Annotated in this window: 59 protein-coding genes and 1 pseudogene (1 of these 60 cut by a window edge); 36 read left to right on the top strand and 24 right to left on the bottom strand. The window is 56.4% G+C overall.

The window, feature by feature from the left end; translation table 11 throughout:
* Positions 1–1,685, top strand: the 3' portion of a protein-coding gene (locus tag AC2FEE_RS22525; protein WP_496867652.1) for a TniQ family protein. Its footprint begins 145 nt before the window's first position; only the last 1,685 of its 1,830 coding nucleotides appear in the window; its start codon lies off the left edge, out of view; its stop codon occupies positions 1,683–1,685.
* 276 nt (positions 1,686–1,961) lie between these two features.
* On the opposite strand, the gene AC2FEE_RS22520 is transcribed toward AC2FEE_RS22525, so the two are convergent.
* A complete protein-coding gene (locus AC2FEE_RS22520) occupies positions 1,962–2,216 on the bottom strand; it encodes a hypothetical protein (RefSeq protein WP_496867651.1) in 255 nt (84 codons plus the stop codon).
* Positions 2,217–2,498: 282 nt separating this feature from the next.
* Here AC2FEE_RS22520 and AC2FEE_RS22515 point away from each other — a divergent pair, with 282 nt between their 5' ends.
* Together AC2FEE_RS22515 and AC2FEE_RS22510 are read left to right on the top strand one after the other, a co-directional pair.
* Positions 2,499–2,705, top strand: coding sequence for a cold-shock protein (locus tag AC2FEE_RS22515; RefSeq protein WP_496867649.1), 207 nt, complete (start codon positions 2,499–2,501; stop codon positions 2,703–2,705).
* A 72-nt stretch (positions 2,706–2,777) separates the two neighbouring features.
* Positions 2,778–3,791 (top strand): fatty acid desaturase, encoded by a 1,014-nt coding sequence (locus AC2FEE_RS22510; RefSeq protein WP_496867648.1) that lies wholly within the window; start codon positions 2,778–2,780, stop codon positions 3,789–3,791.
* On the opposite strand, the gene AC2FEE_RS22505 is transcribed toward AC2FEE_RS22510, so the two are convergent.
* The 3 genes from AC2FEE_RS22505 to AC2FEE_RS22495 all read right to left on the bottom strand — a co-directional run bounded on the left by AC2FEE_RS22505 (position 3,783) and on the right by AC2FEE_RS22495 (position 7,063).
* Entirely contained in the window at positions 3,783–4,031 is a 249-nt protein-coding gene (locus AC2FEE_RS22505; RefSeq protein WP_496867647.1) for a ParB N-terminal domain-containing protein, read from the bottom strand. The two genes, AC2FEE_RS22510 and AC2FEE_RS22505, sit on opposite strands and share 9 nt — an antisense overlap.
* 74 nt (positions 4,032–4,105) lie before the next feature.
* Positions 4,106–4,795, bottom strand: a complete 690-nt coding sequence (locus AC2FEE_RS22500) for a hypothetical protein (RefSeq protein WP_496867645.1) — start codon at positions 4,793–4,795, stop codon at positions 4,106–4,108.
* A 2,139-nt stretch (positions 4,796–6,934) separates the two neighbouring features.
* Positions 6,935–7,063, bottom strand: coding sequence for a hypothetical protein (locus AC2FEE_RS22495; protein ID WP_496867644.1), 129 nt, complete (start codon positions 7,061–7,063; stop codon positions 6,935–6,937).
* Between the two features lie 78 nt (positions 7,064–7,141).
* Between AC2FEE_RS22495 and AC2FEE_RS22490 the strand changes: the two genes are divergently transcribed.
* Positions 7,142–7,306 carry a hypothetical protein gene (locus AC2FEE_RS22490; RefSeq protein ID WP_496867642.1) on the top strand — a complete coding sequence of 55 codons (165 nt, stop codon included), beginning with the start codon at positions 7,142–7,144 and terminating at the stop codon, positions 7,304–7,306.
* 12 nt (positions 7,307–7,318) lie between these two features.
* Positions 7,319–7,654, top strand: coding sequence for a hypothetical protein (locus AC2FEE_RS22485; RefSeq protein ID WP_496867641.1), 336 nt, complete (start codon positions 7,319–7,321; stop codon positions 7,652–7,654).
* A 386-nt stretch (positions 7,655–8,040) separates the two neighbouring features.
* On the opposite strand, the gene AC2FEE_RS22480 is transcribed toward AC2FEE_RS22485, so the two are convergent.
* Complete coding sequence (locus AC2FEE_RS22480; protein ID WP_496867639.1) at positions 8,041–8,937, bottom strand: LysR family transcriptional regulator; 897 nt, start codon at positions 8,935–8,937, stop codon at positions 8,041–8,043.
* A gap of 93 nt (positions 8,938–9,030) precedes the next feature.
* Between AC2FEE_RS22480 and AC2FEE_RS22475 the strand changes: the two genes are divergently transcribed.
* Positions 9,031–9,768 (top strand): SDR family oxidoreductase, encoded by a 738-nt coding sequence (locus AC2FEE_RS22475; protein WP_496867638.1) that lies wholly within the window; start codon positions 9,031–9,033, stop codon positions 9,766–9,768.
* Positions 9,769–9,779: 11 nt separating this feature from the next.
* Here the strand turns inward: AC2FEE_RS22475 and AC2FEE_RS22470 are convergent, their stop codons facing one another.
* Positions 9,780–10,688: an AraC family transcriptional regulator gene (locus AC2FEE_RS22470; protein WP_496867636.1), complete on the bottom strand. Its 909-nt coding sequence runs from the start codon at positions 10,686–10,688 to the stop codon at positions 9,780–9,782.
* A gap of 55 nt (positions 10,689–10,743) precedes the next feature.
* Here AC2FEE_RS22470 and AC2FEE_RS22465 point away from each other — a divergent pair, with 55 nt between their 5' ends.
* Positions 10,744–11,532, top strand: a complete 789-nt coding sequence (locus AC2FEE_RS22465) for an SDR family oxidoreductase (protein WP_496867634.1) — start codon at positions 10,744–10,746, stop codon at positions 11,530–11,532.
* A 99-nt stretch (positions 11,533–11,631) separates the two neighbouring features.
* Here the strand turns inward: AC2FEE_RS22465 and AC2FEE_RS22460 are convergent, their stop codons facing one another.
* A complete protein-coding gene (locus AC2FEE_RS22460; RefSeq protein WP_496867632.1) occupies positions 11,632–12,021 on the bottom strand; it encodes a DUF983 domain-containing protein in 390 nt (129 codons plus the stop codon).
* Between the two features lie 159 nt (positions 12,022–12,180).
* Between AC2FEE_RS22460 and AC2FEE_RS22455 the strand changes: the two are divergent.
* A pseudogene (locus tag AC2FEE_RS22455) lies at positions 12,181–12,402 on the top strand (GntR family transcriptional regulator); the annotation flags it as partial.
* Positions 12,403–12,522: 120 nt separating this feature from the next.
* Entirely contained in the window at positions 12,523–13,551 is a 1,029-nt protein-coding gene (locus tag AC2FEE_RS22450) for an aminotransferase-like domain-containing protein (RefSeq protein WP_496867654.1), read from the top strand.
* Positions 13,552–13,605: 54 nt separating this feature from the next.
* On the opposite strand, the gene AC2FEE_RS22445 is transcribed toward AC2FEE_RS22450, so the two are convergent.
* Positions 13,606–14,223, bottom strand: coding sequence for a TetR/AcrR family transcriptional regulator (locus AC2FEE_RS22445; RefSeq protein WP_496867630.1), 618 nt, complete (start codon positions 14,221–14,223; stop codon positions 13,606–13,608).
* A gap of 105 nt (positions 14,224–14,328) precedes the next feature.
* Between AC2FEE_RS22445 and AC2FEE_RS22440 the strand changes: the two genes are divergently transcribed.
* From AC2FEE_RS22440 to rpsD, 5 genes are all read left to right on the top strand, one after another.
* Positions 14,329–14,790: a DMT family transporter gene (locus AC2FEE_RS22440; RefSeq protein WP_496867629.1), complete on the top strand. Its 462-nt coding sequence runs from the start codon at positions 14,329–14,331 to the stop codon at positions 14,788–14,790.
* A 63-nt stretch (positions 14,791–14,853) separates the two neighbouring features.
* Entirely contained in the window at positions 14,854–15,309 is a 456-nt protein-coding gene (locus AC2FEE_RS22435) for a nuclear transport factor 2 family protein (protein ID WP_496867627.1), read from the top strand.
* Positions 15,302–16,138 carry an ergot alkaloid biosynthesis protein gene (locus AC2FEE_RS22430; RefSeq protein ID WP_496867626.1) on the top strand — a complete coding sequence of 279 codons (837 nt, stop codon included), beginning with the start codon at positions 15,302–15,304 and terminating at the stop codon, positions 16,136–16,138. The genes AC2FEE_RS22435 and AC2FEE_RS22430 overlap by 8 nt, the downstream gene beginning before the upstream one ends.
* A 923-nt stretch (positions 16,139–17,061) precedes the next feature.
* The gene (locus AC2FEE_RS22425; protein ID WP_496867624.1) at positions 17,062–17,571 is read left to right on the top strand and encodes a hypothetical protein; all 510 of its coding nucleotides are present in this window, start codon (positions 17,062–17,064) and stop codon (positions 17,569–17,571) included.
* 194 nt (positions 17,572–17,765) lie between these two features.
* A complete protein-coding gene (rpsD, locus tag AC2FEE_RS22420) occupies positions 17,766–18,386 on the top strand; it encodes a 30S ribosomal protein S4 (RefSeq protein ID WP_480612549.1) in 621 nt (206 codons plus the stop codon).
* A gap of 60 nt (positions 18,387–18,446) precedes the next feature.
* Here rpsD and AC2FEE_RS22415 read toward each other — a convergent pair whose 3' ends face one another.
* The gene (locus AC2FEE_RS22415) at positions 18,447–18,728 is read right to left on the bottom strand and encodes a DUF1330 domain-containing protein (RefSeq protein ID WP_496867623.1); all 282 of its coding nucleotides are present in this window, start codon (positions 18,726–18,728) and stop codon (positions 18,447–18,449) included.
* Between the two features lie 94 nt (positions 18,729–18,822).
* On the opposite strand from AC2FEE_RS22415, the gene AC2FEE_RS22410 reads away from it, so the two are divergent.
* Entirely contained in the window at positions 18,823–19,695 is an 873-nt protein-coding gene (locus AC2FEE_RS22410) for a LysR family transcriptional regulator (RefSeq protein ID WP_496867621.1), read from the top strand.
* On the opposite strand, the gene AC2FEE_RS22405 is transcribed toward AC2FEE_RS22410, so the two are convergent.
* Positions 19,696–20,157, bottom strand: a complete 462-nt coding sequence (locus tag AC2FEE_RS22405; RefSeq protein ID WP_496867620.1) for an Lrp/AsnC family transcriptional regulator — start codon at positions 20,155–20,157, stop codon at positions 19,696–19,698.
* A 102-nt stretch (positions 20,158–20,259) separates the two neighbouring features.
* Between AC2FEE_RS22405 and AC2FEE_RS22400 the strand changes: the two genes are divergently transcribed.
* The 4 genes from AC2FEE_RS22400 (at position 20,260) to AC2FEE_RS22385 (ending at position 24,567) form a co-directional block, all read left to right on the top strand.
* Positions 20,260–21,675: an aminotransferase class V-fold PLP-dependent enzyme gene (locus AC2FEE_RS22400; protein ID WP_496867618.1), complete on the top strand. Its 1,416-nt coding sequence runs from the start codon at positions 20,260–20,262 to the stop codon at positions 21,673–21,675.
* Between the two features lie 65 nt (positions 21,676–21,740).
* A complete protein-coding gene (hisC, locus tag AC2FEE_RS22395; protein WP_496867617.1) occupies positions 21,741–22,826 on the top strand; it encodes a histidinol-phosphate transaminase in 1,086 nt (361 codons plus the stop codon).
* Positions 22,823–23,743 carry a prephenate/arogenate dehydrogenase family protein gene (locus tag AC2FEE_RS22390; RefSeq protein WP_496867615.1) on the top strand — a complete coding sequence of 307 codons (921 nt, stop codon included), beginning with the start codon at positions 22,823–22,825 and terminating at the stop codon, positions 23,741–23,743. The genes hisC and AC2FEE_RS22390 overlap by 4 nt, the downstream gene beginning before the upstream one ends.
* Positions 23,744–23,763: 20 nt before the next feature.
* Positions 23,764–24,567 carry an extensin-like domain-containing protein gene (locus tag AC2FEE_RS22385; RefSeq protein WP_496867613.1) on the top strand — a complete coding sequence of 268 codons (804 nt, stop codon included), beginning with the start codon at positions 23,764–23,766 and terminating at the stop codon, positions 24,565–24,567.
* Here the strand turns inward: AC2FEE_RS22385 and AC2FEE_RS22380 are convergent.
* Positions 24,564–25,565 carry a DUF2125 domain-containing protein gene (locus tag AC2FEE_RS22380; RefSeq protein WP_496867612.1) on the bottom strand — a complete coding sequence of 334 codons (1,002 nt, stop codon included), beginning with the start codon at positions 25,563–25,565 and terminating at the stop codon, positions 24,564–24,566. The genes AC2FEE_RS22385 and AC2FEE_RS22380 overlap by 4 nt on opposite strands.
* A gap of 67 nt (positions 25,566–25,632) precedes the next feature.
* Here AC2FEE_RS22380 and AC2FEE_RS22375 point away from each other — a divergent pair, with 67 nt between their 5' ends.
* The 3 genes from AC2FEE_RS22375 (at position 25,633) to AC2FEE_RS22365 (ending at position 29,053) form a co-directional block, all read left to right on the top strand.
* Positions 25,633–26,163, top strand: a complete 531-nt coding sequence (locus AC2FEE_RS22375; RefSeq protein WP_496867611.1) for a gamma-glutamylcyclotransferase — start codon at positions 25,633–25,635, stop codon at positions 26,161–26,163.
* Between the two features lie 70 nt (positions 26,164–26,233).
* The gene (locus AC2FEE_RS22370; RefSeq protein WP_496867609.1) at positions 26,234–27,412 is read left to right on the top strand and encodes a biopolymer transporter ExbB; all 1,179 of its coding nucleotides are present in this window, start codon (positions 26,234–26,236) and stop codon (positions 27,410–27,412) included.
* 3 nt (positions 27,413–27,415) lie between these two features.
* Complete coding sequence (locus AC2FEE_RS22365; RefSeq protein ID WP_496867608.1) at positions 27,416–29,053, top strand: peptidoglycan -binding protein; 1,638 nt, start codon at positions 27,416–27,418, stop codon at positions 29,051–29,053.
* 30 nt (positions 29,054–29,083) lie between these two features.
* Here AC2FEE_RS22365 and AC2FEE_RS22360 read toward each other — a convergent pair whose 3' ends face one another.
* The 3 genes from AC2FEE_RS22360 to gloB all read right to left on the bottom strand — a co-directional run bounded on the left by AC2FEE_RS22360 (position 29,084) and on the right by gloB (position 33,386).
* Complete coding sequence (locus tag AC2FEE_RS22360; protein ID WP_496867607.1) at positions 29,084–29,971, bottom strand: YHYH protein; 888 nt, start codon at positions 29,969–29,971, stop codon at positions 29,084–29,086.
* Between the two features lie 156 nt (positions 29,972–30,127).
* Positions 30,128–32,452: an ATP-dependent Clp protease ATP-binding subunit ClpA gene (gene clpA, locus AC2FEE_RS22355; protein ID WP_496867606.1), complete on the bottom strand. Its 2,325-nt coding sequence runs from the start codon at positions 32,450–32,452 to the stop codon at positions 30,128–30,130.
* A 166-nt stretch (positions 32,453–32,618) separates the two neighbouring features.
* Positions 32,619–33,386 carry a hydroxyacylglutathione hydrolase gene (gene gloB / locus AC2FEE_RS22350; protein ID WP_496867605.1) on the bottom strand — a complete coding sequence of 256 codons (768 nt, stop codon included), beginning with the start codon at positions 33,384–33,386 and terminating at the stop codon, positions 32,619–32,621.
* A gap of 61 nt (positions 33,387–33,447) precedes the next feature.
* Between gloB and AC2FEE_RS22345 the strand changes: the two genes are divergently transcribed.
* The 7 genes from AC2FEE_RS22345 (at position 33,448) to AC2FEE_RS22315 (ending at position 39,812) form a co-directional block, all read left to right on the top strand.
* On the top strand, positions 33,448–34,182 hold the full coding sequence (locus tag AC2FEE_RS22345; RefSeq protein ID WP_496867603.1) for a methyltransferase domain-containing protein: 735 nt from the start codon (positions 33,448–33,450) through the stop codon (positions 34,180–34,182).
* A 303-nt stretch (positions 34,183–34,485) separates the two neighbouring features.
* Positions 34,486–35,046, top strand: a complete 561-nt coding sequence (locus AC2FEE_RS22340; RefSeq protein ID WP_496867602.1) for a F0F1 ATP synthase subunit delta — start codon at positions 34,486–34,488, stop codon at positions 35,044–35,046.
* A complete protein-coding gene (gene atpA, locus AC2FEE_RS22335; protein ID WP_480590301.1) occupies positions 35,047–36,585 on the top strand; it encodes a F0F1 ATP synthase subunit alpha in 1,539 nt (512 codons plus the stop codon). It begins immediately after the preceding gene.
* Between the two features lie 15 nt (positions 36,586–36,600).
* Entirely contained in the window at positions 36,601–37,476 is an 876-nt protein-coding gene (locus AC2FEE_RS22330) for a F0F1 ATP synthase subunit gamma (protein ID WP_496867601.1), read from the top strand.
* A 20-nt stretch (positions 37,477–37,496) separates the two neighbouring features.
* Positions 37,497–38,921, top strand: coding sequence for a F0F1 ATP synthase subunit beta (gene atpD, locus AC2FEE_RS22325; protein WP_496867599.1), 1,425 nt, complete (start codon positions 37,497–37,499; stop codon positions 38,919–38,921).
* 12 nt (positions 38,922–38,933) lie between these two features.
* Positions 38,934–39,344 (top strand): F0F1 ATP synthase subunit epsilon, encoded by a 411-nt coding sequence (locus tag AC2FEE_RS22320; protein ID WP_496867598.1) that lies wholly within the window; start codon positions 38,934–38,936, stop codon positions 39,342–39,344.
* A gap of 117 nt (positions 39,345–39,461) precedes the next feature.
* A complete protein-coding gene (locus AC2FEE_RS22315) occupies positions 39,462–39,812 on the top strand; it encodes an H-type lectin domain-containing protein (RefSeq protein ID WP_496867597.1) in 351 nt (116 codons plus the stop codon).
* A gap of 1,047 nt (positions 39,813–40,859) precedes the next feature.
* Here AC2FEE_RS22315 and rpiB read toward each other — a convergent pair.
* Together rpiB and AC2FEE_RS22305 are read right to left on the bottom strand one after the other, a co-directional pair.
* The gene (gene rpiB / locus AC2FEE_RS22310) at positions 40,860–41,309 is read right to left on the bottom strand and encodes a ribose 5-phosphate isomerase B (RefSeq protein ID WP_496867595.1); all 450 of its coding nucleotides are present in this window, start codon (positions 41,307–41,309) and stop codon (positions 40,860–40,862) included.
* Positions 41,310–41,375: 66 nt separating this feature from the next.
* Positions 41,376–42,398, bottom strand: a complete 1,023-nt coding sequence (locus AC2FEE_RS22305) for a ribose-phosphate pyrophosphokinase (RefSeq protein ID WP_496867594.1) — start codon at positions 42,396–42,398, stop codon at positions 41,376–41,378.
* Between the two features lie 108 nt (positions 42,399–42,506).
* On the opposite strand from AC2FEE_RS22305, the gene AC2FEE_RS22300 reads away from it, so the two are divergent.
* Entirely contained in the window at positions 42,507–43,109 is a 603-nt protein-coding gene (locus AC2FEE_RS22300; RefSeq protein ID WP_496867593.1) for a 2-hydroxychromene-2-carboxylate isomerase, read from the top strand.
* Complete coding sequence (locus tag AC2FEE_RS22295; protein WP_496867592.1) at positions 43,106–43,915, top strand: alpha/beta fold hydrolase; 810 nt, start codon at positions 43,106–43,108, stop codon at positions 43,913–43,915. The genes AC2FEE_RS22300 and AC2FEE_RS22295 overlap by 4 nt, the downstream gene beginning before the upstream one ends.
* Here AC2FEE_RS22295 and AC2FEE_RS22290 read toward each other — a convergent pair.
* Genes AC2FEE_RS22290 through AC2FEE_RS22280 form a run of 3 tightly spaced genes read right to left on the bottom strand, consistent with a single transcriptional unit; the run spans position 43,912 to position 46,348 of the window.
* Entirely contained in the window at positions 43,912–44,946 is a 1,035-nt protein-coding gene (locus AC2FEE_RS22290; protein WP_496867590.1) for a threonine aldolase family protein, read from the bottom strand. The genes AC2FEE_RS22295 and AC2FEE_RS22290 overlap by 4 nt on opposite strands.
* Entirely contained in the window at positions 44,946–45,419 is a 474-nt protein-coding gene (locus AC2FEE_RS22285; protein WP_496867589.1) for a YcgN family cysteine cluster protein, read from the bottom strand. The genes AC2FEE_RS22290 and AC2FEE_RS22285 overlap by 1 nt, the downstream gene beginning before the upstream one ends.
* A complete protein-coding gene (locus tag AC2FEE_RS22280) occupies positions 45,416–46,348 on the bottom strand; it encodes a bifunctional riboflavin kinase/FAD synthetase (protein ID WP_496867587.1) in 933 nt (310 codons plus the stop codon). Before AC2FEE_RS22280 ends, AC2FEE_RS22285 begins: the two co-directional genes overlap by 4 nt.
* Before the next feature lie 262 nt (positions 46,349–46,610).
* Between AC2FEE_RS22280 and AC2FEE_RS22275 the strand changes: the two genes are divergently transcribed.
* Together AC2FEE_RS22275 and AC2FEE_RS22270 are read left to right on the top strand one after the other, a co-directional pair.
* Entirely contained in the window at positions 46,611–47,192 is a 582-nt protein-coding gene (locus AC2FEE_RS22275; protein ID WP_496867586.1) for a methylenetetrahydrofolate reductase C-terminal domain-containing protein, read from the top strand.
* A complete protein-coding gene (locus AC2FEE_RS22270) occupies positions 47,189–48,178 on the top strand; it encodes a methylenetetrahydrofolate reductase (RefSeq protein WP_496867584.1) in 990 nt (329 codons plus the stop codon). The genes AC2FEE_RS22275 and AC2FEE_RS22270 overlap by 4 nt, the downstream gene beginning before the upstream one ends.
* A gap of 81 nt (positions 48,179–48,259) precedes the next feature.
* On the opposite strand, the gene AC2FEE_RS22265 is transcribed toward AC2FEE_RS22270, so the two are convergent.
* The 5 genes from AC2FEE_RS22265 to AC2FEE_RS22245 form a co-directional block, all read right to left on the bottom strand.
* A complete protein-coding gene (locus AC2FEE_RS22265; protein WP_170325944.1) occupies positions 48,260–48,703 on the bottom strand; it encodes a MaoC family dehydratase in 444 nt (147 codons plus the stop codon).
* Positions 48,704–48,803: 100 nt separating this feature from the next.
* Positions 48,804–49,679 carry an HAD family hydrolase gene (locus AC2FEE_RS22260; RefSeq protein ID WP_496867583.1) on the bottom strand — a complete coding sequence of 292 codons (876 nt, stop codon included), beginning with the start codon at positions 49,677–49,679 and terminating at the stop codon, positions 48,804–48,806.
* A gap of 102 nt (positions 49,680–49,781) precedes the next feature.
* Positions 49,782–50,858, bottom strand: a complete 1,077-nt coding sequence (locus AC2FEE_RS22255) for a DUF389 domain-containing protein (protein WP_496867582.1) — start codon at positions 50,856–50,858, stop codon at positions 49,782–49,784.
* Positions 50,859–50,985: 127 nt separating this feature from the next.
* Positions 50,986–51,906 carry a manganese-dependent inorganic pyrophosphatase gene (locus tag AC2FEE_RS22250; protein ID WP_496867580.1) on the bottom strand — a complete coding sequence of 307 codons (921 nt, stop codon included), beginning with the start codon at positions 51,904–51,906 and terminating at the stop codon, positions 50,986–50,988.
* Positions 51,907–52,017: 111 nt separating this feature from the next.
* Positions 52,018–52,998 carry a TraB/GumN family protein gene (locus AC2FEE_RS22245; protein ID WP_496867579.1) on the bottom strand — a complete coding sequence of 327 codons (981 nt, stop codon included), beginning with the start codon at positions 52,996–52,998 and terminating at the stop codon, positions 52,018–52,020.
* Positions 52,999–53,122: 124 nt separating this feature from the next.
* On the opposite strand from AC2FEE_RS22245, the gene AC2FEE_RS22240 reads away from it, so the two are divergent.
* From AC2FEE_RS22240 to AC2FEE_RS22230, 3 genes are all read left to right on the top strand, one after another.
* On the top strand, positions 53,123–53,797 hold the full coding sequence (locus AC2FEE_RS22240; protein ID WP_496867577.1) for a DUF2161 domain-containing phosphodiesterase: 675 nt from the start codon (positions 53,123–53,125) through the stop codon (positions 53,795–53,797).
* A 152-nt stretch (positions 53,798–53,949) separates the two neighbouring features.
* Positions 53,950–54,237 (top strand): co-chaperone GroES, encoded by a 288-nt coding sequence (gene groES, locus AC2FEE_RS22235; protein WP_039523824.1) that lies wholly within the window; start codon positions 53,950–53,952, stop codon positions 54,235–54,237.
* Between the two features lie 53 nt (positions 54,238–54,290).
* On the top strand, positions 54,291–54,931 hold a 641-nt coding region (locus tag AC2FEE_RS22230; protein ID WP_496867576.1), incomplete at its 3' end, for a TCP-1/cpn60 chaperonin family protein.

The following is a 54,931-nucleotide window of genomic DNA, read 5'->3' as shown; positions in this document are numbered from 1 at the left end:
GCGCGTTTTTCAAACTTGCGGTAGTTTTTGGTGTTCCTGTTGAACAGCTAAGAGCGCGATCTCATTATCCAGTGTCCAGTCGCGTCTACGGTTATCGCAGCGAGAACTTCTTTCAGGAATTTCTCTTAAGAAACAGGCAAACTTTCTGCCCGGCTTGCTTACTTTCGGACATTGAAACCAACCGAGACGGATTGAGAGTTGGCGCAGCACGCATCAATTGGACATTTAGCCCGGTTCGAACCTGTCGATATCATAACGTGCCTTTGGTTCGAGCGCGTAAGGCAACAAGCAATGGTGCGAAGATCGACACTTCGTACTTGAAACCTAACATTGCGGATCTTGAGGACATCCTGGCGCTTTCAAAAACTCGAAGACCTTCTGAACTTCAAGTCTATGTGGAGAAACGGTTGGAAGGTCATATGGTATCGAGCTGGATGGATAGCCAGCCGATTGATCTGGCGAGCCGTTCTACCGAGATGCTTGGGGCATGCGTTGAGTTTGGGGCTCATACCGCGCTTTCGAAGCTAAACGAAGAAAACTGGGATCACGCCGCTAAGGTAGGTTACGAGTTCACATCGAGGGGCGAGGAGGGAATTAGAGAAGGCCTGAGATACCTATTGAATAACTCTGAAAAGAACCAGTCGCAGTCCGGGCCGCAGGGAACATTCGGTGGACTTTTTCACTGGGCCCAGGCCGACCGTGGTGTTAAGCACATCGGACCTTTCAAAGAGGTTTTTCGGGAGTTCATTTTGGACAACGTCCGAGTAGAGCCAGGTACGTTGCTATTTGGCTCAGTGGTAGATCAAGCGAGGGTTCACTCAGTAGCGTCGCTCGCCAGAAAGTATGCTCTGCATCCGAAAACAGTTAGGAGTGCTTTGACAAAATCCGGACTACTTCGCGGCTCAAACGACCACGATTCAATGCGTCAAACCGCTCGCGTCCTGCAAGCTGAGAAATTGATCAAAAAATTGGTCCGAGCTGTGCCTGTATCAAAAATTCCGGACTACATCGACTGCACGAGGGCGCAGGCGCAGCACCTGTTGAAAGCAGGGATTCTTAAGCCGGTTGTAGATGATGAAAAGAAATTCAGCGGTCGCCACAAAGGTGTCGATTCCGATGATCTCGACCGCCTACTGAAACAGATGCGCAAAAATGGAAAGCATGTCGTGAATGCTGGTTTGGGAATGGCGAATGTTGGAGACGCCGCCGACGCTCTTCATGTTCCAACAACAGACATCGTCTCGTTGCTTTTGAAGGGTGGGCTCGAAAACGTCGAGCTTCTTCCTGAACTTTTCAAGTTTCGTTCGGTTCTCGTTGACTTAACTGAGGTATCGTTCAAGCTTGGTTTGCAAGATGGCGAGACTGGGGTGACGATTTCCGATACCGCCCGAGAACTTGGTGTTCACTTGGATGTTGTACGGTTTTTATTGAGCGCCAACGTTGTTCCTGGCTGCCGCGGGCCAGAAAGCTGTGGCCGGTACCGCCACATGGGCAAAATGTGCGATCTGGTAGATCCGGGCAGTCTCGACAAATTTAAGAACCGCTTTCGAAAGCTGTCGCAGATCGAAGGATACTGGGTGAGAGATCCGGAACGGCTCAGATCAAAGTTGGCTGAAAGAGGAATCAGACCAGCATGGGATCCGGCTATCGCTGGCGCTGAGTTTTACCGGGTCTCCGACCTTTAGTTAGAACAAAACTTCAAAAAAAGCCGCTCAAACGAGCGGCTTTTTTTGTTTCTGGCGACTTTTTTGCTGGGTGCCAATGACCTTGTTTTTTGGGTAAACATTCCGCCGTTCTTGGTGTTGGTTTCAAGTTGGGCGTTGAAAACAAGGATATTTTTTTTGACTTTGGGTCTCAATTGCTTGGCGCATCACAAATTGATGAATCGCCAGGCAATACGAACCCATTTCGGTGGTTTTGGCGCCCATAAGCAAGGTCATTAGCGCCCACAATTCGTAAATCTAAGGTTCAACTAGGAAAAAAGGCGCCGGGTCGTTGATCTCCGGCGCCTTGATTTTTGTCAGTGCGAGTTTGGAAGCGCACGCCGAAATCTCAAGGGGATTGATGGCAACAAGCGTCAGCAAGCGATGAAAACCGCGACTGCCGCCGATGTTTAATTCGCGCAGAAAACGAACTTTGCAAAGTTTGGTGACGGCACCAAAACAGACGCTTATCGCTGTCTCGGATGTAGCAGGACAGACTCTAGAAACGGTCATTAGTCTTCTGTGCTGCTGACCCAAGCCGCCTTCAGGTTTGGAGCGCAGAGCAACAGCTTCATCTCTATTAGACCGGTTCTAAGCCAGACAGGCTCAAATTCTCTGTTGTCCTCCACATCATCAAGGCTTGTATCGCGCGTGCTCGAAGTCCATATACACAAGGCTTACGTTTTTCTTTTTCGACCTGCTGTCTCCTCAATTCGGCGTTCAGTCCTTCGATTCAGACCGACCACGCCGAGTCGCCGCAATAATGCGGGCGGCAAATTTTTGGAGGCCTCCACAATGGCAAATGGCACAGTAAAATGGTTCAACTCGACCAAAGGTTTTGGCTTTATCGAGCCTGAAGACGGCAAGCGCGATGTGTTCGTGCATATCTCAGCACTTGAACGTTCCGGCATCAGCGAATTGAAAGACGGTCAGAAGGTCACTTTTGACGTCGAATCTGGCCGTGACGGACGCGACAGCGCCGCCAATCTTGCTTTGGCCTGACCTCTTTCGGGCACCCTTTCGGGGTGCCCGTTTGCACAATGGGTTACTATAAGCCGTTGGAGAACATGTAAGTTGCAACCAAAAGACTGGACGCGGGTGCTCGCGCAATACCGTGTGGCCGATGCGAAGCGCAGTATTTTTGAAATTGCGATCACTGTTTTCCCCTTTTTCGCGCTATGGGCCCTAGCGTGGTTTGCGTTATCTTTTAGTGTCTGGATCGCAATACTACTGGCCATCCTGAATGCGGCATTTCTGGTCCGTATCTTCATCATTATGCATGATTGTGGTCATGGATCTTTCTTTAGAAACCGAACCGTTTGCAATTGGACTGGTCGGGTTATGGGTGTTCTTGCCCTAACACCCTATGACGTTTGGCGGCAAAGCCACGCGATTCATCACTCCTCAACCGGCAACCTTGATCGGCGCGGTATGGGTGACATCCCTACATTGACCGTCGAGGAATACCAGAATCGGAATTGGCTCGGGCGTGCCACCTATCGTCTGATCCGAAATCCCATCTTCCTGTTCGGTTTCGTGCCGATTTATACGTTCTTTCTTCAAAACCGCTTACCTGTTGGCTTCATGCGGTCAGGTTGGCTTTATTGGGCAAGCGCGATGGGAACAAACGCCGCGATTGCAGGGTTATTGGCTCTGGTTTTTTGGGCCGGAGGCTTTGAGGTGTTGGCGTATGTTTTCCTGCCAACCATGATTGTCGCATCGTCGATTGGTATTTGGCTTTTCTACATTCAACACCAGTTTGAACACACGACTTGGGAGTGGGAAGAGGGGTGGAACCTTCAGAACGCCGCATTCTATGGTAGTTCTCACTATGCCTTGCCCGGCATCCTGCGGTGGTTCTCTGCCAATATTGGTGTGCACCATGTTCACCACCTTGCCAGCCGAATACCATTTTATCGGCTAAACGAGGTTTTGCGTGACCATTCTGAGTTGGAAAACTGCCAGCGTATTACTCTGTTTGAGAGCTTTAATTGTGCACGATTGCATCTTTGGGACGAAAAAAGTCAGCGCCTACTGACATTTTCCGAGGCTTTGTCGAACGCCAGCTCCAACAAGTATTCAGTGTAGTCTGGCGCGCACCAGATAAGCTTCGACAGTATCGCCGCCAAGGGCGCGAATGGCTTCCAGTCGATGAAGACCTTCAATCAGCACAAACCTCTTGTTGTCCGCGCGTATTTGGATCGGGGTCTTCTGGCCGTTCTTGAGGATATCTTCGGCCATCGTTAGAACTTTTTGCTGATCAAGTGTTTTTGCCCGTTTCACAGGCACATAGATCAATTCGAGCGGATAGGGTTTTTTCTCCAACATGAGCTACGTGTGCAACCTTTCGTACTTTTGTTCCGGTTCGGAGTTCACTTCAAAAGCAGGCGCTGGATCGCACGTCATAGAAGCGAACGAACGGCGTCGCGCAGTTCCTGATGCATGATCCAAGTTGCTGGTTCGTCGTCACTTTCGATGTGAGAAAATGCCAGGACCTTCTCAGCGCCATCATTCTGTGCCGATCCGGGTTCGGGAAGTTCGAGATCCAGATATTCTGCGATCAATAGCCCGATTTTCTTGAAGACCTTGATGGACGCCTCGCGCGATTTGTAACCGGCCGCCTGAGACAAGTGACCAATGGTCAGACCTTCCTTGCCTGCGATTGTAAGTGCTTTTAGCATTGTGACCTGCGCAGGGGTGAGCCTGATCTGGCGCAATGCCTCGGCATACTCTCTTTCACTGGGAACAAAGGTGCCGGAGCTTCCCTCCAAACGACGTTGGCCGCTACGTTTCCTGTCTCGTTCTTCGAGAATGTTTTTTAAGGCTTCAATGGCCAATGCTGGTGTTTCGCCAACTGCGTCGGCAATCATTGCCTGCGTTTTAGCTGGTGGTTTGGGGAATGCGCGCGCAACGCTGTTGCCGCTCAAAATGCCAGCCTTAATCAAGTACTTTCCAAATTCTTCTTCGACCACTCCTGATACGTCAGCGTTCCGTGACTTGCGAACACTGCGGTCCTGAAATGCTCTTTGTTCCAGACCACGACCTGACATCTTTGAGTCGTTAAGGGTTACTTGAGGGGCATTTTTACGCATCAGAGAAACACCACTACAATTGCCGCAGTAACAAACACCGCTAACGCGATAAAAATCTTTATTCTGTAGGTCCAGCGGTGAGCCGTTTCGGCGTTGAGCCTTTTGCCCAAGTTTTCGTCAATAGAATTATGGTTCACGAGCTATTCCTTCCAGCTATGTCATGCGGTGTTGAATTCCATCAACCTATTGTCGCGGCAAACTTTAGGTGCATTTATCGTTCTGTCGTGTGAAAGGCTGATTGCATTCCCAGCCGTCGCCCCTTCGATTCAAATGAGCGTTTGAAGGGACGCGGATCGCAACACAACTGTCCTGGTATTCGCGAAATCCACGCTCACATTTCCATCCGGAATAGGTGTCAGACGAAAGATATGCGTGATCAGGAACGGCTACAGGCTCGCAGGCACTTTGCACTGCCCTGAAGCCTCTTAAGCAAGTCCATCCGACCGCGCTAGTTTTGTCAGTCAAACGACCGTTTGTCGGGACATCTATTGCAACGCAATCTTGGCTATCCTTACGAAAACCCCAGTTGCAGTGTACTTCCTGAACACCAAACCGTGTTTCGATGTAGCCGTTTTCCGGTTCAATCAGTTCTTCGCATTCTTCTCCGGCTCGTCGGAAGAGCCGTTTGCACTCCCATCGATCTCCGGTTGATGCAAGATAGGCATTTTCCGGAACTCTTACTTTCACACAAAGTTCTCTGACATGCCGAAAACCATGACTGCATTCCCAGCCTCTGCCATAAGAACTGCCCGTCAAATATGCATTTTCGGGTACGTCTGTTCTTTGACACGATCCGTTCTTTTTTTCGAAACCTTCGTCACAAACTGATCCTTCGGCATTACCTGCGACTTGAGCAGGAAGTTGCGTTCCTGAAAGCAATACTAAGAGTGTCGGGACCAAACAAACAGCGCTGCGCCAAAACACGATGAATGACATATTGAAGCGGTGCCTGGCGCCTGATCTATAGGGCATCAAGTACGCTATTTATGAGCGAGGTGTTGTTCATACGGCGCCTTCTTTCCTGGGTCTCACGATGATTGGGGCTTGTCAGATGACAGGTGCGAATGCTTGCGAGGAACGAGCTCATCACGAAGGCCCCAGCGAAACCCGTTCCTATGCTGGGGCACATGCTACAATTAGTCTGAAGGCCATTGGATCATCGAAGCCGGCAGCATCGCGGCGACGAGTAGTTTTCACCAATGCACTTTTGTCGTTCTTAGCCAGCATAGAGTCAAGGAAGTTTCCCTCTTCGCAACGCTAGCGCAGCTAAGGCAGATAGTTTTCGAGACAGCTGGTGAACAAATGGCTTGGTAAAAAACCGTAAGGAAATACTCAGCGTTATTCTGCCACTGGAGCGATTTCAGGTCGAACCACCAGAAAATGGCAACTTAGTTCTATGTTCCTTTTGTTGGGTCTGAGTGCAGTGAAAGTGCACAATAAGATCAGTGCTTTTCTTTACTATAAATGACCGCTCTGACAAACCAGTTGCAACGCAGCGATGTTTTTGCTGCTACTCCGCAGGCACCCGCCGCGCGAGCGACAGGCAGCTCTGTCCGCATATTGGACGCTATAAAGCTTGGTTGAGAAGGTCTGATTTGGGCTGCGACCAGTCATTGATGTCCAAAGCGGGCATTGGCTAGCCGGTCTCCCTTGTAAATGCGGCATGTCTTTCGTCAGCCTTATCTACCTGATCGGATCATCCCGGTTGTGCCTACAGCGCACGTTTGAGGGAGGCAGATTTGGCGTCATTGAACTTCGAACGACAAACGGTTTTTACACATAACTCTGGGCCATCGCATTGAAGGCAAAATGCAGTTTCGGTGCTTCATTCGCGTGTGCTTACAATCACCGGTAACAGTTAAAGCAACTCATTCTCTAGGTTAGCAACACAGTTTGCATCGCCGGAAACAACGCGCGCCAGTGCCTCTTGGAAAAGGCCATCAATAGCAGCGTAAATCACTCGGGATGAGAGAAATGGGGAACCGTTCTTCAGAATCGAATAGCGCTCAACAAACCGCCAAATCATGTCCTCTAGGTCACGGTCGATTTGCTACACGTGTTTCTGAAGAACATCGTCAAACAGCGCTTGTGAACGGAGATCGTACCAAAGGCGGTGTAGCGTCGGTGGAAATCGACAACTCACCAGCCAATACCTGGACGGTAGACATCTTCAATGAGATGAGCGCCTTCATCTTGTCGCTTTAAGGCGACCGGGAAACTAAGGCGGTAGCCTTCAAGTCCGCAAACCCGCATTTCTTTGTTGCTCATCTTGATCTGAACACGATCAACGGCACTCCTGGCGGTCAGGGGGGGATCATCGAAATTGGCCTTATCGTCAACAACATCATGGCCATGAAGCAAGTGTCTGTTGCTGTTGTAGACGAGATCGCTCGCGGAGGCGGAAACGAGTTCATTGTGGCTCGCGACTTCGCTTACGGCACAGAGAAAGCTGCCTTTGCCCAGCCGGAAATCGGTGTCAACATTCCGACGGGCGGGCAGGGTGCAGTGTAATCTGCTATGCGTATGGGGAAGAACAACGCGCTGCAGTCCCTGCTGACAGGTGCAGACCTTACCTCCGAAGAAGCAGAGGCGGAGACTTTCCTTGAAGCAGTTCTTGGTGCGATCCGGAATTTAGCGCTGCGAGACATCATGATGTCAAAGGAGATTGTTGCAGTGTCTGTCAGGGATGAAGCCGCAGGTGCAGAGCTAGAGCTTCGCCACTTCCTGGAACGAGCCAGAGAAGACAAAACCCAAGCGATCATCGCAGCCTTTCTGACACACGGTAGGCAAATTGAGTGTGAAGCGACGGATTTCGAGGGAGTTTTTGCTGATACTGCCGCTGAATTGTCTGGCTATTAAAGTATCTATCGGCCGCTTATCAGGTGCAAATGGATCATGGATGCCCCCACGATCAAACCTGCGCTTCATCCCGCAGTTTCTAGGTTGGCGCAATCCCGCAGCTATCAGCACCTGTGTCGGAGCCAATCTGAGGAGGGAAGGGGAAGTTCAAAAAATGGTTGGGCACAAGGCCATCGCCTTAGCAAAACAAGTTGCACCTGCGGCGAATGTCCGGAAGGTCGCGCTTTTCGGGAAATCCAAAGTCTACTTGTGAGTATTTGCTTAGGGCTGTTTCCGGACGACGGTTGACTTCACCCTTCTCGGTCAACTGGTTCGATGGAAATGATAAGATCACTCGAAGTTTCCACAGACAATTGTTCACGAGTAAATTGGACATCGACATTGGGTTAAAATGCGGCCTCATCGAAAACGCTGACAACCCAATCCAAGAAAACCCGAACACGCGGCGAGAGTTGTCGGTTTTGCGGATAAAAGGCCGCCAACGGAGTGGGCGACGGCGGTGCATCTGGTAAGACCTCCACAAGCCTCCCATCCTCCAAGTCATCCATAAATCGATACTTTGGCGCTTGCGCAATCCCGAACCCGCCTCGAGCCAAATGGTGCACGGTGTCAGCGTCGTTTGCGGTGACCAACGCAGGTAACGTTACTTCGTTAAACTGGTCTCTGATCTTGAACTCAAGCGGCAATGCGGTGCCGGTGCGGGAAGACACAAAGCCAACCATCTGATGACCACTCAAATCGTCAACCGACGTCGGAGTGCCAAACTTTGCAAGGTACTCTGGACTCGCACAGGTGATTTCGGGGAGATCGGCCAGGTGCCGTGTGATCATACCACTGTCATCGGGAATGCCTGCACGGATGACACAATCAACGCCTTCGCGCACCAGATCAACAAGGCGCTCTGTCTGACCGAGCTGAAGGGTTATTTTGGGGTGCTTAGCGAGAAAACCAGCCAAGTGGGGCAGTAGAAAAACCCGCGTTAGAGTGCCGGGCGCGTCGATGCGCAGCAGACCTGACGGCTCGTGCCCGCGCAATGCACCTTCTGCTTCTTCCAGATCAGCCAAAATGGACGCGCATCTTTGGTAATAGGCTTGCCCATCTTGGGTTGGAGCCACGTGGCGCGTCGTGCGATCCAGCAGTCGGCTACCCAAGTCACGCTCTAGCCTTTGGATTGCTTCACTTGCGGTAGACCGTGGAATGTTCAGGTCAGCAGCTGCTTTTGTGAAGCTCCCGCGTTCCAGTACACGAACAAAAAGGCGTATGGTTTTTAGTTTATCGATCATTGTTCGCTTTTACCGAATTTTTATTCCAACTAAACGTACATTATCTGATCTGCCTTCCTGTTTATCTTCGCTGGAAACAGAACGGAGAGTGACATGGTACACGGACAAAGAACTGCAATTGTGACGGGCGCCAGCAAGGGGATTGGTGCAGCTATAGCGCTCCGCCTGGCTCAAGATGGCCATGCAATCATTGCCAATTATGCGAGTGACGAGACCGGGGCTGGTCAGGTCGTGGGCACAGTTAAAAATGCTGGCGGCCAGGCAATCGCGGTTCAGGGTGACATTTCAGAAGCATCCTGCATGCCACGGTTGTTCGATGTTGCAGAACAAGAATTCGGCTCTGTCGATGTTCTGGTCAACAACGCGGGTATTATGCGCCTGAGTGCAATTGCATCCACATCTGATGCTGATTTCCAAGCGCACTGCACAGTTAACATTGGCGGTGTCTTTCGCGGTATGCGTGAGGCAGCGAACCGCATGAACGAAGGTGGCGCGATTGTCAGCCTGTCCTCCAGTGTTGTCGGTCTCTATCAGCCGACATACGGGGTCTATGCAGCGACAAAAGCTGCGGTGGAAGCGATGACCCATGTGCTCGCCAAGGAGCTGGGCTCACGTGGCATCACCGTGAATGCCGTCGCGCCTGGGCCGGTCGGGACCGACCTGTTCATTGCTGGCAAACCCGACGGTGTGATCGAGAACATCAAAAAGATGAACCCGTTTGGCCGACTAGGAACGCCTGAAGACATCGCAGCCGCAGTTTCGGTTCTGGCCGGGCCCGATGGTCGCTGGATCAGTGGTCAAACATTGCGGGCCAACGGCGGCGTTATCTGAGAAGCTTAACCCTAAGCTTCCAGCAAAACTGCCTTTGAGTAACGCGCGGGAGGGCATCCAGCATGGCGGGAAAACGCCGTACTGAAGGCACTGGACGACCCGTATCCGGTCTGGGCAGAGATTTCGGCAATACTCAGATCGCCCGCCCGAAGCATGTGTTTTGCCAGTGTCATCCGCCAGTTCTGCAAGTAGCTCATTGGGGGCATTCCCATAAGCCCTTCAAACCGGGTGAAGAACGCAGAACGAGAAAGCCCGGCTTCGGCAGCGAGTGCTTGAACAGTCCATCTCTGAGCGGGAGCAGAGTGCATGGCACGCAAGCTGGGGCCAACTCTTGTATCTGCCAATCCGCGCAAAAGGCCAGCCGTCGGGGCTGTGTCAGCGCCAGATCGGAAGGCCTCAATCAGCAGGACTTGCAACAGGTTCTCGACGATCACATCTCGCGCCGGTCTGTTTGCGCGGGCCTCATCACGAACAAGACCCGTCAGCGCAGCCAACCGACCCTCACCGCGAATAAAGATCAGATCAGGCAGTAGCGAGATTAAGAGATCAGCGTCCGGGCTGGCAAAAGTGCAATGCCCTACGAGTTGTTGGACCACCGGTTCCGCATCAGTCGAACCAAGCCTGAATACTCCGTCTTCGCCTTCTAAGGGATAGTTGACCAGATCATCGGGCGGTGGCGGATCAACGCTTGAGAAGGTGAAGGATTTGACGGCAGGGATCAGGACAAAGTCGCCCGCATGTAAAACCAAAGGCTCCTTCCCTTCGACCTTCAGGCATGCACGTCCAGTAAGAAGGGAACAGTAGAAGGCTTCATTTACATCATCACGATGGACCCGAAACGGCCCCGATGCATGCACCAGTTTTGAATAGGATGCTTTGGGTTGAAGGAGGGAGATGATTTCAGAGAAAGGATCCGCCATTTTGGACCTTTGATAACAAGAATTGGACTATTGATTATATAAAATACTGCCGAAGATGTTTACTTTCAAGACATCACCAACAGGAGACAACGCCATGAATACCGTCATGATCACGGGATGCTCGTCGGGATTTGGACTTGAGACCGCGCGCTTCTTCCTCGAACAAGGATGGTCGGTTATCGCAACAATGCGAAAGCCGGATGCAACACTTTTACCCGCCTCGGATCGATTGACGATCCTGCCACTGGATATTTCGGACAGTCAGAGCATTGCAAAGGCTGTGAAAGCAGCGGGCCCCATCGGCGCTTTGGTAAACAATGCGGGCGTAGGCTGGCTTTCCCCTTTTGAGGGCACATCAGAAGATCACGTGCGCCGGATTTTTGAGACCAACGTGTTCGGCACCATGGAAGTGGTCCGTGCCGTGCTGCCGCAAATGCGCGACAAGGGCGCAGGCGTGATCGTCAACGTCTCCTCAAGCGTCACTCTCAAGCCACTGCCACTTGCACCGGTCTATACAGCCAGCAAAGCCGCCATTAACGCCTTTACGGAATGCCTGGCGCTTGAGCTCGCGCCTCTCGGCATCCGAACACACATCGTTTTGCCTGGCCAGGCCCCGACAACCAGTTTCGGCAAGAATGCGATGTCTCTGATGGCAGAGTCCAACGAAACACCAGAAGACTACAAGTCATTTGTCGATCAGATCATGGGCGCATTCATGAACGCAGAAGGAAAAGAATTCACCCTGGCAGAAGATGTCGTTCAGGCAATCTGGAAAGCCGTGACGGACAGCACCTGCTCACTGCGGCTCCCTGCTGGAAAGGATTCGGTCGCTCTGGCGGCCTAGTTTCCCAATAACCAATAACTTCTATAAACAAGACTGGCCGACTTATTGGGGTCGGCCATTTTTAGTTGTTGGGTAGAACAATTTAAAGGTGTTCAGCCCCTAAAATCCATGCATGCGCTTGGCCCACTGATAACCGACAATCAAGCCCTTCATTACCGGCAGGAGAGCCAAGGCACCGGCGACTGCAATCACCGACATGCTGATCGCCAGCACCCACGGTTCTGGCCTCCATGTGACCCAGGCGATGTGCAGCGCGAACCCCATTAGGTGCCCTATGATAAGGATCGTAAGATAGGCCGGTCCATCATCCGCCCGTTGGCAACTCAGGTCCAAGCCGCAATTCGAGCATTCATCGTTCACCTTGATGTAGCTATGCAGCAACTTGCCTTCCCCGCATCGGGGGCATTTCAGGCGCATACCATTGAGGATCGCAGGCTTGATCGGACGATCTTCGCTGTCACCGTGGCCGTCGCATGTAAGTTCGGACATCCTTGATCTCCTCTTGTTGCGCCTCAAATAACGCAACGCTGAACAAAATGCAATCAATGTGCAATCAATTTAATCCAAAATGAGATACTACGTTGAAAAGATGCTTATAAATGTGCAAATATACCTGCATCAATCCGCTACAATGACTGGAATCCACGCTTGAAGACCTGGGCACCGAATCTGAGCGACAATGGCAAACCGCTCTATATTCAAATCGCTGATGCGATCAGACACGATGTCGAGTCGGGTGTTCTTGACGCAGGCGACCGCCTTCCGCCTCAGCGCAGCGTTGCCAAAATGGTCGGCTTGGATTTCACAACCGTGTCGCGCGGTTTTTCAGAAGCTGCAAAGCGGGGGTATATCGACACATTTGTCGGTCGAGGTTCGTTTGTCCGGCAACCAGAGGAAACGACGGAAAGAGCGGACCCCAGACGCGCGCTTGAAGAAGACCCGAATATGAATATGCCGCCAGAGCCAGATGATCCGGCCCTGGTCGCCCGCATGGAGCAGGGTCTTACCCATGTTGCGGCGAACCTTGTTCCCCTGCTCCGCTATCAGTCCGTTATCGGCAGCCGACAAGACCGGGAGACTGCAGCCCGTTGGATGGGTATTAACGGTATCGAAGTGACAGCAGACCAATTGGCAATCACGCCTGGGGCGCATTCCAGCCTGCTGTCGGTCCTGACATTGCTCTCCAAGCCCGGACAGACAGTATTAAGCGAATGCGTGACCTACCCAGGTATTCGCGCAATCGCGAGCCAACTCGGCATCCAACTTGTCGGAGTGAGGTCAGATAGTAGTGGAATACTCCCAGAGGAATTGGACGCGTGCATTCGGGAACATACGCCATCGGCGCTTTACCTGAACCCGACACTGCAAAACCCCCTGACGCTTACGATACCCAAGGGTCGGCGTCAGCAAATCGCGTCCGTATTGCAAAAACACGGTTTGCCGTTGGTCGAGGATGACGCCAATCGATTTGTTGCCTCAGATGTACCCCCACCAATTTCGCAACAGATTCCGGAATTGGGATGGTACATCGCAGGTCTTTCCAAATGCCTGGGCGCCGGGTTGAGGCTGGCACTCACCGTCGTCCCGTCAGGCTTGTCGAAAAGCCACTTCACTCGGGTGCTGCAAGCATCGAATGTCATGGCTTCGCCTATCACGACGGCGCTGATGTGCCGATGGATTGAGGACGGAACCGCGACGGCAGTCCAGAGCTTCGTTCGCAAGGAAGCAAGACGTCGCCAAAACCTGGCGGTTGAGAAACTGCGGAGTCTGACCTTCAAGGGCAGCAGAGAGGCCTTCAATATATGGCTGACATTACCTCCGGATTGCAGCCGGGCAGAGGTGATAAGTCTTATGGCCAATCGTCAAGTCGGAATCATGCCAAGCAACGCCTTTACTGTGACAGGCTCGCCTGATGAAGCGGTCAGGGTTTGCCTTGGCGGGCCGATTTCATTCACTCAATTGGCCGAAGACCTCGAAGCGCTCAACTACGCGATCACAGACCAAAACTGGATTCCATGAGATAGACGTGATTTCGCTTTGAGTGCTGAGCAATGCTCAAACGAAGTCAGGTGTTCACTTCGAAACGTCAAGAACAATTCCTGAGAACCTTTTTATATCAGAGGGGGCAATTGAACGGTGCTGAACAATGACGTGCCAATAGAGCGGTGCGATAAGCATATCCAGAACCATCTGCCGATCGATGTCTTCTGAAAGCTCGCCCCGCTCAACTGCCCTATCCAGCATGACCATGGCTTGGGCCCGACGATCACGCGTCACAGTCTCCAGCAGTTCCGCAAGCTCATCTGAACGAGCGTGCTCTGCATGAAGATCCGGAAGGATACGTCGCACGAGCGGGTGCCGCAGAGTTGCGGCCATCCGGCGCAACAGCATGGCAACGTCGCTCGCAAAGGACCCGGTGTCCGGAATTGGCGTGATGCTTGTTGCTGTTGATTTCACCGCTTCGGTCACCAGTTCAAACTTGGATTTGCTCCGCCGATAGAGCGCCGCCTTCCCGACACCCGCACGAGCCGCGATGCGCTCCATGCGAAGAGCAGAATACCCCGTTTCCGCCCATTCCTCGAACAGGGCGCGTTGGATGGCTTCCGTTACCGTGTCTTGCAAAACGGCGGCCCCGGCCGGCTTTCGGCGCGGCCGATCAATATTTTTTACGTCGGAACTATTGCGTTCCATCGTGATTCTCCCCTATATAGGTCGAAACGGTACCGTTCCGTCGCATTCTGAAGCAATCCGAGCGACACCGCAATAGGTTCGCGAAGTTTTTGAAAGGACGTGAAGATGGATCTGAAAATCGCACTTTTGTGGTTTGCGCCTCTGCTTTGCGGCGCCTTGATACCGATCCATGCCGGAATGAACGCCGAGCTTAGCCGTGCTGCCGGCCACCCCCTTTGGGCCACAATACTATCATTTGGAATTTCATTCGTTTGCCTGGTTGTTGGCATTGCGTGGCTTCGCCCGACATTGCCTAGCTTGTCCTCTCTTTATGCGGCTCCTCCCTGGGCGTGGGTAGGAGGTGTGATCGGTGTCATTTACGTGATGGCGACCATGGTTCTGATCCCACGCTTTGGGGCTGCCGCTTTTATCGCCGCAGTTGTTGCCGGGCAAATGACGATGGCCCTTATCTTGGACCAAAACGGCCTTTTGGGGAACGCCCCTCGACCCACAGACTTCTTCCGTATCACCGGGGCAATGCTGTCGATTACAGGCGTCCTCATCATGCAATTCGGAGAAGCGTCATGAAACAATTAGCCACTCAAATCGGAACCTTCCCAACAAGGAGCCAACAAGAAGTTAGGAGAAATCATGTCTGACACAAACACGATACCAAGCTTTGGCGCGATGCTGCGCGGTGCCCTCGGGGATGCAATTGTCGCAGACGCTGGAGAGAACTTCCTGGACATGTGTGATGAAGGCATTGTGTTCGAGTTCCCGTTTTCGCCAGAAGGCTCCGTGCGAGAGCTGCGCGGGCGGGACGCAATGGCAGCCTATCTGCCAAAGGCAGGCGGCCTCATCAGCTTTGAGTCGATGAGCCCTGCGATCACCCATGTAGCCCAAGATGGCGAGACCTTTGTTTTGGAGTTCTCTTGCAAAGGTAAAGGCGAGGCTGGTCGCTATGATCAGAATTACATCTCGGTGGTCCAAGTCAGGAACGGGCGCATCGTGCGATACCGCGACTACTGGAACCCTCTGGTTCTTCTGAATGCCGTCGGAGGGGTCGAGGTTTTGAAATCTAAGCTGGGGGACTTTATCGATGACTAATTCCATCCTTGTCACTGGTGGCACCGGCAAAACGGGCAGTCGCATCGTTAAACAACTGCGAGAAAAGGGTGTCTCTTCACGCGTTGGAACACGTAGCCCCAATGTAGAAAATGACGTGCGCTTCGACTGGAAGGATCCATCGACGTTTAACGATGCTTTCGAAGGTGTCGGCTCCGTTTATCTCGTAGCACCCACAGACACTGTGGATTCACTAGGGGCAATGCGGGCGGCGCTGAAGGCCGGACTTGCAGCGGGCGTCACGCGTTTTGTACTGCTGAGTGCTTCATCGCTGGAAGAAGACGGACCCATGATGGGCGCAGTACATGCCTGGATACGCTCCAACGCCCAAGAATGGGCCGTGTTGCGGCCAACCTGGTTCATGCAGAACTTCTCGGAACTTCATCATCGAGATCCCATTCGCGAAGAGGCTGCTATTTACACGGCAACTGATGACGGGCGCATCGGCTTCATTGATGCGAACGATATTGCGGCCTGCGCCGCAGCTTTATTGGTCGCATCCTCAGTTGAAAACACCGACTACATTCTCACTGGTCCAGAAGCGATCTCTTATGATGTGGTTGCTAAAACACTGAGCCATCAATTGGGGCGGCAAATCACTCACCATCACCTAACCGTCGATGAACTGGCAGAGCGTCATCAAAGTCTGGGGCTGCCGGAAGAGTATGCCAAGACATTGGCCGCTATGGACGGCGCAATCGCCGACGGATCGGAAGATCGCGTTACCAACAATGTGCTCAAATTGACAGGCTCGTTGCCTACTTCTATCGATCAATTCGTTCAGCAAAACCTGGAAGAATGGTCAACTTGACAGGTCGACACATTGCAGTCTGGTCTTTGCGTACCCTGGTTGGATTTTCGAAAAAAAGGGTTCAGCTATGCCCAGTGGAGATGTGTGCTTCCGATTGGGTTGCCTTCCAACCGGCAATGACAAGAATGAACTCCTCAGATCGATGCGTTTGATTAAAAGGGCGTCGAACAATTGAAACAACTCTTAGGGCGCTTCCTTCGTGGGCAAGTGCGTGAGTCCACAAAGCGTTAAAAATCTGCAGCCCTTTTCGACCAGATGCTGACATCACGTATTTTGGAGATGACCGCTTCTCACCGCAGTTTCGATGCGCAAAATCGAATGTTCGTGCCGAAATCATTCATGTCAGCATCTTCCCCCATAGGTGGAATTTCAATGTCTGCTTACGGCAAGTCCAAATGTGACTCGTTATAGGTGATCCACCTCAATTCTTTTTATTTATCCGGCGAGACAAAGCTTGCTGCGAAGGCCGCGAAGGATAGCTTAGATGCGAACCGATTTGGGTGAATTCGGCGACCGTCTGAAGGGCTTGGAACTTTCAATACTCCCGGTCACGTGTTGTCTCCACTGATTGAAGGCGCCCGGTTTGTGGATTGGGCGCTTGCTGTTTTCGATCACCTGAAGCTATCTTCGTAGCGCCGCTTTTAGTTGGGTCAACGTGTTGACATTTTGTAACTTTTAGCGTTATGATCAGTGCCATTGCTGTTTTGTTGCGGGGTGCCATGAAACTTGTGGCTGAACAGCTTCCTACTGTAAACCCGCGCGGTCAAACCGGCTGGACGAGTGTCTATTCGGCCTCGGTCAATGGTCGATTCGCTTAAGTTAAAATTTCGTTAATGTTGCGTTAACGTCTCTTTTCCGCCTCATTTTACGTTGATAAGAGATACCTAGACAGTAGTGAAATGTTGAAGGTGCAGGCGGGTACAATGAGAGCCGGAGAAAACGGTCGAACGGCAGTATTTTGGAGTCAGACGGAAATCGATGGACTTGAGGCGGCGCCTTTGTCCTTTCTGTCTATCGGAGCAGCGTGGTCATGGCGCGGGCAGGCGCGATACCTGGTTGAGACAGCCGAACACGCGCTGGAATGGACCGGACATGTCCATGGCAGTGTAGCTGCAACTCTTGATCATTGTGCTCAAATCGAAAACCTGCCTGAAGAAGCAAGCGGGCTGCTTGTTTTGACCAACGGCGCACAAACATTCACAGCAGCCTTGTTCCCTGTAGTCGGAGAATCGGTTCCGATGCTGGTTTTCGAAGGTGATTGCCCCGAGCGGGAACAGGACCTCTGGATCAGCGAGATTGCTGAAAGCGGACATCAAAGCCGCACGTCCTCGGGAATGGCGAACACCGTTGTCGCGTTCCCGATCCGGTCAAGGCAGGATGAAGATGAGGCTGACCTTCGGGTTGCAGTTTCCGCCGGGCGCAGGGCCGAATAGTTCTCAGTTTTTTTGCGGAAAATCCGTTGCCGCATGGTGGGGCGTGTTGACTCTGCCGGTTTCGCGGATATAAGCGCGGCTTCATTGGTGTTGGTGGCCCCCGCAAGGGGATGCCTGTCATGGGGGGAACCTCAAGAGGACAACGCCCTTCATATTGGCCCGCAGGGCCTCGATCAAAACGAAGGAGATCAGCCGTGACCAAACGCACGTCTGCCAAATACAAAATCGACCGCCGGATGGGCGAAAACATCTGGGGTCGTCCGAAATCCCCGATTAACCGTCGCGAATATGGCCCCGGCCAGCACGGTCAGCGCCGCAAGGGCAAACTGTCGGACTTCGGTTTGCAGTTGCGCGCCAAGCAGAAGCTGAAAGGCTACTACGGCGACCTGACCGAGAAGCAGTTCCGCCGCATCTACGCGGAAGCTGTACGTGTGAACGGCGATACTGGTGAAAACCTGATCGGTCTGCTGGAACGCCGTCTGGACGCTGTTGTTTATCGCGCCAAGTTTGTTGCGACCGTCTTTGCCGCTCGTCAGTTCGTGAACCACGGCCATGTCAAAGTGAACGGCAAGCGGGTAAACATCCCGTCCTACCGTGTCAAAGAAGGCGATGTGATCGAAGTACGCGACAAGTCCAAGCAACTGGCTGTTGTTCTGGAAGCTGTTGCTCTGGCCGAGCGTGATGTACCTGACTACATCGACGCGGATCACTCGAAAATGACAGCGACCTTCGTTCGCGCACCGGGCCTGAGCGATGTGCCTTACCCGGTCATGATGGAACCGAACCTGGTCGTCGAATTCTACGCGAAGAACTAATCTTCGCTGATCCGACTGGAATTCAGAGCCGCACTTAGAAGTGCGGCTCTTTTTTTGTTTTCACCCAAGCAAAACGATGTCCGATGCACCGGTGCTGCGGCGCAGATCATGGAGGTCTTTCAGCTCCGGGTCGTTGATCCAGCCAAAGGCAGCCGCTCTGTCCGGAAAGGACAAAAGGGCGGCAACGTCCGGAAGATCGGGGGTGCCATCCAACACCGTTGTTTCGGCTGTGGCCTGTTCAACCTTGCCGCCGTGACGAGCCAATGCGGGGCCCGCCTGCTCGCGATAGGCGGCCAGAGAATCGGGGTTATTCACGGTAAGCTTGGCGTATGCGTAGATCATGGTTTTTGTCCTCATTTGTGTGAGGCAAAGCTAGGTTTGGCGGGATATTGCGAAAACGCGTGTGTTTGCATCTATTGCATGCGAATTTGCATGCATGGAGATTCACTGGGATGATTATCGGGCGGTGTTGGCAGTTGTGCGCCGGCGGACCTTGTCTGCAGCGGCCAATGAACTGGGCGTAAACTACACTACAGTTGCACGTCGCATTGTGCGGGCCGAAGCGGCAACGGGGGAGATCTTGTTCGAACGTTTGGCCGATGGGTATCGGCCAACCGAGGCCGGACAATTGGTTGCCCGGCATGCCGCCGAGATGGAAAGTGCTGAGAACGCGATGCTTCGCGGGCTTACAGGGCGGGACGAAACGTTGGAAGGGGAGCTAACCCTGACAGCCCCGCAATTGCTGATAGCGCATGTGCTTGCGCCAGTGCTGGATTCCTACAGCAGAAAGCATCCTTCGGTCACACTTCGGGTCCGTGCAGCAAACGAAATCCTCGACCTCAACAGACGTGAGGCGGATATCGCCATCCGTATCAGTCGGAACCCCGGCGATACCTTGAAAGGTTTGCGCCTGGCCGAACAGCATGTGGCCAGCTTTGCTACGCCGGAACTGGCCGAGCGAATTGCAAATGACCCAGAGGGCGTCGTGGATTGGCTGGTCTACGAACGTTGGCAGGGCCTGCCAGACCATGTTCGCAAGTCGCGCCCTGGATCTCGAATAAAGATACAGTTTGATGACATGGTCGCCATGGCCGCCGGTGCGCAGGCAGGGTTGGGCGTGGTCAGGATGCCCATGTTTCTGGGGCGGTTACTGCCGGGACTGGTGCAGGTGCCTGAATTTCAGACGCAACCTTACGCGGATATCTGGATCGTCGCTCATCCGGATGTCTGGCCCTCGGCGAAACTTGAGGCGTTTCGCGCAATTGCCGTTCCATACTTCCGCGAAAAACGCCCGCTGTTCGTGGCCTGATCAAATCGGTAGCGGGCGGCTTTCGGCGATCGCTTCCATCGCAAAATACGAGGTCACGCTGTCCAACTCGACCTTTTCGATCAGGCGCTGATAGACCTTGTCATACGAGGCCATATCCTCGGTGACGACTTTCAGTTGATAATCGTAATCACCGCCGATGCGGTGGAAATCGACTACCTCGGGAATAGTCAACACATGGCTGCGAAAGGCCTGCAGCCATTCGGCTGAGTGGTGCCGCGTGCGCAGCATGACAAAGACCACAAGGCTCAGCCCCAGTTTCTCGCGCGCGATCCGCGCGGTTGAGCCTGTGACCACCCCATCCTCGTTCAGTGCCTTGAGCCGTCGCCAGCAGGCATTCTGCGATAACCCGACCCGATCCGCTAGTTCACGCTGAGATAGGGTTGCGTCGGTTTGCAGTTCGCGCAGGATACGTTTGTCGATTTGATCTATATTTTTTTCCATAACTGATCATATGACACAAAAAACGACAAATCTATCGAAAGAAAGGTAATGTTTCCTCGCATCTAGTCAATCACATTGGAAGGGCAATATGGAGACCACGTCATGACCCTGTCCAAATTTCGCGCAGAAATCCAATCCACCACTCGCAATTCAAACCTGCGCGACGGGCTGATCGGAGAGAATGTTCTGATCCCGGGTCTGCATGGGGACGTGCCGCTGGTTTATGCGGATTACGTCGCCTCGGGGCGTGCGCTGCGGCAGGTTGAGGATTTTGTCGCCGAACAGGTGCTGCCTTTCTATGCAAACAGTCATACCGAGGCCTCCTATTGCGGATCCTACATGACTCGTCTGCGCCGAGAAGCTCGCGTAGAGATTGCCCGCATTGTCGGTGCAAGGGAAGAAGACGCGGTGATCTTCACCGGGTCTGGCGCCACTGCCGGCCTGAACCGGCTGGTCAGCTTGTTGGGTGTGGATGTGGCTGACCGGCCGGTCGTTTTGATCGGGCCATACGAGCATCATTCGAACATATTGCCTTGGCGGGAAAGCAAGGCGCAGGTGATCGAGATTCCCGAAGCCGTCGAGGGTGGCGTTGATCTGGATGCGCTGGAGCAGGCCCTGATCGACAACGCCAATTCTGACCTGATCATCGGGTCATTCTCGGCCGCATCGAATGTCACAGGTATCATCACCGAACCGGACCCGATCACCCGGTTGCTAAAAGAGCATGGGGGGGTTTCGGTCTGGGATTACGCAGGCGGTGGTCCTTATCTGCCGATGGACATGGGGCCAGAGGATGCGCGCAAGGATGCTATCGTTGTGTCTCCGCATAAGTTTCCGGGCGGGCCGGGGGCGTCGGGTGTTCTGATCGTCAATCAGACCGCCGTGCGCCGCACATGCCCCAGTTGGCCCGGTGGTGGCACGGTCAGTTTTGTTTCGCCCTGGCGGCACGACTACAGCGAGGACCTGGCCACGCGCGAAGAGGCCGGAACACCCAACGTGGTCGGAGACATCCGCGCGGCGCTGGCCTTTATCGTCAAGGATGTTGTCGGCACTGATGAGATCGCCGAAAAAGAGGCGCAGTTTAACCGTATGGCGCTGGACGGGTGGGGTGATAACCCGAACCTGACCTTGCTGGGCGTCGATAACCCGCATCGTCTGCCGATCTATTCCTTCCTTGTGCGGGATAACTCTGGCCAGCCGGTTCATCAGCAACTGTTCACCCGGATGCTTAGCGATATTTATGGCATTCAGGCGCGTGGCGGTTGTGCCTGTGCGGGGCCTTACGCGCATCGTCTGCTGGGGATCGACCGCGATACGTCGGACGAATTGCACGCCGCACTGTCTGCCGGGGAAGAGATGAAGAAACCTGGTTGGGTGCGTCTGAACTTCTCGTATCTGATGAGCGAAGAGACGGTTCAGTTCATCATCGACAGCGTCAATGACCTGTCCCGCCGGACTGAAGAATTCGCGCTCTATTACAATGCCGACCCGGCAACCGCCCGCTTCAAAGCGGCGTGACGGAATTGCCTCTTTTCTCAACGCGTTGAGACGGGTATGAGAGGCTCCAATCAACGGAGCCACTTATGAACAAGATCACCCCTCAACCCGGCATTATGGACATCGCGCTCTATCAGGGCGGTCAGTCGCATGTGGCCGGGGTCGAGCATGTGATCAAACTCAGCTCGAATGAAAACCCGTTTGGCCCCAGCCCGAAGGCGATTGAGGCGGTGCGTGACAGTGCCACGACCCTGCATCGCTATCCCAGCACCGACCACACCAGCCTGCGCGAAGCGATTGGCGCGCGGCACGGGTTGGACCCGGCGCGGCTAATCTGTGGTGTGGGCAGTGACGAGGTGCTGCAATTCGTCGCTCAGGCGTATGCGGGGCCGGGGGATGAGGTCATCTATACCGAGCACGGCTTTTCCATGTACCCGATCATCGCCCGAATGGCCGGTGCAACGCCGGTCATGGTGCCCGAGCGGGACCGTCACGTCGACGTGGACAACATCCTGTCCGCCGTAACCGGGCAAACCCGGATCGTTTTTGTGACCAACCCGGGCAATCCGACCTCGACCATGATCCCCGAAACCGAGCTTGTGAGGCTGGCCGAGGCGCTGCCGTCGGCCTGCCTGATGGTGATTGACGGGGCCTATGCCGAGTTTGTCGACGGCTTCGACGGTGGAGCGTCGCTGGTGGATCGGTTCGAGAACGTGATCATGACGCGGACCTTCTCGAAGGTCTACGGTCTGGGGGGAATGCGTGTCGGCTGGGGGTATGCCGCGCAGTCGATCATCGATGTGCTGAACCGGGTGCGTCAGCCGTTCAACCTGTCTCTGTCGGCTTTGTCGGCGGCAGAGGCTGCGGTGAAGGATTTGAAGTTCCTGACTTTTTGTCAGGCTGAAAACGCCCGTCTGCGGGTGTGGTTGTCCGAGGAACTGGCGAAAATCGGTGTGCCGTCGGATGCGTCCTGTACTAACTTTATCCTCGCCCGATTTGCTGATCAGGCCGAAGCCGAGGCCTGTGACGACTACCTGAAGACCCAAGGCCTGATCGTCCGTCGCGTGGCGGGGTATAACCTGCCCAACGCCCTGCGGATCACCGTAGGTGACGAAGAGGCCTGCAGCCGTGTCGTTGCAGCCATCACTGCGTTTAAAGGGGGCGCCGCATGAGTCAGGTTTACGATCGCGTCGCTCTGATCGGGCTGGGCCTTATTGCGTCGTCCATGTTCTGGGCCATCAAACGCTCGGGCCTCGCGGGTGAGGTCACCGGCTATGCCCGGTCCGAGGACACCCGTGACACTGCGCGCCGGATTGGTCTGTGTGACCGCGTTTGTGACACCGCGCAAGAGGCGGTTGAAGGCGCGGATCTCGTCGTGCTCTGTGTACCCGTAGGTGCGATGGGCGCTGTTGCGGCAGACATTGCGCCCGTTTTGAAGCCGGGCGCGACGGTGACGGACGTTGGCTCGGTCAAGCGTCACGTCATTGAAGCGGTATCGCCGCATATCCCGGACGGTGTACATTTCATCCCTGCGCACCCTCTGGCAGGGACCGAACATTCTGGCCCGGAAGCCGGATTTGCTGAGCTGTTCGACAATCGCTGGTGTCTGCTGGTTCCGGCCGAAGGCTCAGATACGGATGCGATCGCTCGTTTGCGGGCGCTATGGGAAGGCATGGGGTCGAACGTTGATGAGATGGACGCGGATCACCACGATCTGGTTCTGGCCGTGACATCTCATGCGCCGCACCTGATTGCCTATACGATGGTGGGTGTCGCCGATGACCTGCGCCGTGTGACCGACAGCGAGGTCATCAAGTACTCCGCCGCCGGTTTCCGGGATTTTACGCGGATCGCAGCCTCGGACCCGACTATGTGGCGCGATGTGTTCCTGACCAACAAGGATGCAACGCTGGAAATACTCGGGCGCTTTACCGAGGAGCTTTTTGCCCTGCAGCGTGCCATCCGGACCGGCGATGGTGAGCATCTGTTCGACTATTTCACCCGCACGCGCGCGATCCGCCGCGGGATCATCGATGCGGGGCAGGATACGGATGCGCCGGACTTCGGACGAGGTAAAGCGAACCCATGAGGCACGGCTGGAGGTTCCTGATGATTGGATGCGTGGCGGTCAGCGCCACATGGTCCAATGCGGCGCCTCTGGAACAGTCACTGGTTCCCATCACGCGACCCACTGAGGCACATGTGCTGGCCTTTGCCAGCCCGGTACCTGCTGATATCCGCCCCAAACTTAGACCTGAAACACAAGTCACTCTGGCCGCAGCCGCTCTGCCGGCGGGTGTAACGGCGTTGAGGCAATCCTCGCCAGTCCGACCGCTCCTGCGACCGGAAGCCCTGGAGCTTGAAGTGCTGTTCAAGAAACGCAAGCTGCGCAAAACCTCGGTGTGCGGGGACATCAACATTCAGGGAAAGCCGGTAGGCAACGTTCCGGGGCGGAACAAGGCGTGTGGTATCAAGGATGCCGTACAGGTCACCTCGGTTTCGGGCGTGGCGCTCAGCCGCCCATCGACGATGGATTGCGGCACCGCCATTGCGTTGAACAAATGGGTCGACAAAACCGTCAAGCCCACGTTCAAACGGCGCGGGCCGGTGGTCGAGCTTAAGGTTGCCGCGCATTACGCCTGTCGGACCCGCAACAACCGCAAAGGTGCGAAAATATCCGAGCACGGCAAGGGGCGGGCGATCGATATCTCGGGCTTCAAGATGGCCGACGGCGAAGTGGTGACGGTTCTGAACGGCTGGCGCAAGAACCCGTCAAAGCGCCAGTTGACCAAGGTTTGGCGCGGGGCATGCGGGCCGTTTGGCACCGTGTTGGGGCCAAACGCAGATCGCTATCACCGGGACCATTTCCATCTGGACACGGCACGCCATCGCAGGGGCCCGTACTGCCGTTAACGCAGGATCAGGCGCGGGGCGGGGCCGAGTGGCAGAGGGCCAAGGGCCACAAAGCCATCGCGGAAATTCAGTTGTAAATCCAGCGCGTTGGGATTGCCGCCCAACCCGGCCATGAAGTTTAGAGCGCGTGTAACCGGATCAACTGCCTGATCGGGCAGGGCGCCTGCCGCATTGGCCATCGCGATCATGTCACGCCAGTTCTCGGCCTTGACCGCAATCTCTCCTGTGGGAATGCCTTGTTGATCGACATCCAGCTCTCCGGTGGCGAACAGCCGCAGCGCGCCCCACTTCATCTCGGCTAGGCGGAGGTCGATCTTCACCGGCTGCGGCCTGCTTTCTTCCAGCGCCGAGCGATCCCAGGTCTTGTCGAAGGTCACGGTCATATCCAGCTCCAGCGTCTCGAAAGCCTGAGGCAGGGTCGTGGCCGAGCGCATCAGTTCGCGCAGATCGTCGCCGGGGGTGAAGCCGTCAATCCGGGCGCCGATCACATATGCCTCGGGGGTCGGTGTCTGTTCCATCACGAGGGCAAGCGTATCGCCGCCCGCCAGCGCCTCGGCGTCTTCAGTGATTGACCACGGCCCGGCAGTCAGCGCCATCTTTTCCAGCACCAGTGCAACACCGGGCTGCAATTGCAACTCGGCCTGCAGGTCGCGGGCTTTGATGGTGGCCGTCTGGTCATAGTAGGACAACCGCTGCGGCGTTTCGGCAAAACGCAGCACCTGTCGGCCAGGCCAGATCGCGGGGCTCTGGAACTCGATCCAGTCGGCGCTCCAGGCGGTGCCATTGACCGGATCGGCCAGTGCAGGGCTGCTCAGGCGGGTCATGTGGTGAAAGGGATAACCGGCGGTTTCAACATCGGCAAACTCGGCCTGCCAGCCTTGTTCCTGCTGTTTGTCGAACCATGTCGTGATCGCATTGCGCAGCCCGAAACCGGCGATGAACCAATAGGCGCTCCACGCGACAATGATGAAAATGATAACCCGCACCAGACCGCGCATGATAAATGGCCCTTTTTCCCGCCTCGGAATTGATGTTTATAGGCGCAAACGGGCAAGGACCAGTGCTATGACGATGTGGGTTTTCGGATATGGGTCGCTGTTGTGGAATCCGGGCTTTCCGGTGGCCCGCAGAGAGCGCGCCACGCTGCACGGCTATGCCCGATCCTTCTGCATGAGCTCGATCCATCACCGCGGCACCGAGGACCATCCCGGCCTCGTACTGGCGCTGGATGAACAGGCCGATGCCCATTGCAAAGGCTTGGCCCTGGCGGTCGAGGTCGGTCACGAAGACCGCACGCTGCAAGATCTGCGTGAACGCGAGCTGATCTCATCAGCCTACGTTGAAAAGATGCTGGGTATACGACTGGACAGCGGTGAAGTGGTGACTGCGGTGACATACGTGATCGACGCTGACCATGTGCAGTATTGCGGGGGAATGCCGCTGGAAGAGCAAGCACAGATCATCGCCCATGCCGTGGGTGGCCGCGGGCCGAATACCGAATACCTATACAACACAGCCGAACATCTGGCCGAGATCGACCTGCGCGATCCTGATCTTGAGTGGTTGGCGCAACGGGTCCGCACCATCACCGCATAAACCCTTGGCGTCATCGGTGTGTTTTCGCTAGTTTCAGCGTAGAGCAGGCAAAATACCGGGAACCACGCGCATGGCGCAGGCACATCAGGGCGCGAGACCGCATTTCTCGCAACCCATTCGTCAGATCGTTACGATGCTGGTGGCGATCGCTTTGGCGGGGTTCGGGGTCTTTATGGCGCTGCCTTACGTGCTGCCGGTCTTTTATGCGAACCCCTACCTGAACGGTTTCATCATACTCGTCTTTATCATCGGTGTGTTTGCCTGTTTTTATCAGGTGACTCAGCTGATCGGATCGGTCCGCTGGATCGAGGCTTTTGTCGGAGGTGTAGTTGGTGAGGACGCCCGAACACCGCAATTGCTGGCACCGCTGGCGTCTCTGCTGCGCGAACGGGGCGCGCGGTCGCAGATCAGTTCGACCTCAACCCGGTCAATCCTGGATTCGGTGGCCGAGCGGGTTGAGGAAGAGCGCGAAATCACCCGATATATCACTAACGTTCTGATTTACCTTGGCCTTTTGGGTACGTTCTTCGGACTGGCCACCACTGTTCCTGCTATCGTCGACACGATCCGCAGCCTAAACCCGCAGCAAGGCGAGGAGGGGTTGGCCGTCTTCAATCGTCTGATGGTGGGGTTGGAAGCACAGCTGCAGGGCATGGGCGTAGCCTTCGGATCCTCGCTGCTGGGCCTGGCGGGGTCGCTGATTGTCGGCTTACTGGAACTGTTTGCGGGCCACGGGCAGAATCGGTTCTACCGTGAGCTTGAGGAATGGTTGTCCTCGATCACACGTGTAGGATTTGCCGCAGGGGACGAAGGCAGCGCCGAACTGGCCGTGCTGGCCCCTGTGCTCGACGCCATGTCCGAACAGATGAACGCGCTGCAGGATCTGTTTTCAGCGCAAGAGGCGGACAGTGCGGCGGTATCGACCAAGTTGGGCCAGTTGGCGGACTCGATTGGCGAAATGAACGCACGACAATCCGACAACGATGGCGTAACGGCCGCATTGGAACGCGTGGCTCTTGGGCAAGACGCGCTTTTGGATCACATGCGAGAACAGGGTGCTGGCGACGGCATAGACGCCGAAAGCCGGATGCGCCTGCGCTCGATGGACGTGCAACTGCTGCGGATTCTCGAAGAGATTTCGGCTGGCCGACAAGAAAGCATGAGCGAGCTGCGCAAGGATATCGAGCTGCTGGTCAAAGCCCTGACGCTGCCCCGAGGCGCCGTGCGTACTGCTCCGGAAGGACAGTAATCTATGGCCCTGTCCCGCCGCACAGGTCAGCGTTTCCAGGGCTCAGTCTGGCCCGGCTTTGTGGATGCGATCACCGGGCTATTGATGGTGCTGACCTTTGTGCTGACCATCTTCATGGTGGTGCAATACGTGCTGCGCGAGACCATTTCCGGGCAAGAGGACGAACTGACAGCGTTGTCGGACGAAGTTGCGGCCTTGGCCGGCGCGTTGGGTCTGGAAGAGCGGGAAAACAGCAGGTTGCAAGCGCGGTTAGGGGTGTTGAGCTCGACCCTGACAGAGGTCGAGACCGAATTGGTGCAGGCGCAGATTCAACTCACCGACTTTGAGGACCAGATCGCAGCCCTGTTGCTGGATCAGGCTCGGTCACAAGGTGAAATCGCCGAATTGCAGAGCGAGCAGGACGCGTTGAATCTGGCTTTGGCGCAAAGCCGGGCCGAGATCGACCAACAGACCGAGGCCGCCCGTCTGGCCGCCGCTCAACGCGAGGCGCTCGAGGCATTGGTGGCCGATCTGGAACAGGCGGACGCGGCGCAGACCACCCGGATCTCCGAACTTGAAGAACAACTCACTACCGAAGAGGCGGCCAGGCTGGCCGAGGCCGCCGCTGCCGAAAACCTACGTACCCGACTGCAGAATGCAGATGCTGAACTGACCGCCATGACACTTGCATTGGAGGCGCAGCGCAAGGAAGCCGAGGAAACGCTGACTCTGCTGGCGGCGGCGCAGGCAGCGAAGGCGGAACTGGAACGGCAGTTTGGCGACCTGAACACCGAAGACCTGCGGGCCCGGCTCGATGCTGCCCTAGCGGCGCAGACCGAGGCACAGGCCGAGGCGCAGAAACAACGGACATTGGCTGAGGAGCGCGCGGCCCTGTTGGCTGTGGCGCGCGACACGCTGTCGTCTGAGCAAGTGATCTCGGAAAAGGCGCAACGCGAAACCGCGCTGCTGAATCAGCAAATGGCCGCGCTGCGCGAGCAGTTGGGCGGGCTGCAGGCGCTGCTGGACGATTACGAAGAGCGTAACGCTGCTGCTGACATCCGCATCCAGTCGCTGGGGCAGGACCTGAACGCTGCGCTGGCACGTGCTGCGTCAGAAGAGCGTCGCCGTCGATTGCTGGAAGAAGCCGAACGTATCCGTCTTGAGGCCGAGGCGCAGAACCTCGCGGCGCAGGCTGAGGACCTGCAGCGGTATCGATCAGAGTTTTTTGGCCGTCTGCGTGACGTCTTGGGTGATGAAGAAGGTGTTCGGATTGAAGGCGATCGCTTCGTGTTTTCCTCCGAGGTGCTGTTCGATACCGGTTCGGCCATTCTGTCTCCGATCGGTCGGCAAGAGGTCGCCAAGGTGGCCACCATCCTGCGCAGCGTGGCTGCGGATATTCCCGAAGGCCTGAACTGGGTAATCCGGGTGGATGGCCACACGGACAATGTGCCTGTGGCCGGGACGGGGCGTTACCGCGACAACTGGGAACTCAGCCAAGGGCGGGCGCTGTCTGTTGTGCGCTACATGGTCGATGCGCTGGGTATCCCGCCAAACCGTCTGGCGGCAAACGGATTTGGCGAGTTCCAACCCGTCAACCCTGCTGATACGCCTGAAGCCCGGGCGCAGAACCGTCGGATTGAGTTGAAGTTGACCGAGCGGTAGATCCGCGACCTAATGCCGACACACGGTCAGTTAGCGCCGCCCAAAGCGGAAGCTACCGTCAGGTGTGCCGGCAAAGCATCTGGGGACTACAGGATAGTCCTCGGTCAGGAAGTATGCGTAGGTGCCCGATGGATACTCAGGCGATGTCGTGAAGGCTCCATTGCATGCGTCAAGATTTCCGGTTCCTGGTGCGTACACAAAGTCCTCGTTGAAGGTGCCATCGTGTTTTCCATCTGGCGCCCCTCCGCCCGGCCGATTGCCATTTTTCAACCTGTAGGAGGAAGTCATTTCAGTCACCTTCCCGTCCACGACCCCCGTCATCGCATAAATCGGGAACCCGTCTGCGGCATAGCCGATTAAAGGAGAATGGCGAGCCGGTGTGTAATCCAGCAGCTCGATCAGTCCGGTAGGAACCCCATGATAGTGGTATTTGCCGTTGGGCTGAACATGCGCGAAGTTCTCGTCTAGCCCCAGCACAACCGCTCCACCCAAGGCGTTGTACGACCAACTCGAGCGTGGATCGCCATGCCAGAATTCAGCGGCGAGCGGGTCAAATGCAACACCGTTCAAGGACACGCCAAAATTCCAGCCCAATTCCAACGGAGTTTCGGAACCCGCCAATTTGGGATTAGCAGGGATCTTCAGTTTGACCTTTTGTTCGGTTATTCGGTGCGGATTGCCTCGGTTCGGGAACTGTCCAACAAGATGATCAGGAATCCCATTGGCCGAGACACGCGTCGAGTTGCGGCCTTCATTGATATCGACGTTGCTGACCCCCGGGTCCTGAGTCGCGGCTTGCAGGTTCAGAGGCCTTGTTTCCGTCTCATCGTGGTAGCGAAACCTGTGCTGAGCAGTTGCGATGGCGGCGGCGGACGTAATGGCGAAGGCAATGCTCCAAACGACGATGGATTTGGTCATCAAAATCCCCTTTTCGGATTAACTGTGAAGTTAAAACGAATGGGCGGAGCGTTTCCGTCGGGAAGTCAGGGCCAAAACACCGACTGAGCAAAAATGAAATCGCCCGGTTGAAGAACCAACCGGGCGATTTGCTTCTGTAATGTGTCGGTTTTGACGTCAATCCGCCGTCAGCAGTGGCGGTTTGTCGCCCGGAATGCGTGGCTGATCCGGGCCGAAGATTTCCAGGTTCAACTCGCCCTTCTTGACCGAGACACGGACCACACCTCCCTTTGCCAGCTTGCCGAACAGCAACTCTTCGGCCAGAGGCTTCTTGATGTGCTCCTGGATCACGCGGCCCAGCGGACGCGCGCCCATCTTGTCGTCATAACCCTTATCGGCCAGCCATTCGGCGGCCTTGGGCGTCAGGTCGATGGTCACGTTGCGGTCCAGCAGTTGCGCCTCAAGCTGCAGCACGAACTTCTCGACCACCTGCAGGATGACCTCTTTCGGCAGCGGCGCGAAGGAGATCACGGCGTCCAGACGGTTGCGGAATTCCGGCGTGAACATGCGTTCGATCGCGGCGGTGTCTTCACCTTCGCGACGGTCACGGGCAAAGCCGATGGCAGCCTTGGCCTGTTCCTGCGCGCCCGCGTTCGAGGTCATGATCAGCACAACGTTGCGGAAATTCACTGTCCGCCCGTTGTGATCGGTCAGTTCACCGTGGTCCATAACCTGCAACAGGATGTTGAACACGTCCGGGTGAGCTTTTTCGATCTCATCCAGCAACAGCACGCAATGCGGATGCTGGTCGACGCCGTCGGTCAGCAGACCGCCCTGATCGAACCCGACATAACCCGGAGGCGCACCGATCAGGCGGGATACCGCGTGTTTCTCCATGTATTCAGACATGTCGAACCGCAGCAGTTCCACGCCCAGTGTATCTGCCAACTGTTTCGCCACTTCGGTCTTACCCACGCCAGTTGGGCCGGCGAACAGGTAGTTGCCGATTGGTTTTTCAGGCTCACGCAGACCGGCACGGGCCAATTTTATCGCGCTGGACAGGGCGTCGATGGCCTCGTCCTGCCCAAAGACCACCCGTTTCAGCGAGGCTTCGAGGTCTTTCAGAACCTCGGCATCGTCCTTGGTGACGTTCTTGGGCGGAATGCGCGCGATTTTGGCGACAACCGCCTCGATCTCTTTGACGCCGATGGTTTTGCGACGCTTGCTTTCCGCGACCAGATGCTGTGCGGCACCGGCCTCATCGATCACGTCAATCGCCTTGTCGGGCAGTTTGCGGTCATTGATGTAACGCGCCGACAGTTCGACGGCGGTTTTGATCGCATCTGCGGTGTATTTGATCTCGTGATGCTTTTCGAAATAGGGCTTGAGACCGCGCAGGATTTTCACGCTGTCTTCGACCGAAGGTTCATTCACGTCGATCTTCTGGAACCGTCGGCTCAGCGCGCGGTCCTTTTCGAAATGCTGACGGAACTCTTTATACGTGGTCGATCCCATAGTGCGCAGCTTGCCGCCCTGCAGGGCAGGTTTCAGCAGGTTCGACGCATCCATCGCGCCACCAGAAGTGGCACCGGCACCGATCACGGTATGAATTTCGTCAATGAACAGCACCGCGTCGGGGTGGTCTTCCAGCTCTGTCACGACCGCCTTCAGGCGTTCCTCGAAATCGCCGCGATACCGGGTGCCCGCCAACAGCGCGCCCATGTCCAGCGAAAAGATGGTGGTATTAGACAGCACATCAGGCGCTTCGCCACCCACGATTTTGTGCGCCAAACCTTCAGCGATAGCAGTTTTGCCCACACCCGGATCACCCACCAGAAGCGGATTGTTCTTGCGGCGGCGGCACAACACCTGAATGCAACGTTCAACCTCATCAGCACGGCCGATCAGCGGGTCTACATCGCCCGCCCGTGATTTGGCGTTCAGATCAATGCAGAATTTTCCAAGCGCGCTCTCCTTCTGGTCGCCTTCGCCCGCGGTAGACTGAACTTCTTCCTCGACCTGATCGGCGCCGGAAACCGAGCGGTTTTCGCCATACGCAGGGTCTTTGGCCACACCGTGTGCGATGAAGTTCACCGCATCATAGCGGGTCATGTCCTGTTCCTGCAGGAAATAGGCTGCATTGCTTTCGCGTTCGGCAAAGATGGCGACCAGGACGTTGGCGCCGGTCACTTCAGTCCGGCCCGAACTTTGCACGTGGATCGCGGCGCGTTGGATCACGCGCTGGAACGCGGCTGTCGGTACGGCCTCTGAGCCGTCGATATCTGTGACCAGATTGGACAGGTCTTCGTCAATGAATTCGACCAGAGTGCTGCGCAGTTCGTCCAGATCGACGCTGCAGGCTTTCATGACGCGTATGGCATCAGGTTCCTCTAGTAGCGCCAGCAGCAGATGCTCCAGCGTTGCGAATTCATGTCGCCGCTCATTCGCGGCCGCCAAGGCCGCGTGAATGGCTTGTTCTAATGTGCTCGAGAATGAAGGCACGCGGGTGCTCCTCTGTCTTGGGTCGGAGGGGGGCGGCTATGGCCCCAATCCAACCATGTCCTCATACTATTAGAGTTTGGTTGATCGTGGCCCGGCTTCAAGGGTTTTCTTTCTCTTGACAGTCACATTTAACGTGACCGTGTCCGAGAAGAGGGCGAAATAGGCACTAGAAGCGGTCTTTTCTAGCCCGAATCTCGGCAAAAACCTCAGCGGGGTCGGCATTTCCCATCCCCAAATGTGCCTGAATCGCCGGATCAGTGGCGCGCAGAAACGGATTTGTAGCCTTTTCCAACGCCAGAGTCGACGGAACAGTGGGTTGTCCTGCTGCGCGGGCAGCATCAATATCAGCTTTGCGTTGCTGCAGTGCGGCATTGTCCGGATCGACGGTAACAGCGAATTTAGCGTTGGACTGCGTGTATTCGTGGCCAGAGCAAACGAGAGTGTTTTCGGGCAGGGTGGCAAGTTTGCTGAGGGACGCCCACATTTGCGGTGCAGTCCCCTCGAACAGGCGGCCGCAGCCAAGGGCCATAAGGCTGTCAGCGGTGAAAACCACAGAGCTTTTTGGCATATAATAGGCTACATGCCCGACCGTGTGACCGGAAACGTCCAGTACCTGAACCGGCTCGCCTCCGATCTCGAAAGTGTCGCCGTCCGAGACCTGCTGGTCCAGCGGGGGCAGGCGATGGGCGTCGGCAGCTGCGCCAACAACCTTGGCGGGGTTCTTTTCCAGAATTGCGGGTAGACCATCGACGTGATCGAAATGGTGGTGTGTCAGCAGCACATGACTAAGCTTCCAACCGCGCTTGTCCAATTCGGCCAGAATCGGACCGGATTCGGGTGCGTCAACAAGGGCGGTCTGGCCACTGGCAGCGTCATGCGCCAGAAAAGCGTAGTTATCACTGAGACATGGGATGGTGACGATCTCAAGAGGCATGGCCTTTTGCCCTTTCGTTGCTAGACTGCGCTCAGCTAAGCCGATTGACCGGGTGTCCGCAATGCATCTTGATGTTCAGGATCTGAGGAACTTCTACTACCGCAGCACATTGGGCCGGGCGGCGCAGGCGGCTATTCGGGGCCGGTTGACCGAGATATGGCCCGAAGCCAAGGGGCAGACTGTGGTGGGCTTCGGCTTTGCAGTGCCATTGCTGCGCCCCTATCTGGCCGACGCGCGGCGGGTAATCGGCCTGATGCCTGGGCCACAGGGGGTGATGCCGTGGCCTGCGGGGATGTCCAACGTGTCAGTTCTGACCGAGGAAACCTTGTGGCCGGTCGAAACCGGCCATGTGGACAAGCTGGTGGTGCTGCATGGGCTTGAGACTTCGAGCCGTCCCAGTGAATTGCTCGACGAATGCTGGCGTGTTCTTGGCCCGGGGGGGCGGGCTTTGTTCGTTGTGCCGAACCGGGCGGGGTTGTGGTCGCGGACGGACCGGACACCGTTCGGGTTCGGGCGGCCGTACTCGGCGTCGCAGCTCGAGAGCCAGTTGAAAGAGCACCATTTTCTTCCTGAAAGCCACTGTTCCGCCTTGTATATGCCGCCGTCCTTTCGCCGGTTTTGGCTGAAATCGGGCAGTCTGATCGAGAAAACCGGGCAGCGCTTACCCACGGTCATGGCCGGTGGTGTTCTGATGGTTGAGGTGACCAAACATATCCGCCCGCCCAGCGGTAGCGTCTCAAAGGACACTGAGCGGCGCCCCATCAAGGCACTGGATGGCTTGTTAAAGCCCGCGTGACCGCCCATTCGCCATGAGAGCGTAAAAATCGCGGGAAAAAAGTCACAGGAATCGCAAAAATTTGCATATTCGTAACATTTTTCACCTGACCTTGGGGGTTCAAACCGTCGCACTTGGTGTAAGGTGTTGAAAAGTAATGTTTTGTGGATAATTCCGTTACCGCTATAGTATATTGCTTGGTTGGTTCGGCTCTGCTACATCCCCGGTGATTTTGATCCCCGCCCTACATGGACGGGGTTTCCTCACGCCCCAAGGTAGCGGCCGCTACTCAAAATCGGGGCCTCAAATATCGGAAGGGTGGACGTGTCCGAACCAGCTTCGATTTCCACAGGCATCGCCGAGCGCTATGCCACCGCAATCTTTGAGATTGCGAAAGAGAACAATGACCTTGCAGGTCTGGAATCCGGCATCAATGATCTGGCTGCAGCCTTGGGCGAAAGCGCCGAGTTGCGCGACCTGATCGCATCTCCGCTGGTTTCGCGTTCCGAACAAGAAGGCGCAATCACCGCAGTTGCCGACAAGATGGGATTGCACGCCATCCTGCGCAACACGCTGGGTCTGATGGCGCAAAAGCGCCGCCTGTTCGTCGTACCGCAATTGGTTCAGGTTCTTCGCGACATGCTGGCCGAAGAGCGTGGCGAAGTGACCGCAGATGTTGCGTCGGCCAAGGCGCTGACAAAGACGCAAATGGAAAAACTGTCCAAGACGCTGTCCGAGCGTGTGGGCAAGACCGTGACAATCAATGCGACCGTTGATGAAAGCCTCATCGGCGGTCTTGTCGTTAAAGTGGGCTCGAAGATGATCGACAGTTCGATCCGTTCGAAGCTCAACTCCCTACAGAATGCAATGAAAGAGGTCGGATAAATGGGAATCCAAGCTGCAGAGATTTCTGCAATCCTGAAGGACCAGATCAAGAATTTTGGTCAGGAAGCCGAAGTGGCCGAGATCGGCCGCGTGCTGAGCGTTGGTGACGGGATTGCCCGTGTATACGGCCTGGACAATGTGCAAGCCGGTGAGATGGTCGAATTCCCCGGCGGCATCATGGGCATGGCGCTGAACCTGGAAAGCGACAACGTGGGCGTTGTTATCTTCGGGTCCGACCGTGACATCAAAGAAGGTGACACCGTCAAGCGCACCAACTCGATCGTGGACGTTCCGATCGGTGACGAACTGCTGGGTCGTGTTGTAGACGGTCTGGGCAACCCGCTGGACGGCAAGGGCCCGATTAACGCAACCAAGCGTGGCGTTGCAGACGTCAAAGCGCCCGGCATCATCCCGCGTAAATCGGTTCACGAACCGATGGCAACCGGACTGAAGTCAGTTGACGCGATGATCCCGATTGGCCGTGGCCAGCGTGAGCTGATCATCGGTGACCGTCAGACCGGCAAAACCGCCGTTGCGCTGGATGCGATCCTGAACCAGAAGACCTACAACGACGCAGCAGGCGACGACGAGTCGAAGAAACTGTACTGCGTTTACGTTGCGATCGGTCAAAAGCGTTCGACCGTTGCGCAGCTGGTGAAGAAATTGGAAGAATCCGGCGCGATTGATTACTCGATCGTTGTTGCCGCGACCGCGTCCGACCCGGCGCCGATGCAGTTCCTGGCACCCTATGCCGCGACCGCGATGGCCGAATACTTCCGTGACAACGGCCGCCACGCACTGATCATCTATGATGACCTGTCGAAACAGGCTGTGTCCTATCGTCAGATGTCGCTGCTGCTGCGCCGTCCGCCCGGACGTGAAGCTTATCCGGGTGACGTTTTCTACCTCCACTCCCGCCTGCTGGAGCGTTCGGCGAAGCTGAACGAAGACTTCGGTGCAGGATCGCTGACCGCTCTGCCGGTCATCGAAACTCAGGGTGGTGACGTTTCGGCGTTTATTCCGACCAACGTGATTTCGATCACCGACGGTCAGATCTTCCTTGAAACCGAACTGTTCTATCAGGGCATCCGTCCTGCCGTGAACACCGGTCTGTCGGTTTCGCGTGTGGGCTCCTCGGCTCAGACCAACTCGATGAAATCGGTTGCTGGTCCGGTGAAACTGGAACTGGCTCAGTACCGCGAAATGGCTGCGTTTGCGCAGTTCGGATCCGATCTTGACGCTGCGACCCAGCAGCTGCTGAACCGTGGTGCACGTCTGACCGAGCTGATGAAACAGCCGCAGTACTCGCCGCTGACCAACGCCGAAATCGTCTGCGTCATCTTCGCCGGTACCAACGGTTACCTCGATAAGATTGATGTGTCCGACGTTGGCCGGTACGAAGCTGGCCTGCTGGCGCACCTGCGTGGCAAGCACGCAGATCTGCTTCAGTGGATCACGGACGAAGATCCCAAGATCAAGGGTGACGCTTCCGACAAGATCAAGGCTGCGATTGACGAATACGCCGCAACCTTCGCTTAAGGGAGAGGCGGGCATATGCCAAATCTTAAGGACCTTAAAAACAGGATCGAGTCGGTCAAATCGACCCGCAAGATCACCAAGGCCATGCAGATGGTCGCGGCTGCAAAACTGCGCCGCGCCCAGGAGTCTGCCGAAGCCTCGCGTCCCTATGCCGAGCGGTTCAATGCCGTGATGGCCGGGCTGGCGGCGTCGGTCGGGGGCAGCGACAGCGCCCCCAAACTGCTCCGTGGTACGGGTAGTGATGATGTCCATCTGCTGGTTGTCATGACAGCTGAACGCGGCCTGTGCGGCGGCTTCAACTCGAACATCGCCAAGCTGGCCCGTGTCAAAGCGGAAGAGCTGCGCCTGAAAGGTAAGACGGTCAAGGTTCTGACTGTCGGCAAGAAAGGCCGCGACGCGCTTAAGCGTGATCTTGGCGATCTGTTCGTTGGACATATCGACCTGAGCGAAGTCAAGCGCCTGGGTTACTCCAACGCGCAAGACATCGCGAAGGACATCCTGTCCCGCTTTGACCTGGGTGAGTTCGACGTTGCCACGATCTTCTATTCGAAGTTTGTCAACGTGGTGACCCAGATCCCAACGGCACAGCAGGTCATCCCCGCCTCGTTCGAGGACACCGAGGGGGACGACAGCGGTGCCATCTTCGACTACGAGCCCAGCGAAGAGGCCATCCTGGCCGATTTGTTGCCCAAGGGGGTTGCGACCGCGATCTTCTCGGCTCTGCTCGAAAACGGCGCGTCTGAACAGGGTGCACGGATGTCCGCGATGGACAACGCGACACGCAACGCGGGTGAGATGATCGACAAGTTGACGATCCAGTTCAACCGCTCGCGTCAGGCCGTGATCACCAACGAGCTGATTGAAATTATTTCCGGCGCCGAAGCGCTGTAGAGACAAACCGGAGACGAAACATGGCGAATGCAAAAGGCAAAGTCACACAGATCATCGGGGCCGTCGTCGACGTGCACTTCGAAGATCAGCTGCCTGAAATTCTGAACGCGCTGGAAACCACCAACAACGGCAAACGCCTGGTGTTGGAAGTTGCTCAGCACCTGGGTGAAAACACTGTCCGCACCATCGCGATGGACGCGACCGAAGGTCTGGTCCGTGGCGAAGAAGTGAGCGACACCGGCGCACCGATCTCGGTTCCGGTTGGCAACGCCACTCTGGGCCGCATCCTGAACGTGGTTGGTGAGCCGATCGACGAAAAAGGTCCGGTTGAGGCAACTGAGGCGCGCGCCATTCACCAGCCTGCACCGACCTTTGATGAACAGTCGACGGAGTCGGAAGTTCTGGTGACCGGCATCAAGGTTGTTGACCTGCTGGCCCCTTACGCCAAAGGCGGTAAAATCGGCCTGTTCGGCGGTGCCGGCGTTGGTAAAACCGTTTTGATCATGGAACTGATCAACAACATCGCAAAAGTGCACTCGGGCTTCTCGGTGTTCGCGGGTGTTGGTGAACGGACCCGTGAAGGGAACGACCTGTACCACGAGATGATCGAATCGAACGTTATTAAACCGGACAACCTGTCGGAATCGCAGGTGGCCCTGGTTTACGGTCAGATGAACGAACCTCCGGGAGCACGTGCACGTGTTGCTCTGACCGGTCTGACCCTGGCCGAGCAGTTCCGCGACCAGTCCGGTACCGACGTTCTGTTCTTCGTCGACAACATCTTCCGCTTCACGCAGGCGGGCTCCGAGGTTTCGGCTCTGCTGGGTCGTATTCCTTCGGCGGTGGGCTACCAGCCGACGCTGGCCACCGACATGGGCGCTCTGCAGGAACGCATCACCTCGACCAAGTCGGGCTCGATCACATCCGTGCAAGCGATCTACGTGCCTGCGGATGACCTTACCGACCCTGCGCCGGCAACCTCGTTTGCCCACCTGGACGCGACTACCGTTCTTAACCGTGCGATCTCGGAAAAGGGTATCTACCCGGCCGTTGACCCGCTCGACTCGACCTCGCGTTTGCTCGACCCGGCCATCGTTGGTGAAGAGCACTACAAGGTTGCCACCGACGTTCAGCAGATCCTCCAGCGCTACAAGTCGCTGCAGGACATCATCGCCATCCTCGGCATGGACGAACTGTCGGAAGAGGACAAACTGACCGTGGCCCGTGCCCGTAAGATCGAACGCTTCCTGTCGCAGCCGTTCGACGTGGCCGAAGTCTTCACCGGTTCGCCGGGCGTTCAGGTTGCTCTGGATGTTACCATCGCGTCGTTCAAGGCCGTTGTGGCCGGTGAATACGACCACCTGCCCGAAGCAGCCTTCCTGATGGTTGGCGGCATCGACGATGTGGTCGCCAAAGCGGAGAAGATGGCCGCAGAAGCCGCCTAAGGAGCACACCTGATGGCAAACACGATGCAATTCGACCTCGTCAGCCCTGAGCGGAGCCTTGCTTCGCTCAGCGTGACGGCGGTCCAGATTCCCGGCGCGGACGGGGACATGACGGCGATGCCCGACCATGCCCCCACTATCACCACGCTGCGCCCCGGTCTGCTAAAGGTTGAGGCACCCGAAGGAGCCAGCGAATACCTGGTCACCGGCGGGTTTGCCCAGATCAACGGCGATAGCCTGTCGGTTCTGGCCGAAAAGGCAATTCCGGTGACCGAGGTGACCCGGTCGCATTTGGACGACCTGATCGCCGAGGCGCGTGCCTCGCACGAAGTGGCAAAGAACGGCGACGATCAGAGTATCGTCGATGACGCCGCCAAGCTGCTGGCCGACATGGAAGCCCTTGGAACGCATATGAGCCTATAAGGCTTACGCAATTCTGATCAATGGAAACGGCCCTGCATTCGCGGGGCCGTTTTTTTGTCGTGGTTTTTGCAGAAGCCCCGGGATAAGGTTTCGGAATTGTAAGATAAAGACGATGGAATGAAGACTTTTCGAACCCACCCAATTGGTATCGACCAAGGCGAGGCAGTGCTGTTTTCCGAATTCGCCGACGGTGGCGAGATGTGGACGGGCGAAGGCCCGCGCGAGCGGCGGAAACCCATCACCTTCAATCAGCCTTTCCGGTCAGAGCCGGTGGTTCAAATCGGCGTGTCGCTGTGGGATGTAGATACCTCTTCGGCCTTGCGGGCCGAAGTGACGGCCGAGGATATTTCCCCCGAGGGATTCACCGCCGTGTTCCGCACGTGGTCCGATACACGAATTGCCCGGATACGGGCCACGTGGACTGCCATCGGTGAGGTCGCGCACGAGGATGACTGGGATATTTCCTAAAGGTTTGCGTCAAACGCATGGTGACGGCTCTGTCTTCTTGTGATGAAAACTCATAGCAACGCGGACAGGATTAACTCTATTTCACGGACTCCCATCCCCGTTTTTTGAATGGTCAAATAGGTCGCCAAGGCACCAATCAGGAAGCAGGCGGGTACCCGAATGAGCGCATATCCACGCAGAAATATGCCAACGAACCCGACGAGAAACGAAAGAATAAGTAGAAAAACCGAGACCACAGACACGCCCTCGACAACTTGATGCGCGGTCTCCGTTGGAATTTTCGAGACCCTGTGCGCTAACAACAGGCTGGCACATGAGCCAACACCGAAAATTAGGCCTGTAGTAGAGCTAAGTGTTCGCGCTTTTCTTGAAGCATTTCGGGCTGGTCGTTCACCGAGTCCTGTAATCCGGGGTGCAGTGCTGTTGCGTGTAGCCCGTTTTTTGGAAAATGCGCACAGCAGAACAATGCAGACGGTCAGAAAAAAGGTCACACCGAATAGTGCCGAAGCGACTATGAACCCGACACCAGTGCTGTCACGGACCACTTAGTGATTTTCGTTTAGGTGTTTGACGATAAAAAACCCATCCTCATCAAGAATGCACCGATACAAACAACGATGAGGTTTGGCTTTTTTTGTCGCGTGTGTCGGGTTGGTTTGCGGTCCGCCATACAAAACTGGCTGGGATTTCCCGGAATTGGCGTTGATGCGTTGAATGCGTTCTTGAAAGTTTGCGTTGGAAATTTGGTGAATTCATTGAGCTTCGTAATCTATTTCGCCGTGCTGCATGAATGTGAAGACAATTGGTCGAGAACTAACGGTTTTCAGAAATTGATATCCCGCCCGACGCACCCTTAGCTTGTCGTTGAAAGTGGGTATGGGAATTGAAAGAGTGATCGGTTTTCACCGCTGCTCAATCTTTCGCCAAAGCCGGGTGTAGTGGATCGGCGTCTTGGGTTCAGGTCAAGCAGGGATGGATGTCGGAGGCACGCTATTGAGCAGAAAAGTTGAAGTCTGCTCAGCTTTGAATGGGCTTTGGGCGGAAACTCTAGCTAATTTCCGCCTCAATCATGTCCACTCGCGTCGCGTGCCGGCCGCCTTCGAACTTGGCGGTCAGGAAAGCGTCGACGATGTCCAGCGCCTGACCGTCCCCCACTACACGCGCGCCGATCGACAACATGTTTGCATTGTTGTGCTGGCGGATCATCCGAGCCGAGAACGCGTCCGAGCAGACGCCACAGCGGATGCCGGGTACTTTGTTTGCCGCCATCATGATGCCCTGTCCGGTGCCACACAGAACAATCCCCAGTTCACAGTCACCCGAAGCAACGGCCTGCGCCGCGGCTTTGCCGTGTTTGGGGTAATGCGTGCTTTCGGGAGTGGTTGGTCCGATATCCAGCACCTCCCAGCCTTTCGCCGCGATATGGGTGGCAACGGCCTGGCGCAGGTCGATGGCTGCGTGGTCGCTTGAAAGAACGATGCGTTTTGAGGCTGTCACGGAAACGTCCTGCCTTGATTGGTTGTCGGGAATGCAATAGGGCGGCTGTTAGGCCGCCCGTTTCTGTCAGTCCATATTATGGTACATGGATTCATAGATCGGCGTCAGGGTTTTGTCCTCGAACAGGGACGACACGCTTGTACCGTTCCAGATGTTCAGGATTGCCTGGGTAAAGATCGGCGCGGTCGGGACGACGCGTATGTTCTTGGCCTTGGTGACCTCTTTGGTAGGTTGGATCGTGTCAGTCAGCACCAGAGATTTCATCACCGAGTTTGTTACACGCTCGACCGCGGGGCCGCTCATGACGCCGTGAGTGATGTAGGAGTGCACCTCCTTCGCGCCGTTGTCCAACAGCACCTGCGCCGCTTTGCAAAGCGTACCGGCTGTGTCGCACATGTCGTCCACGATCAGGCAGATCTTGTCTTTCACGTCTCCGATCACGGTCATCTCAGCCACTTCACCAGCTTTTTCGCGGCGTTTGTCCACGATGGACAGGGGGGCGTTGATCCGCTTGGCAAGCTCGCGTGCGCGCGCCACACCGCCCACGTCGGGCGAGACGACCATCAGTTCATCCAGGTTGTCCTTGAACTGATGCTTCACATCCAGCGCAAAAATCGGAGAAGCATAGAGGTTGTCGACCGGCATGTCGAAGAAACCCTGAATTTGGGCGGCGTGCAGGTCCATGGTCAGAATCCGCTCGATCCCGGCACCGGTCAGCATGTTGGCGACCAGCTTGGCACTGATCGGTGTGCGGGCCTTGGTGCGGCGATCCTGACGGGCATAACCGAAATAGGGGATCACGGCGGTGATCCGTTGGGCCGAAGACCGGCGCAGTGCGTCGGCGATGATCAGCAACTCCATCAGATTGTCATTGGCCGGGTTCGAAGTCGGCTGGACAATGAACATATCCTCACCGCGCACGTTTTCGAACACTTCGACGAAAATCTCGCCGTCGTTGAACCGCTCGACCCGCGCGTCGACCAGACCCTGATCAACACCGCGATAAAGGCTCATACGGCGAGCAATGGATTCGGCAAGCGGAAGATTGGCGTTCCCAGCGATAAGCTTGGGTTCGTTGAGTGTCGGCATCGGCTGAGGTCCCCGGGCAGCAATGGCAAATGTGACAGATTCGTGATGTTGACACCGCTTAGCATGGCCTTACCGTCCAGCAAAGATAACGCAGCGGAGAAAGTGAACATGGCCCAGATTGACTACTATTTTGCGACAATTTCGCCATTCACATATTTGGCAGGCGGGCGACTGGAGGAGGTCGCGGCCAAGCATGGGGCAACGATCAACTATAAACCGCTGGACATTATGGCGCTGTTCGGGCGCACGGGTGGGACGCCGCCGAGAGATCGGCATATTTCGCGCATCGAATACCGTAAGCAGGAGCTGCTGCGGCAGTCGAAAGCTCTGGGCATGGATTTCAATCTGCAGCCCGCGCATTGGCCGACCAATATGGCACCGTCATCCTATGCGGTGATTGCGGCGGTGAAGGATGAATCCGGGGATGTGGGCAAGCTGGTTCATTCTTTCTTGCGCGCCTGCTGGGCCGAAGAAAAGGATATTGCACAGGATGACGTGATCCGCGATTGCCTGTCGCAAGCCGGATTTGATCCGAACCTTGCCGACAGTGGCCTGCTGGTTGGGGCCGAGACCTATGCCGCCAATCTGGAAGAGGCCGTAGACCGCGGTGTCTTTGGCGCGCCGTTCTACATCACCGAGGATGGTCAGAGGTTCTGGGGGCAGGATCGGCTGGACGATCTGGATCGGCACCTGGCTGAGGTGAAAAGGTGAAGGATCTGTCACCGGTTCATGTCAGAACCCTGGGGCAGGGCGCGCGAAAGGTGCTGGCCCTGCACTGCACCATTGCGCATTCCGGCGCGTGGTCGGGTCTGGCAATGGCGCTTGACGATGAGGCAACCCTGATCGCCCCCGACATGCTGTCGCATGGCCGCAGCCCGGATTGGGACGGGCAGGGGGATTATTTTGACCTCGCCACCCAGTTTGCTGCCGCTCAGCTGACCGAACCGATGGACGTGATCGGCCATTCCTTCGGCGGCATGGTTGCTTTGCGCCTTGCGCTTGAGCATCCCAACCTGATCCGCAGCGCCGTGTTGATCGAACCGGTGTTCTTTGCTGTTGCTAAACAGGATGCGCCCGAGTTGGTTGCGAAACATGACCACGAGGCGCAGCCCTACCTTGATGCTCTGACCGCCAGAGACATGGCGTTAGCCGCGCGCCTGTTCAACAGGATGTGGAGTACCGATGACAGCCCCCGCTGGCCGGACCTGCCCGAGCGCACCCGCGCCGCGATGGCGCGGGGCGTGCACGTTGTTGCTGCGGTGGAAAACGTACTGTTTCAGGATCAGAAGGGGTTGTTGACCCCCGGCGTTCTGGACCGCGCGACCATGCCGGTTCAGATTATCAGCGGATCAAGGACGCACCCGGTGATGCCTGCGATTGGCCAGGGGCTGCAGCAGCGGCTGCCCAGCTCATCCTGCGCCGTGGTTGAGGGCGCAGGGCATATGGTGCCGATTTCACATCCGCAAGATGTGGCTCGATTGGTGCAGAAGTTCTGGCAAGACGCCCGCGACCGTTAAAGCAGGGAAAGAAACCGGTCGATTTCCTCGGCGCTGATGGACCAGTCGCAGACCAGGCGGCAGGCGAGTATTTCCTCGTCATCGGCCCCGTCCAGTTCCGCTCCCCACAGGTGATAGACGGCACCTGCTTCGTGCAGCTGTTTGTGCCGCCCCCGCGAGAACTGCGCGAAGATCATGTTCGCCTGCGGCTCGTGCAGGAACGAGGCGCCTTTAGCGCGCAATCCCTCGGCCAATCGGGCGCAGTTGGCATTGGCCTGACGGGCCGATTTCAACCACAGGTCATCCTGCAGATAGGCCGCCATTTGCGCCGACAGATAGCGATGCTTGGAAAACAGATGCGCGCCGCGTTTACGGCGCAGTTCGAATTCCCAGGCTTTGGCTTCATCGAAGAAAACAACCGCCTCGACCCCCATCAGCCCGTTCTTGGTGCCACCAAAACTGACCGAGTCCACACCCGCCTTCCACGTCATCTCGGCTGGAGAGCAGTTCAGCGCCACCAGCGCGTTGGTGAAGCGCGCGCCGTCCAGATGTACGGGCAAGCCATATTCCTTGGCCACACCACACAGCGCCTGCAATTCACCCAAAGAATAAACCGAGCCACGCTCGGTCACCTGTGTGATCGAAACAGGCCCACGTTGCGGACCGTGCACGCCGCGTGTTTCCTCGGCCAGAATCGCGCCGCGCAGCGCCTCGGGATTCATCTTGTCACCGCCCGGTACCAGGGTCAGCTTGGCTCCGCTGTAGAATTCCGGTGCGTTGCACTCATCTTCGTGGATATGCGCCACCGGCGAGCAGAAGACAGTATCCCACGGGTTTGCCAGCGTCGCCAGCGCCAGCGAATTCGCCGCCGTCCCGGTCGCCACCAGATAGACCGCGGCGCCCGGAGCTTCAAAGATCCCGCGAATGCGATCGCGCACTTCGTTCATCTGCGTGTCAGCACCATAGGCCATCTGAAAGCCTTGATTTGCCGCGTTTAAGGCGACCATGACCTGCGGGTGAACCGGCCCGGAATTATCTGAGGCGAAATACATCAACTGGGCTCCTCGATGATATAGTCTTCCCACTCTTCAAGTGGCGTTTCGAACTCGGACACTGTGCGCCCCTGAACCGACATTCCGGCGGCGTGTACGCTGTCGGGCGTACCAGATATCAAAGGGTGCCAATCGTAAAGAGGTTTCCCCTCCCACAGCAGCCGGTAAGCGCAGGTCTGCGGCAGCCAATAGGCGTGGTCGTCGATATTGCCGGGCTTCATCACGATACATTCGGGCACGAACTGGTGGCGGATGTCGTATTGGGTGCAGCGGCAGCTTTCGTCATCCAGCAGGCGACAAGCGACGCAGGTCAGCGCAACCTCGCCGGTGTCCTCGTCCTCCAGCTTGTTCAGGCAGCACTTGCCGCAGCCGTCGCACAGCGCTTCCCATTCGCGCTGGTTCATCTTGGTCAGCGGCTTGCGTTCCCAAAAGCGGGGGCTGAGGTCGTTGCGATCAATGGGATCGGCGGTCATAGCGCCGCCAGAATGCTGCGGGCCTTGTCGCAATCGGCACTCATCTGAGTAATGAGGCCTTCCAGCCCGTCGAATTTCATCTCTGGCCGCAAGTATTCAACCAGTCCGACCGACAGGGTCGCGCCGTAGAGGTCACCCGAGAAATCGAACAGGAAAGTTTCGATATTGGGGACTTCGCCTTGAAACATCGGCCGCGTTCCAACCGAGGCCGCGCCGTGATAGCTGCCCTGATGGGGTCCACCCAACACATCGACCAGCACCGCGTAGACACCGAATTTCGGCGGGTGTAGCCCCTCGATGGACATGTTCGCCGTGGGGAACCCCAGTTCGCGGCCCCGCTGTTCGCCACCGATCACCTCGCCCTCGATCCGGTGCCAATGGCCCAGCATGGCGGCGGCATCCCGGGGGCGGCCTTCGGACAGGGCGGTGCGGATCGCCGTGGACGATACCACGTTCTCGGACCGCTCCATCAGCGGGGCAATGGTGACACCGAACCCCATCTCCTGCCCAAAACGGGCCATGTCATCCGCCGTACCGCTGCGGCCTTTGCCGAAACAGAAATCGGCCCCCACGACCACATGCGACAGGCCCAGCCCGTCGCAGATCACGTTGCGCGCGAATTCTTCCGGGGTCAGCCCGGCCAAGGCGGCATTGAAGGGCAATTCGTACAGTTTCCGCACCCCCAGCTTTTCCAGCCGGTGCGCACGGGCGTTCCCGCGCATCAGGCGAAAGGGTGCTGCGTCGGGTGCGAAATACTCGCGCGGGTGGGGCTCGAACGTCAATACACCCAAAGGAGCGTCTGGGGCGGCACTGCGCGCCAACTCGATCACCGACTGATGCCCGATATGGACGCCGTCAAAATTCCCGATCGCCACACTGGCACCGCGGTCCTGAGGCTCGATAAACTGAAAATCACGGATGATGCGCATAGGCGAGTGCGTAGCGTTGCGAGTCTATTTGTTCAAGCGGCAGTTTGGATTTGGAAGGCGCTACCCCACGAAAACGCCCAGAACTCAGCTATAGGCAGTAAGATGCAAGACGCTTCCTTAGGTATGCCGGGCTGCGTACCGACAACTTCTTGATTTAAAAAAAAACCTGAGTGTAGACTGAATGCCCGGTCCGCAGATTTCTCTGTGAAGCGGATCGAGGCCCGGCCAGGCTCTAGATGAGCCCAGCACAGGAGGCAAACCCATGTATCGATTGCGACTGTTCGCGATTCGCCATGCCCGCACGTTCGAGTGGATTTACAAATGTGTCGAACGTGGCATGGTTGCGATGGACCCGCTATTTGCAAAGATTGGCTATAACCGCGTCGAACGCCCAATTGCATTGGTCGAGAAAGGTGTGAAAACTCTTTTGTTCGACTGCAAAATGTGCGGGCAATGCGTGTTGTCATCCACTGGTATGTCCTGTCCGATGAATTGCCCAAAACAGCTGCGCAATGGTCCGTGTGGGGGCGTGCGTCCCGGCGAGTTCTGTGAGGTAAAACCCGACATGAAATGCGTCTGGGCGCTGGCTTGGGATGGGTCGAGCCGTATGCGCCACGGGGGTGACAAGATAAAAGAAGTCCTGCCGCCGGTAGAACATACGTTGCGAGGATCGTCATCCTGGTTGCGAGTCAGCCGGGAAATAGCGACTCAGGAACGCGAAGCCCGTGACGCCGCGCGGGTGACCCTGGCGCAGGCATTCCCGGAAGCGCGCGAGAATGAGCCCTCCGCGGCACCGTTGGCCGTCGAACCCCCCAATGCGGTGAACCGGGAACTAAATAAATGATTGATGCCCATCGCAATGAGGTCGAACCGATCGGCTATGTTCCGGTCCCCAAAGGGTATGTATCGCACAGTCGGCTAGAGAAGGTTTTGCGCTCAGGCCGTTTTGCAGTGACGGCAGAGTTAAATCCGCCCGATAGTGCCGACCCTGAGGACGTTTTTCAGGCCGCTCAGCCGCTTGGCGAAGTAGCTGACGCGATCAATGCAACCGATGCTTCGGGTGCCAATTGCCATATGTCTTCAATTGGAATCTGCGCGTTGCTGACGCGTGCAGGGTATTCGCCAGTCTATCAGATTTCCTGCAGGGACCGGAACCGGATCGCCATTCAGGGCGACGTTTTAGGAGCCGCTGCATTGGGGGTAAGCAACGTGCTGTGTCTGACCGGTGACGGTGTCGGCGTTGGAGATCAGCCGGGTGCAAAGCCGGTGTTTGATTTTGACTCCCTTACCTTGTTGCGCACAATCCGCACCATGCGCGACCAGGGAAAGTTTCTCTCTGGCCGCAAAATCACACGTCCCCCTCAACTATTTCTGGGAGCGGCGGAAAATCCTTGCATACCTCCCTTTGACTGGCGCCCGGATCGTTTGGCAAAGAAGGCAGACGCCGGGGCTGAGTATATTCAGACCAATTACATCTACGATATTCCGCTATTTGAGAGGTTCATGGCGCGGGTAAGGGATGCAGGGCTGGATAAGAGAGTTTTCCTTATTGCCGGTGTAGGTCCCATCGCTTCGGCACGCGCGGCACGTTGGATGCGCAGCAATGTGCCTGGCATTCACATTCCGGATCAGGTCATCGAGCGGATGGAAAAGGCTGAGAAGCCAGGTGAGGAAGGCAAAAAGATCTGTATCGAACTGATCCAGCAAATCCGGGATATTGCCGGAGTTTCAGGGGTCCATGTGATGGCCTACAGACGTGAACACGTGGTGTCAGAGATCATTCTGGAATCCGGTGCATTGAAGGGGCGCAAGCGAGCCCGCCAATCCTGACAACTGCACGCGCCTCGAGGCTAGCAACCAAATGACAAAAAGGCGCCTGCTGGGCGCCTTTTTCATGGGATGGTGCCGCAATCAGTCGAACTTGCGTGACGGGGCCAGCACCATGGCTTCGCCGATCAGAACTTTCTTACCGTCGACCGAGCAGTGGCAATCCAGTTTGACCCGACGCTTGGAAAAGTCGATGTCGATCACTTTGACCTCGGCATAGACCATGTCGCCGGGGCGGACAGGGGCCAGGAATTTCAGCGACTGACCCATGTAGACTGTGCCATGTCCCGGCAGCTGTTCCCCAATCACAGCCGAGATCAGACCAGCAGTCAGCATTCCGTGCGCGATGCGGCCCTCGAAGATCGTGTCGCGGGCGTAATCGTCGTCCAGATGCACCGGATTCCGGTCAGTGGAAACCTGAGCGAACATCTCGATGTCTTCGTCCGTCACTACTTTGCGCAAGTGACGGGTCATGCCCATTTCGATGTCTTCGATACAGATCGTGCCGCGCGGAAGATTGTCCAACATGTCGCCCTCACTTGATTCTTCAGGGCAACAAAACAACCAAAGCCACCCCAGTTCGGCAACTTTATTACTTCGCAGTCGCAGAAAATCAAGTCTTTTCTGACTATCTCAAACGACCGATTGTGAAGGTGGGATTGATGTTTTCCCTTGCGATATAAGCAGTTAGGGATTCTTGGTGTGGATGGTGCGACGTTTTTGTTTCAGCCGCGGCCAAGCCGCCAGAAATGAACAGAGAATCAATCCCCTCACCCATGCCGCCCAGAATGTCTGTGTGGGGGCCGTCTCCGATCACCAAAATGTCGCCGTCGGGTATATCGTGACCCAGTTCCTGCAACCGGCGTCGGGCCAGATCGTAGATTGGCGGATGCGGCTTGCCGAAATAGAGGCTTTCACCCCCCATCTCGGTGTAAAGCTTGGCCAGCGCTCCGGCGCACCATTCGCGCACCTCGCCTCGGTCGACCACGATATCGGGGTTGGCACAGAGCAGCTTCATGCCCTTTTGCTTGGCATAGAGGAAATCCGGACGGTTGACCGACGGGTCCGCCATCGGATCGAATGGGCCGCAGCAGACGATGCCTTCGGCCTCGTCCAGCGGGACTCGCTCGATGTAAATTGGGTGGTGCAGCAATTTCAGCGGTTCAAAGAACCCCGCATCACGTTGCCATTCCCCCATGAAATAGACCTTTTCGCCCACCGCGCCCCGAAACATCGCCGAGCGCGCCGAGTCGCCACTGGTGGCGATGGTGTCATAGGCATCAGCGGGCACGTTGAATTGCTTGAGTTGCACGGCCACTCCCGCGCGTGGTTTAGGAGAGTTCGTGACCAGCACCACAATCCCGCCCTTTGAGCGGTAAGCCTGCAAGGCGGCAACCGCCTCAGGGAAAGCTGTAATACCGTTATGAACGCAGCCCCAAAGATCGACAAACAGCGCCTTGTAACGGTCGGAAACTTCGGAAAGGGCGTGGATGATTTGGGTCATTGAAGGCCTCGGGGCGTGAATTGTGAAGGTGTGTCAGCTATCGCAAAGCTGGAGTGCTTTGACCATCCCGCAAAGGCGATTGCGGCTGAAATACAGTTCTCGTCAGTTTTCTTCTGTGATTTGGTCAACGTCCGGCGCTTGCTGGACGGTGTCGGTGCCCAGAATGATCTGCGCGCCGATCCGATTCTGAAACCTTACGACGACCAGATAACCCGGGCCCAGTTCCTCTCGCAGGACATTGACCAGAGGTGTTTCACGTAAACTCTGCGGTAGAAGTCCAACGGTTGAAGACACTTTGTAAGCTGCTTCGATCGGTAGGTCGACGATCAGCCAAATGTCGGCGTGCTTGCGTTTGGCATTCACGTCGACACGAACAATCTCGACCGAGACCGGGTCTGCCCAATCGCGGATGGTTTGAGCAAGCTGTGCTTCGGTCCGTGTTTCCAGATAACGGTTATACGTGGATTTACCCAGTTGCAGGACGACAAGGGTCAGAAAGCCCAGTGTCACGACCACGCTGGCGGTGAAGTTCAACTTGCGCCGTCCCTTGCTGAACGCCACAGAGCGCGCTGCGTACACAATATAGACTGCACAGGCAGACAGAATGATCGCACCCAAATTTGTAGCGAATAACAGTCCGGCCTCATAGGCTTCGGCGGGTTCACCGAAATAAAGCAGAACACCAGATGCCGACAGCGGCGGCACCAGCGACACACCGATAGCTGCGCCGGGCAGCAAGCTGGCTTCGGATCGGTTGACCTGAACGTACGCTCCCGCCACACCTGCAGCCAAGGCGACAATAAGGTCTTCAGTGCCAGGGTCTGTGCGTGCCAGTACCTGATCGGGGATAAGAATGCCGCGTGGAACATCTGCGATATAGACCAAACACCAGGCCAACAGAACACACAGTACGGCTGCCCAGCATACAATCAGGGCCAGGTTGAAAGCCCGGCGGAGCCATCCCATGACCATGGCAGCGGCTACGCCAAGAATGGGAGTCATCAACGGGGCCACAAGCATTGCTGCTATCACCACTGCGCCGGAATCGCGCAGCATACCCATCGTGGCAATCACGACAGACAGGGTCAGCAGCATGGCAAAGCGGCGCCAATAGGCTGCTTTATCGTTACCTTCGAACCTAAGGATGCTGCGTGTTATGCTTAACTTGCGCGTACTCATACGTTGTATTTGACCCGATACCTGTTGTTCCAACCAGATTAACAACGGAAGTGGTTTACGCAAATCTTGCACTGAAATGAAAAAAGGCGCCCGCTTGGGACGCCCTTACTTTGGAATGCTCCGATGATCAGACTTTGAGATTCGGAATGATCTGCTTTTTGCGGCTCATGACGCCGGGCAGAACAACGGCGTCGCCATCGACGGACGCGCCAAAGCTTTTCTCGGCCACACCTTTGACCAGATCGTTCGGCACCAGCAGGGTGGCTTCTTCGTTCAGGATGTCGACCACGAACAGAAGCACCTGATCAACGCTGTCTTCCTTGGCGACGTCCACCATCGAGTCGGCCAGGCTGGCCTTGCGGTCCAGCACGACGCCCGGCGCCGTTGTTTCCAGAACCGAGACGCGGAACTTGGTGCCGTCAACTTCGTATTCCTTGCTGTCCATACGGATCAGTTCGGCGTCAGAGAATGACGAGACATCCGATTTCGCCGCGAACATGTCGGCGGCATAGGCCGAGACGTCCAGACCCAGATCGGCGGCCAGTTTCTCGGCCACTTTGCGGTCATGCGCGGTGGTGGTGGGCGAACGGAATTCCAGCGTGTCCGACAGGATGCAGGTCAGTGCCGCGCCTTTGACGGCGTCGGGCATTTTGTCAGCATCGTCGCCCATCAGATCAACCATGATGGTCGCGGTGCAGGCCAACGGGCGCACGGTGATATCGATCGGGCCTTTGGTTTCCAGACCGCCGACCAGCTTGTGATGGTCGATAATGGCGCGGATGTCGGCGCTGTTGACGCTGGCGGGCAGCTCGGCAGGGTTGTTGGTGTCGACGATGACAACCGGCGCGTCTGCTTCGACGTCATCAATGATGCGTGGCTTGGGCAGGTCCCAGCGCTGCAGCATGAAGGCGGCTTCGGTGTTGGGCTCGCCCAGCAGAACGGGCTCGGCCTGTTCGCCTTTGACTTCGTTCAGGTACCACGACCACAGGATCGGCGAGCCTGTGGAATCGGTGTCGGGGGATTTATGGCCAAATACAAGAGTTGTCATGTCAGCGTCCTGAGAATGATAATTTTGCGCGCGTTATAGGGCTGTCCGCAGGGCTTGTCACCCGGCAGAGTTTACGCTGCGACGGTTGGTCTGACTTTCGCTGGTGTCAGATCAAAATGGTGCGCGGGTCAGGGTGTATCCGGCCTGTTGCAACTGGTTCAGCAAACCATGTGTGTCGCTCAGGTGACCCGCACCCACGGCAATCACTGCTGTCTGATCCTGAATGTTCAGAATAGGTTTCATCCAGTTGTTGTTGCGTTCGACCAGAAGTTGCTGTTCGAAGTCGCTCCATTCCTCGTCGAACACTTCGGGCGAAAGGCCTGAGAATTCGCGCCCCATGATGCGGGCCAGTTGCAGGGCCTGTGCGTGCTGTTCGTCGATATAGGCGTTAGTCATAGTCGCCATCTGATCTTCGCTGTTTTCGAAAGCACCTGCCATCCGGGCAAGCGATTGTGCCTGTTTTTCGATGGGATGGATGTCAAACATGGCCATCAGGTCTTCGATCCGCTCCAGCGAATGTTGCGGGATGCCCCGGTCTTTGGCCAGTGCGTTCAGACGGGCATCCATGCCGTGGTTGGCATCCGGATCCTCGATCATGCAAGGTGGGATGCTTAGCATCATGCTTAGGAACCAGGGCCGCATTTTCGCACCCATCCAGCCCGGTATTCCCCGCTCGGCCAGATTTGCGGACAGAGCGGTCCAATCTTCTTCTGGCAGGAGGTCAATCAGGGTAGGGCCGGACGTAATCATGATCGCGCTCGGGTCGGTGGCCAGTTTCTGCTCCCACGCTTTCATTTCGTCTTGGGTGACCTCGAAATAGAAGCCATCGGTTTTGCTGAGTGTCGGTGTCAGGCGTTCGACAATGGCGTCCATGCGCGGATCGTTGAGGTGCATGGTTCCGATCAGATGCAGAGTGGTGTCGCCCTTGGTTGCGATCCAGTGGTTGCCTTCGGGATAGGGGACACCTTCAAGGGCTTGTTCCAATTCCGCCCGGGCCGCAGGCGTCAGATCTGCCGTCAGATCACGCCCGTCGCAAGCGGCCTGAACCGTGACGGGCAGCAGAAGGCAGATCAGAAACAGGAACAGGCGCATTCGTATCATCCCGGTTGTGTCAATTCGATGCCGAGCTTGCCCCGGTGCCTAGCTTTGTGCAAGGCGGAACAGGGGCTTGCACGCGACCTCTGGCATTCTGTGGCAATTTGCCTAGCATGTGGTCATGGACCGCGAGCAGGATCTCTATCCCCCCATCAAGGCGCTGCTGGAGCGTCAGGGCTATACCGTCAAAGGCGAAGTTGGCGCGGCTGACATCGTCGCGGTGCGGGGCGGCGAGGCGCCTGTGATCGTGGAGCTCAAACTGCGGTTTACTCTGGCGTTGTTTCATCAGGCGATCACGCGGCTGAATGTGACCGACCAGGTTTATATCGGGGTTTGCAAGCCCAAAGGGCGCACGGCCCGGAGGGCGTTGAAGGACAACCTTGCCCTGTGTCGCCGTTTGGGTCTGGGGTTGATCACCGTGCGGACCGATGGCGCGGTCGAGGTGCAATGCGACCCCGGCCCTTATGCGCCGCGCAAGAACAAGGTTAAGGCCGCGCGCTTACTGCGCGAATTCGACCGGCTGGAAGGCGACCCCAATTCGGGTGGAGCGACCCGGCACGGCATTGTCACGGCATATCGCCAGGACGCTTTGAAATGTGCGGCTCTTCTGGCCGAATGCGGTGCCACCAAGGGGTCCGAGGTGGCCAAGGCGACCGGAGTGCGCACGGCTACGCGTCTGATGAGGGAAAACCATTATGGCTGGTTCGACAAGATCGATAAGGGCATTTACGCTCTGTCAGAGGCTGGCAGTGACGGGCTGAAACACTGGGCCTACAGCTGGGAAAACGCTGACTGAGGCGAATTGGCAAAAAAATCCATCACAGCTTGTTGACTCGAGGATTTGAACTCCCTAGCTATGCGTCGTTATCACTCTCTACCTTTGAGTGCTAACGCCTCGCCAGTCGGCGAGGGGAGGATAATAAACTTTGAGCCCAAGGAGCTGCAAAGATGGCATTGAAACCGCTTCATGACCGCGTGTTGGTTCGCCGTACCGAAAGCGAAGAGAAAACCGCAGGCGGCCTGATCATTCCCGACAGTGCAAAAGAAAAGCCCAGCGAAGGCGAAGTCGTCGCAACCGGCGAAGGCGCACGTAAGGACAGCGGCGAGCTGATCGCAATGGCTGTTAAAGCTGGCGACAAGATCCTGTTCGGCAAATGGTCGGGCACCGAGGTTCAGGTCAACGGCGAAGAGCTGCTGATGATGAAAGAAAGCGACATCATGGGGATCATCGAGTAAGCCGCGCGCTTCTCTGATCTTCATCTCAAACTAATTTCTCAAGGAGAAACGACATGGCTGCAAAGGACGTCAAGTTCGACACCGATGCCCGTAACCGTATGCTGGCAGGTGTGAACATCCTGGCCGATGCTGTTAAAGTGACCCTGGGCCCTAAAGGCCGCAACGTGGTTCTGGACAAATCCTTCGGCGCACCGCGCATCACCAAAGACGGTGTTTCGGTTGCCAAGGAAATCGAACTGGAAGACAAGTTCGAAAACATGGGCGCGCAAATGGTGAAAGAAGTCGCCAGCCGCACCAATGACGAAGCCGGCGACGGCACCACCACCGCAACTGTTCTGGCTCAGTCCATCGTCAAAGAAGGCCTGAAGCAGGTTGCTGCTGGCCTGAACCCGATGGACCTGAAGCGCGGCATCGACCTGGCAACTGCCAAGGTTGTTGAAGGTATCAAGTCGGCTTCGCGCGAAGTCAAAGACTCGGCTGAAGTTGCTCAGGTTGGCACCATCTCGGCCAATGGCGAAGCCGAAATCGGCCAGCAGATCGCAGACGCGATGCAGAAGGTTGGCAACGAAGGCGTTATCACCGTCGAAGAAAACAAAGGTCTGGAAACAGAGACCGATGTTGTCGAAGGTATGCAGTTCGACCGTGGCTACCTGTCGCCTTACTTCGTCACCAATGCTGACAAGATGATTGCAGA

The sequence above is a fragment of the Ruegeria sp. YTSC199 genome, assembly GCF_059609725.1.
Note: the sequence above shows the minus strand (reverse complement) of the source record. Positions and strands in the feature narration are given on the sequence as shown.

Bases quoted from the DNA above. Each gene is read 5' to 3' on its own strand.
- AC2FEE_RS22520 (WP_496867651.1), bottom strand. From the start codon at position 2,216: ATGACCGTTTCTAGAGTCTGTCCTGCTACATCCGAGACAGCGATAAGC.
- AC2FEE_RS22515 (WP_496867649.1), top strand. From the start codon at position 2,499: ATGGCAAATGGCACAGTAAAATGGTTCAACTCGACCAAAGGTTTTGGC.
- AC2FEE_RS22505 (WP_496867647.1), bottom strand. From the start codon at position 4,031: ATGTTGGAGAAAAAACCCTATCCGCTCGAATTGATCTATGTGCCTGTG.
- AC2FEE_RS22500 (WP_496867645.1), bottom strand. From the start codon at position 4,795: ATGCGTAAAAATGCCCCTCAAGTAACCCTTAACGACTCAAAGATGTCA.
- AC2FEE_RS22495 (WP_496867644.1), bottom strand. From the start codon at position 7,063: ATGAGCAACAAAGAAATGCGGGTTTGCGGACTTGAAGGCTACCGCCTT.
- AC2FEE_RS22490 (WP_496867642.1), top strand. From the start codon at position 7,142: ATGGCCATGAAGCAAGTGTCTGTTGCTGTTGTAGACGAGATCGCTCGC.
- AC2FEE_RS22485 (WP_496867641.1), top strand. From the start codon at position 7,319: ATGGGGAAGAACAACGCGCTGCAGTCCCTGCTGACAGGTGCAGACCTT.
- AC2FEE_RS22480 (WP_496867639.1), bottom strand. From the start codon at position 8,937: ATGATCGATAAACTAAAAACCATACGCCTTTTTGTTCGTGTACTGGAA.
- AC2FEE_RS22475 (WP_496867638.1), top strand. From the start codon at position 9,031: ATGGTACACGGACAAAGAACTGCAATTGTGACGGGCGCCAGCAAGGGG.
- AC2FEE_RS22470 (WP_496867636.1), bottom strand. From the start codon at position 10,688: ATGGCGGATCCTTTCTCTGAAATCATCTCCCTCCTTCAACCCAAAGCA.
- AC2FEE_RS22465 (WP_496867634.1), top strand. From the start codon at position 10,744: ATGTTTACTTTCAAGACATCACCAACAGGAGACAACGCCATGAATACC.
- AC2FEE_RS22460 (WP_496867632.1), bottom strand. From the start codon at position 12,021: ATGTCCGAACTTACATGCGACGGCCACGGTGACAGCGAAGATCGTCCG.
- AC2FEE_RS22450 (WP_496867654.1), top strand. From the start codon at position 12,523: ATGGAGCAGGGTCTTACCCATGTTGCGGCGAACCTTGTTCCCCTGCTC.
- AC2FEE_RS22445 (WP_496867630.1), bottom strand. From the start codon at position 14,223: ATGGAACGCAATAGTTCCGACGTAAAAAATATTGATCGGCCGCGCCGA.
- AC2FEE_RS22440 (WP_496867629.1), top strand. From the start codon at position 14,329: ATGGATCTGAAAATCGCACTTTTGTGGTTTGCGCCTCTGCTTTGCGGC.
- AC2FEE_RS22435 (WP_496867627.1), top strand. From the start codon at position 14,854: ATGTCTGACACAAACACGATACCAAGCTTTGGCGCGATGCTGCGCGGT.
- AC2FEE_RS22430 (WP_496867626.1), top strand. From the start codon at position 15,302: ATGACTAATTCCATCCTTGTCACTGGTGGCACCGGCAAAACGGGCAGT.
- AC2FEE_RS22425 (WP_496867624.1), top strand. From the start codon at position 17,062: ATGAGAGCCGGAGAAAACGGTCGAACGGCAGTATTTTGGAGTCAGACG.
- AC2FEE_RS22415 (WP_496867623.1), bottom strand. From the start codon at position 18,728: ATGATCTACGCATACGCCAAGCTTACCGTGAATAACCCCGATTCTCTG.
- AC2FEE_RS22410 (WP_496867621.1), top strand. From the start codon at position 18,823: ATGGAGATTCACTGGGATGATTATCGGGCGGTGTTGGCAGTTGTGCGC.
- AC2FEE_RS22405 (WP_496867620.1), bottom strand. From the start codon at position 20,157: ATGGAAAAAAATATAGATCAAATCGACAAACGTATCCTGCGCGAACTG.
- AC2FEE_RS22400 (WP_496867618.1), top strand. From the start codon at position 20,260: ATGACCCTGTCCAAATTTCGCGCAGAAATCCAATCCACCACTCGCAAT.
- hisC (WP_496867617.1), top strand. From the start codon at position 21,741: ATGAACAAGATCACCCCTCAACCCGGCATTATGGACATCGCGCTCTAT.
- AC2FEE_RS22390 (WP_496867615.1), top strand. From the start codon at position 22,823: ATGAGTCAGGTTTACGATCGCGTCGCTCTGATCGGGCTGGGCCTTATT.
- AC2FEE_RS22385 (WP_496867613.1), top strand. From the start codon at position 23,764: ATGATTGGATGCGTGGCGGTCAGCGCCACATGGTCCAATGCGGCGCCT.
- AC2FEE_RS22380 (WP_496867612.1), bottom strand. From the start codon at position 25,565: ATGCGCGGTCTGGTGCGGGTTATCATTTTCATCATTGTCGCGTGGAGC.
- AC2FEE_RS22375 (WP_496867611.1), top strand. From the start codon at position 25,633: ATGACGATGTGGGTTTTCGGATATGGGTCGCTGTTGTGGAATCCGGGC.
- AC2FEE_RS22370 (WP_496867609.1), top strand. From the start codon at position 26,234: ATGGCGCAGGCACATCAGGGCGCGAGACCGCATTTCTCGCAACCCATT.
- AC2FEE_RS22365 (WP_496867608.1), top strand. From the start codon at position 27,416: ATGGCCCTGTCCCGCCGCACAGGTCAGCGTTTCCAGGGCTCAGTCTGG.
- AC2FEE_RS22360 (WP_496867607.1), bottom strand. From the start codon at position 29,971: ATGACCAAATCCATCGTCGTTTGGAGCATTGCCTTCGCCATTACGTCC.
- gloB (WP_496867605.1), bottom strand. From the start codon at position 33,386: ATGCCTCTTGAGATCGTCACCATCCCATGTCTCAGTGATAACTACGCT.
- AC2FEE_RS22345 (WP_496867603.1), top strand. From the start codon at position 33,448: ATGCATCTTGATGTTCAGGATCTGAGGAACTTCTACTACCGCAGCACA.
- atpA (WP_480590301.1), top strand. From the start codon at position 35,047: ATGGGAATCCAAGCTGCAGAGATTTCTGCAATCCTGAAGGACCAGATC.
- AC2FEE_RS22330 (WP_496867601.1), top strand. From the start codon at position 36,601: ATGCCAAATCTTAAGGACCTTAAAAACAGGATCGAGTCGGTCAAATCG.
- atpD (WP_496867599.1), top strand. From the start codon at position 37,497: ATGGCGAATGCAAAAGGCAAAGTCACACAGATCATCGGGGCCGTCGTC.
- AC2FEE_RS22320 (WP_496867598.1), top strand. From the start codon at position 38,934: ATGGCAAACACGATGCAATTCGACCTCGTCAGCCCTGAGCGGAGCCTT.
- AC2FEE_RS22315 (WP_496867597.1), top strand. From the start codon at position 39,462: ATGAAGACTTTTCGAACCCACCCAATTGGTATCGACCAAGGCGAGGCA.
- AC2FEE_RS22305 (WP_496867594.1), bottom strand. From the start codon at position 42,398: ATGCCGACACTCAACGAACCCAAGCTTATCGCTGGGAACGCCAATCTT.
- AC2FEE_RS22300 (WP_496867593.1), top strand. From the start codon at position 42,507: ATGGCCCAGATTGACTACTATTTTGCGACAATTTCGCCATTCACATAT.
- AC2FEE_RS22290 (WP_496867590.1), bottom strand. From the start codon at position 44,946: ATGTATTTCGCCTCAGATAATTCCGGGCCGGTTCACCCGCAGGTCATG.
- AC2FEE_RS22285 (WP_496867589.1), bottom strand. From the start codon at position 45,419: ATGACCGCCGATCCCATTGATCGCAACGACCTCAGCCCCCGCTTTTGG.
- AC2FEE_RS22280 (WP_496867587.1), bottom strand. From the start codon at position 46,348: ATGCGCATCATCCGTGATTTTCAGTTTATCGAGCCTCAGGACCGCGGT.
- AC2FEE_RS22275 (WP_496867586.1), top strand. From the start codon at position 46,611: ATGTATCGATTGCGACTGTTCGCGATTCGCCATGCCCGCACGTTCGAG.
- AC2FEE_RS22270 (WP_496867584.1), top strand. From the start codon at position 47,189: ATGATTGATGCCCATCGCAATGAGGTCGAACCGATCGGCTATGTTCCG.
- AC2FEE_RS22265 (WP_170325944.1), bottom strand. From the start codon at position 48,703: ATGTTGGACAATCTTCCGCGCGGCACGATCTGTATCGAAGACATCGAA.
- AC2FEE_RS22260 (WP_496867583.1), bottom strand. From the start codon at position 49,679: ATGACCCAAATCATCCACGCCCTTTCCGAAGTTTCCGACCGTTACAAG.
- AC2FEE_RS22255 (WP_496867582.1), bottom strand. From the start codon at position 50,858: ATGAGTACGCGCAAGTTAAGCATAACACGCAGCATCCTTAGGTTCGAA.
- AC2FEE_RS22250 (WP_496867580.1), bottom strand. From the start codon at position 51,906: ATGACAACTCTTGTATTTGGCCATAAATCCCCCGACACCGATTCCACA.
- AC2FEE_RS22245 (WP_496867579.1), bottom strand. From the start codon at position 52,998: ATGCGCCTGTTCCTGTTTCTGATCTGCCTTCTGCTGCCCGTCACGGTT.
- AC2FEE_RS22240 (WP_496867577.1), top strand. From the start codon at position 53,123: ATGGACCGCGAGCAGGATCTCTATCCCCCCATCAAGGCGCTGCTGGAG.
- groES (WP_039523824.1), top strand. From the start codon at position 53,950: ATGGCATTGAAACCGCTTCATGACCGCGTGTTGGTTCGCCGTACCGAA.